General features: G+C 61.5%; 48 protein-coding genes, 1 tRNA gene and 1 pseudogene (2 of these 50 cut by a window edge). 38 read left to right on the top strand and 12 right to left on the bottom strand.

From position 1 onward, the window contains the following. From HPDFL43_RS15715 to ligA, 3 genes are all read left to right on the top strand, one after another. Positions 1 to 34 carry the 3' end of an outer membrane protein assembly factor BamD gene (locus tag HPDFL43_RS15715; RefSeq protein ID WP_007198370.1) on the top strand. It extends 833 nt beyond the left edge of the window, so the window shows 34 of its 867 coding nt (coding positions 834-867); its start codon lies off the left edge, out of view; the stop codon is at positions 32 to 34. 11 nt (positions 35 to 45) lie between these two features. Then, complete coding sequence (gene recN, locus HPDFL43_RS15710) at positions 46 to 1,719, top strand: DNA repair protein RecN (RefSeq protein WP_007198369.1); 1,674 nt, start codon at positions 46 to 48, stop codon at positions 1,717 to 1,719. A 141-nt stretch (positions 1,720 to 1,860) separates the two neighbouring features. Further along, positions 1,861 to 3,972 carry an NAD-dependent DNA ligase LigA gene (gene ligA / locus HPDFL43_RS15705; RefSeq protein WP_040450342.1) on the top strand — a complete coding sequence of 704 codons (2,112 nt, stop codon included), beginning with the start codon at positions 1,861 to 1,863 and terminating at the stop codon, positions 3,970 to 3,972. Positions 3,973 to 4,006: 34 nt separating this feature from the next. Here the strand turns inward: ligA and HPDFL43_RS15700 are convergent, their stop codons facing one another. Then, on the bottom strand, positions 4,007 to 5,110 hold the full coding sequence (locus HPDFL43_RS15700; RefSeq protein WP_007198367.1) for an alpha/beta hydrolase family protein: 1,104 nt from the start codon (positions 5,108 to 5,110) through the stop codon (positions 4,007 to 4,009). A gap of 214 nt (positions 5,111 to 5,324) precedes the next feature. On the opposite strand from HPDFL43_RS15700, the gene HPDFL43_RS15695 reads away from it, so the two are divergent. The 4 genes from HPDFL43_RS15695 (at position 5,325) to HPDFL43_RS15680 (ending at position 9,338) form a co-directional block, all read left to right on the top strand. Then, positions 5,325 to 6,041: a polyamine aminopropyltransferase gene (locus tag HPDFL43_RS15695; protein WP_040449280.1), complete on the top strand. Its 717-nt coding sequence runs from the start codon at positions 5,325 to 5,327 to the stop codon at positions 6,039 to 6,041. 122 nt (positions 6,042 to 6,163) lie between these two features. Beyond that, positions 6,164 to 6,886, top strand: coding sequence for an AzlC family ABC transporter permease (locus tag HPDFL43_RS15690; RefSeq protein WP_007198364.1), 723 nt, complete (start codon positions 6,164 to 6,166; stop codon positions 6,884 to 6,886). Further along, positions 6,883 to 7,200 carry an AzlD family protein gene (locus tag HPDFL43_RS15685; RefSeq protein ID WP_007198363.1) on the top strand — a complete coding sequence of 106 codons (318 nt, stop codon included), beginning with the start codon at positions 6,883 to 6,885 and terminating at the stop codon, positions 7,198 to 7,200. The genes HPDFL43_RS15690 and HPDFL43_RS15685 overlap by 4 nt, the downstream gene beginning before the upstream one ends. Before the next feature lie 266 nt (positions 7,201 to 7,466). Then, complete coding sequence (locus tag HPDFL43_RS15680) at positions 7,467 to 9,338, top strand: adenylate/guanylate cyclase domain-containing protein (protein WP_007198362.1); 1,872 nt, start codon at positions 7,467 to 7,469, stop codon at positions 9,336 to 9,338. A gap of 51 nt (positions 9,339 to 9,389) precedes the next feature. On the opposite strand, the gene HPDFL43_RS15675 is transcribed toward HPDFL43_RS15680, so the two are convergent. Together HPDFL43_RS15675 and HPDFL43_RS15670 are read right to left on the bottom strand one after the other, a co-directional pair. Next, on the bottom strand, positions 9,390 to 9,686 hold the full coding sequence (locus tag HPDFL43_RS15675) for a peptidoglycan-binding domain-containing protein (RefSeq protein ID WP_007198361.1): 297 nt from the start codon (positions 9,684 to 9,686) through the stop codon (positions 9,390 to 9,392). A gap of 151 nt (positions 9,687 to 9,837) precedes the next feature. After that, the gene (locus HPDFL43_RS15670; protein ID WP_007198360.1) at positions 9,838 to 11,667 is read right to left on the bottom strand and encodes an aminopeptidase P family protein; all 1,830 of its coding nucleotides are present in this window, start codon (positions 11,665 to 11,667) and stop codon (positions 9,838 to 9,840) included. A gap of 323 nt (positions 11,668 to 11,990) precedes the next feature. Between HPDFL43_RS15670 and HPDFL43_RS22130 the strand changes: the two genes are divergently transcribed. Further along, positions 11,991 to 12,164: a hypothetical protein gene (locus HPDFL43_RS22130; RefSeq protein ID WP_007198359.1), complete on the top strand. Its 174-nt coding sequence runs from the start codon at positions 11,991 to 11,993 to the stop codon at positions 12,162 to 12,164. Positions 12,165 to 12,304: 140 nt separating this feature from the next. On the opposite strand, the gene HPDFL43_RS15660 is transcribed toward HPDFL43_RS22130, so the two are convergent. The 4 genes from HPDFL43_RS15660 to HPDFL43_RS15645 all read right to left on the bottom strand — a co-directional run bounded on the left by HPDFL43_RS15660 (position 12,305) and on the right by HPDFL43_RS15645 (position 15,993). Beyond that, positions 12,305 to 13,192 (bottom strand): 50S ribosomal protein L11 methyltransferase, encoded by an 888-nt coding sequence (locus HPDFL43_RS15660; RefSeq protein ID WP_007198358.1) that lies wholly within the window; start codon positions 13,190 to 13,192, stop codon positions 12,305 to 12,307. After that, the gene (locus HPDFL43_RS15655) at positions 13,189 to 15,087 is read right to left on the bottom strand and encodes a cation:proton antiporter (protein ID WP_007198357.1); all 1,899 of its coding nucleotides are present in this window, start codon (positions 15,085 to 15,087) and stop codon (positions 13,189 to 13,191) included. Before HPDFL43_RS15655 ends, HPDFL43_RS15660 begins: the two co-directional genes overlap by 4 nt. A 33-nt stretch (positions 15,088 to 15,120) precedes the next feature. Further along, on the bottom strand, positions 15,121 to 15,720 hold the full coding sequence (locus HPDFL43_RS15650) for an SCO family protein (protein ID WP_007198356.1): 600 nt from the start codon (positions 15,718 to 15,720) through the stop codon (positions 15,121 to 15,123). Positions 15,721 to 15,795: 75 nt separating this feature from the next. Further along, on the bottom strand, positions 15,796 to 15,993 hold the full coding sequence (locus HPDFL43_RS15645) for a hypothetical protein (protein WP_007198355.1): 198 nt from the start codon (positions 15,991 to 15,993) through the stop codon (positions 15,796 to 15,798). A gap of 245 nt (positions 15,994 to 16,238) precedes the next feature. Between HPDFL43_RS15645 and HPDFL43_RS15640 the strand changes: the two genes are divergently transcribed. Both HPDFL43_RS15640 and HPDFL43_RS15635 read left to right on the top strand, forming a co-directional pair. After that, positions 16,239 to 16,751: a CreA family protein gene (locus tag HPDFL43_RS15640; protein WP_007198354.1), complete on the top strand. Its 513-nt coding sequence runs from the start codon at positions 16,239 to 16,241 to the stop codon at positions 16,749 to 16,751. Between the two features lie 137 nt (positions 16,752 to 16,888). Beyond that, complete coding sequence (locus HPDFL43_RS15635; protein WP_040450336.1) at positions 16,889 to 19,576, top strand: cation-translocating P-type ATPase; 2,688 nt, start codon at positions 16,889 to 16,891, stop codon at positions 19,574 to 19,576. Between the two features lie 208 nt (positions 19,577 to 19,784). On the opposite strand, the gene ggt is transcribed toward HPDFL43_RS15635, so the two are convergent. Beyond that, positions 19,785 to 21,530 (bottom strand): gamma-glutamyltransferase, encoded by a 1,746-nt coding sequence (gene ggt / locus HPDFL43_RS15630; protein ID WP_007198352.1) that lies wholly within the window; start codon positions 21,528 to 21,530, stop codon positions 19,785 to 19,787. Between the two features lie 220 nt (positions 21,531 to 21,750). On the opposite strand from ggt, the gene HPDFL43_RS15625 reads away from it, so the two are divergent. Next, the gene (locus HPDFL43_RS15625; RefSeq protein ID WP_007198351.1) at positions 21,751 to 22,437 is read left to right on the top strand and encodes a zinc metallopeptidase; all 687 of its coding nucleotides are present in this window, start codon (positions 21,751 to 21,753) and stop codon (positions 22,435 to 22,437) included. 115 nt (positions 22,438 to 22,552) lie between these two features. Here HPDFL43_RS15625 and HPDFL43_RS15620 read toward each other — a convergent pair whose 3' ends face one another. After that, complete coding sequence (locus HPDFL43_RS15620; RefSeq protein ID WP_007198350.1) at positions 22,553 to 23,152, bottom strand: hypothetical protein; 600 nt, start codon at positions 23,150 to 23,152, stop codon at positions 22,553 to 22,555. Positions 23,153 to 23,451: 299 nt separating this feature from the next. On the opposite strand from HPDFL43_RS15620, the gene HPDFL43_RS15615 reads away from it, so the two are divergent. After that, positions 23,452 to 24,630: a class I SAM-dependent methyltransferase gene (locus HPDFL43_RS15615; RefSeq protein ID WP_210165601.1), complete on the top strand. Its 1,179-nt coding sequence runs from the start codon at positions 23,452 to 23,454 to the stop codon at positions 24,628 to 24,630. A 44-nt stretch (positions 24,631 to 24,674) separates the two neighbouring features. Here the strand turns inward: HPDFL43_RS15615 and HPDFL43_RS21440 are convergent, their stop codons facing one another. Further along, positions 24,675 to 26,531 carry a M15 family metallopeptidase gene (locus HPDFL43_RS21440; RefSeq protein WP_169743256.1) on the bottom strand — a complete coding sequence of 619 codons (1,857 nt, stop codon included), beginning with the start codon at positions 26,529 to 26,531 and terminating at the stop codon, positions 24,675 to 24,677. Positions 26,532 to 26,746: 215 nt separating this feature from the next. On the opposite strand from HPDFL43_RS21440, the gene uvrB reads away from it, so the two are divergent. Continuing rightward, a complete protein-coding gene (gene uvrB / locus HPDFL43_RS15605; protein WP_007198347.1) occupies positions 26,747 to 29,695 on the top strand; it encodes an excinuclease ABC subunit UvrB in 2,949 nt (982 codons plus the stop codon). Between the two features lie 136 nt (positions 29,696 to 29,831). After that, complete coding sequence (locus tag HPDFL43_RS15600) at positions 29,832 to 30,170, top strand: flagellar basal body rod protein FlgC (protein WP_007198346.1); 339 nt, start codon at positions 29,832 to 29,834, stop codon at positions 30,168 to 30,170. Positions 30,171 to 30,356: 186 nt separating this feature from the next. On the opposite strand, the gene HPDFL43_RS15595 is transcribed toward HPDFL43_RS15600, so the two are convergent. After that, positions 30,357 to 30,707: a hypothetical protein gene (locus HPDFL43_RS15595; RefSeq protein ID WP_040449279.1), complete on the bottom strand. Its 351-nt coding sequence runs from the start codon at positions 30,705 to 30,707 to the stop codon at positions 30,357 to 30,359. 277 nt (positions 30,708 to 30,984) lie between these two features. Here HPDFL43_RS15595 and HPDFL43_RS15590 point away from each other — a divergent pair, with 277 nt between their 5' ends. Continuing rightward, positions 30,985 to 31,317, top strand: a complete 333-nt coding sequence (locus HPDFL43_RS15590; RefSeq protein ID WP_007198344.1) for a hypothetical protein — start codon at positions 30,985 to 30,987, stop codon at positions 31,315 to 31,317. A gap of 382 nt (positions 31,318 to 31,699) precedes the next feature. Here the strand turns inward: HPDFL43_RS15590 and HPDFL43_RS15585 are convergent. After that, positions 31,700 to 32,788, bottom strand: a pseudogene (locus HPDFL43_RS15585) (IS3 family transposase). A gap of 506 nt (positions 32,789 to 33,294) precedes the next feature. Between HPDFL43_RS15585 and HPDFL43_RS15575 the strand changes: the two are divergent. From HPDFL43_RS15575 to HPDFL43_RS15465, 23 genes are all read left to right on the top strand, one after another. Then, positions 33,295 to 33,900, top strand: a complete 606-nt coding sequence (locus HPDFL43_RS15575) for a DUF922 domain-containing Zn-dependent protease (RefSeq protein WP_007198343.1) — start codon at positions 33,295 to 33,297, stop codon at positions 33,898 to 33,900. A gap of 115 nt (positions 33,901 to 34,015) precedes the next feature. Continuing rightward, positions 34,016 to 35,122 carry an endonuclease/exonuclease/phosphatase family protein gene (locus HPDFL43_RS15570; RefSeq protein ID WP_007198342.1) on the top strand — a complete coding sequence of 369 codons (1,107 nt, stop codon included), beginning with the start codon at positions 34,016 to 34,018 and terminating at the stop codon, positions 35,120 to 35,122. Between the two features lie 5 nt (positions 35,123 to 35,127). After that, positions 35,128 to 35,871: a hypothetical protein gene (locus tag HPDFL43_RS15565; protein WP_007198341.1), complete on the top strand. Its 744-nt coding sequence runs from the start codon at positions 35,128 to 35,130 to the stop codon at positions 35,869 to 35,871. Positions 35,872 to 35,953: 82 nt separating this feature from the next. After that, complete coding sequence (locus HPDFL43_RS15560; RefSeq protein ID WP_007198340.1) at positions 35,954 to 36,874, top strand: PhzF family phenazine biosynthesis protein; 921 nt, start codon at positions 35,954 to 35,956, stop codon at positions 36,872 to 36,874. A gap of 158 nt (positions 36,875 to 37,032) precedes the next feature. Further along, positions 37,033 to 37,108: transfer RNA gene (locus HPDFL43_RS15555), tRNA-Lys, on the top strand. Positions 37,109 to 37,486: 378 nt separating this feature from the next. Then, complete coding sequence (locus HPDFL43_RS15550) at positions 37,487 to 39,187, top strand: hypothetical protein (protein ID WP_156970296.1); 1,701 nt, start codon at positions 37,487 to 37,489, stop codon at positions 39,185 to 39,187. 257 nt (positions 39,188 to 39,444) lie between these two features. Next, positions 39,445 to 40,458, top strand: coding sequence for an N-acetyltransferase DgcN (gene dgcN, locus HPDFL43_RS15545; protein WP_007198337.1), 1,014 nt, complete (start codon positions 39,445 to 39,447; stop codon positions 40,456 to 40,458). Between the two features lie 238 nt (positions 40,459 to 40,696). Next, on the top strand, positions 40,697 to 42,682 hold the full coding sequence (locus HPDFL43_RS15540; RefSeq protein ID WP_007198336.1) for an AMP-binding protein: 1,986 nt from the start codon (positions 40,697 to 40,699) through the stop codon (positions 42,680 to 42,682). Continuing rightward, positions 42,679 to 43,503, top strand: coding sequence for an ABC transporter ATP-binding protein (locus HPDFL43_RS15535; protein WP_007198335.1), 825 nt, complete (start codon positions 42,679 to 42,681; stop codon positions 43,501 to 43,503). The genes HPDFL43_RS15540 and HPDFL43_RS15535 overlap by 4 nt, the downstream gene beginning before the upstream one ends. Next, positions 43,503 to 44,462: a branched-chain amino acid ABC transporter permease gene (locus HPDFL43_RS15530; RefSeq protein WP_007198334.1), complete on the top strand. Its 960-nt coding sequence runs from the start codon at positions 43,503 to 43,505 to the stop codon at positions 44,460 to 44,462. Before HPDFL43_RS15535 ends, HPDFL43_RS15530 begins: the two co-directional genes overlap by 1 nt. A 4-nt stretch (positions 44,463 to 44,466) precedes the next feature. After that, positions 44,467 to 44,841: a VOC family protein gene (locus HPDFL43_RS15525; protein WP_007198333.1), complete on the top strand. Its 375-nt coding sequence runs from the start codon at positions 44,467 to 44,469 to the stop codon at positions 44,839 to 44,841. Beyond that, on the top strand, positions 44,841 to 45,920 hold the full coding sequence (locus HPDFL43_RS15520; protein ID WP_007198332.1) for a branched-chain amino acid ABC transporter permease: 1,080 nt from the start codon (positions 44,841 to 44,843) through the stop codon (positions 45,918 to 45,920). The genes HPDFL43_RS15525 and HPDFL43_RS15520 overlap by 1 nt, the downstream gene beginning before the upstream one ends. A gap of 153 nt (positions 45,921 to 46,073) precedes the next feature. Continuing rightward, on the top strand, positions 46,074 to 47,390 hold the full coding sequence (locus HPDFL43_RS15515) for an ABC transporter substrate-binding protein (RefSeq protein ID WP_007198331.1): 1,317 nt from the start codon (positions 46,074 to 46,076) through the stop codon (positions 47,388 to 47,390). A gap of 91 nt (positions 47,391 to 47,481) precedes the next feature. Further along, on the top strand, positions 47,482 to 48,318 hold the full coding sequence (locus HPDFL43_RS15510) for an ABC transporter ATP-binding protein (RefSeq protein WP_007198330.1): 837 nt from the start codon (positions 47,482 to 47,484) through the stop codon (positions 48,316 to 48,318). 118 nt (positions 48,319 to 48,436) lie between these two features. Next, the gene (locus HPDFL43_RS15505) at positions 48,437 to 49,039 is read left to right on the top strand and encodes a TetR/AcrR family transcriptional regulator (protein WP_007198329.1); all 603 of its coding nucleotides are present in this window, start codon (positions 48,437 to 48,439) and stop codon (positions 49,037 to 49,039) included. 16 nt (positions 49,040 to 49,055) lie between these two features. Continuing rightward, complete coding sequence (locus HPDFL43_RS15500; protein WP_007198328.1) at positions 49,056 to 50,204, top strand: acyl-CoA dehydrogenase family protein; 1,149 nt, start codon at positions 49,056 to 49,058, stop codon at positions 50,202 to 50,204. 59 nt (positions 50,205 to 50,263) lie between these two features. Continuing rightward, a complete protein-coding gene (locus tag HPDFL43_RS15495; RefSeq protein ID WP_007198327.1) occupies positions 50,264 to 50,650 on the top strand; it encodes an AbrB/MazE/SpoVT family DNA-binding domain-containing protein in 387 nt (128 codons plus the stop codon). After that, positions 50,647 to 51,027 carry a type II toxin-antitoxin system VapC family toxin gene (locus HPDFL43_RS15490; protein WP_007198326.1) on the top strand — a complete coding sequence of 127 codons (381 nt, stop codon included), beginning with the start codon at positions 50,647 to 50,649 and terminating at the stop codon, positions 51,025 to 51,027. Before HPDFL43_RS15495 ends, HPDFL43_RS15490 begins: the two co-directional genes overlap by 4 nt. Then, positions 51,027 to 52,643 (top strand): carboxyl transferase domain-containing protein, encoded by a 1,617-nt coding sequence (locus HPDFL43_RS15485; RefSeq protein WP_007198325.1) that lies wholly within the window; start codon positions 51,027 to 51,029, stop codon positions 52,641 to 52,643. The genes HPDFL43_RS15490 and HPDFL43_RS15485 overlap by 1 nt, the downstream gene beginning before the upstream one ends. 11 nt (positions 52,644 to 52,654) lie before the next feature. Next, on the top strand, positions 52,655 to 53,086 hold the full coding sequence (locus HPDFL43_RS15480) for an ASCH domain-containing protein (protein ID WP_040450327.1): 432 nt from the start codon (positions 52,655 to 52,657) through the stop codon (positions 53,084 to 53,086). Continuing rightward, the gene (locus HPDFL43_RS15475; RefSeq protein WP_007198323.1) at positions 53,083 to 55,089 is read left to right on the top strand and encodes an acetyl/propionyl/methylcrotonyl-CoA carboxylase subunit alpha; all 2,007 of its coding nucleotides are present in this window, start codon (positions 53,083 to 53,085) and stop codon (positions 55,087 to 55,089) included. The genes HPDFL43_RS15480 and HPDFL43_RS15475 overlap by 4 nt, the downstream gene beginning before the upstream one ends. A gap of 96 nt (positions 55,090 to 55,185) precedes the next feature. After that, positions 55,186 to 55,731, top strand: coding sequence for a DUF924 family protein (locus tag HPDFL43_RS15470; RefSeq protein ID WP_007198322.1), 546 nt, complete (start codon positions 55,186 to 55,188; stop codon positions 55,729 to 55,731). Between the two features lie 127 nt (positions 55,732 to 55,858). Continuing rightward, positions 55,859 to 57,671, top strand: partial view of a mechanosensitive ion channel domain-containing protein gene (locus HPDFL43_RS15465; RefSeq protein ID WP_007198321.1) — the 5' portion only. It continues 902 nt past the right edge of the window; only the first 1,813 of its 2,715 coding nucleotides appear in the window; its start codon is at positions 55,859 to 55,861; its stop codon lies beyond the right edge, outside the window.

Below are 57,671 nucleotides of genomic sequence, written 5' to 3'. Positions count from 1 at the left end.
TTCGCGCGCCGGGGCCCGCCTCGTCGGCGCCTGAAGCAGGGCGCGATGCTTATCCAGCTGTCGATCCGCGATATTGTCCTGATCGAGAGGCTTGATCTCGAATTTGACGCCGGTCTGTCGGTCCTCACAGGTGAGACCGGCGCCGGAAAATCCATCCTGCTTGACAGCCTTTCGCTGGCACTTGGTGGCCGCGGCGATGGCAGTCTTGTTCGCCATGGTGCGGACAAGGGCCAGGTCACAGCCGTGTTTGACGTGGGGGTCGATCATCCCGCACGCCTGCTCTTGCGGGCCAATGGCATTGACGACGATGGGGATCTGGTGTTCCGCCGGGTGCAGTCGGGCGATGGCCGCACGCGGGTGTTCATCAATGACCAGCCTGCAAGCGTGGCGCTGATGCGCGAAGCCGGGCAGCATCTTGTCGAAATACACGGTCAGCATGACGACCGGGCCTTGGTCGACACGGACGCGCATCGTGCGCTGCTCGATGCGTTTGGCGGCTTGAGCGAACGCGCTGGAGATGTCAGCGCGTTGTTTGAAGCCTGGCGTGCGGCAAGAGCGGCGCTGAAGGCACATCGGAGCAAGGTGGAGACGGCGCGGCGTGAAGCCGATTGGCTGCGCGATTCCGTCGATGAACTCGAAAAACTCTCCCCTATGGAAGGGGAAGAGGAAGAGCTGGCCGAACGCCGTGCGCATATGATGAAGGCCGAAAAGATGGCCAGCGACATCAGCGAGGCGGATGATGTCTTGAGCGGGCAGGGCTCGCCGGTCCCGGTTATCAGCGGGCTGCTGCGGCGGCTCGAGCGCAAAGCGGAGCAGGCGCCGGAACTTCTCAATGACACGGTGGCCGCACTTGATGCGGCGCTCAATGCGCTCTCGGATGCGCAGGCGGCGGTGGAGGCGGCACTCAGGGCGGCGGACTTCAATCCACGGGACCTTGAAGAGAGCGAAGAGCGATTGTTCGCGCTCAGGGGTGCTGCGCGGAAATACAATGTGCCGGTGGACTCACTGGCCGAGCTGGCCTCGCGGATGGTCACGGATCTTGCCGATCTCGATGCCGGCGAGGAACGCCTTCACGCATTGGAGACGCAGGTGGCGGAGGCGCAAGCCGCGTTCCTGCATGCCGCGAAGATGCTGTCAGAGCGCCGCCATTCAACCGGCGCGGCTTTGGCCGAGGCGGTCATGAACGAATTGCCCGCGCTCAAGCTCGAACGCGCGGAATTTCTGGTCGAGATCACAAGTGACGTTGAGAGCGCCGGACCGACCGGCATCGACACGGTTGCATTTCATGTGCGCACCAATCCGGGCTCACGCCCCGGCCCGATCATGAAAGTGGCGTCGGGCGGCGAGCTGTCGCGGTTCCTGCTGGCGCTCAAGGTGGCATTGGCGGATCGCGGCTCGGCGCCGACGCTGGTGTTTGACGAGATCGACACCGGCGTGGGTGGCGCGGTGGCCGATGCCATCGGCAAGCGGCTGAAACGGCTGGCCGCTGGCGTTCAGGTGCTTTCCGTCACCCATGCGCCGCAGGTGGCCGCGCGCGCCGCAACGCATCTGCTGATCGCCAAGGGACCATCGGCAGCCGGTGCGACGAGTGTGTCGACCCGGGTCAGCACCATGAATCCCGGCGAACGATGCGAGGAAATCGCCCGCATGCTGGCCGGTGAGCATGTGACCGCCGAGGCCCGCGCTGCCGCGGCTCGGCTGCTTGAAGGGGCGGAATAGAGCGTCCGGCCATTGGTTGCTTTCAGAGGTGGCTTGTTCGCCGGGTTTTTCCGCCGCGCGCGTGGGCCTGCACAGGCCGCGATCATCTTTTCATTTGCGCCGTTTGCTCTAAAACCGGGGAGCGATTCCGGAGTGCCGCCCATGACCCAAGACACCAAGCCGATCGAGGCGCTGAGCGAAGCCGAAGCGAAAGCCGAACTGGACCGGTTGGCGGCTGAAATCGCCCGTCACGACGAGGCCTATCACCGCAAGGATGCGCCGATCGTCTCGGACGCCGAGTATGATGCGTTCAAGCGGCGAAACCTTGCCATTGAAGAGCGGTTTCCGCATCTCAGACTTGCCGACTCGCCCTCGCTCAAGGTTGGCGCGCCGGTGGCCGAGGGGTTTGGCAAGATCACCCACAAGGTGGCGATGCTGTCGCTCGAGAATGCTTTTTCCGACGAGGATGCACGTGATTTCGTCAACCGGGTCAAACGCTTTCTCAACCTCACCCCGTTTGACGAACTGGCGCTGACCGCAGAGCCGAAGATTGACGGGTTGTCGCTGTCGCTGCGCTATGAAAATGGCACGCTGGTCTCTGCGGCCACACGGGGCGATGGAGCCACCGGCGAGAATGTGACCGCCAATGCCCGCACCATCTCCGACATTCCGCATCAGCTTGCGGGCGAGGATGTGCCCGAGGTGATTGAGGTGCGCGGCGAAGTCTACATGACCAAGGCGGACTTTATGGCGCTCAACGCGCGGCAGGCGGCGGCGGGCAAGCAGACTTACGTCAATCCGCGCAACACGGCCGCCGGTTCACTCAGGCAGCTCGATCCGAAGATCACCGCCGAACGGCCGCTTCGCTTCTTTGCCTATGCCTGGGGCGAGGTCCTGCCTTCGCTGCCTTACCCGACCCAGTCAGAGATGGTGGCGGCGTTTGCGCGCTGGGGGTTTGCGGTCAATCCGCTGATGGCGCGGGTCACCAGTGCCGAGGCGCTGATCGCCCATTATCGCCTGATCGAGGCGGAGCGCGCAGGTCTGCCCTATGATATCGATGGCGTGGTCTACAAGGTTGACGATCTGGGTCTGCAGCGGCGTCTGGGCTTTGTCTCACGCAGCCCGCGCTGGGCGATTGCGCACAAGTTTCCCGCTGAAAAGGCCTCGACCCTGCTTACGGCCATCGACATCCAGGTGGGCCGCACCGGCGCGCTGACCCCGGTGGCGCGGCTCGAACCGGTCACCGTCGGCGGTGTGGTGGTGACCAACGCAACACTGCACAATGCCGAGGAGATCGAGCGGCTGGGTGTAAGGATCGGCGACACGGTGCAGATCCAGCGGGCCGGGGATGTCATCCCGCAGGTGCTTGGTGTGGTGTCTTCGCCCGAGGATGCCGTTGCCTTCGCGTTTCCGTCAATCTGTCCGTGCGATCTGAAAACGCCGGTGATCCGCGAGGAGACTGCAGGTGGTGTCGAGGGCGTGGTGCGGCGCTGTTCGGGCGAATTTGCCTGTCCGTTCCAGCGCAAGGAACATCTCAAGCATTTCGTCTCGCGCAAGGCCTTCGACATCGACGGGCTGGGCGAGAAGCAGATCGAGTTTTTCTACGAAGACAAGACACTGCCGATCAACCAGCCGGCGGACATCTTCACCTTGAAGATGCGCGACGAGGCCAATGGTTTGCAGCGCCTGAAGAACCGGGACGGCTATGGCGACACTAGCGCACAGAAGCTGTTTGATGCGATCGAGGCGAAACGCGAGGTTGCCCTCGAACGGCTGATCTTCTCACTCGGTATCCGTCATGTTGGAGAGCAAACCGCCAAGACGTTGGCGCGCGCCTATGGCGATTGGACGACCTTGCATGCAGCGGCCCTGGCAATTGCAGACGGCGATTCTGCCGCTGTCGAGGAGATGGATGCGCTTGATGATATCGGCCCGGCGGTGGTGGAGGCCATCGGCCGGTTCTTTGGCGAGGATCACAACATCGCAATGGTTGATAACCTGGTGAGTCAACTGACTGTTTTGGATGCCGAGAAACCGGCGCAGGATTCCCCCGTCGCCGGCCTCACCGTGGTCTTCACCGGCAGCCTCGAAAAGATGACCCGCGACGAGGCCAAGGCCATGGCCGAGCGGCTGGGCGCCAAGGTGGCCGGTTCTGTTTCAAAAAAGACCGACATCCTGGTGGCCGGTCCCGGCGCCGGCTCCAAGCTTACCAAGGCGCAAGGTCTGGGTGTCCGCACAATGGATGAGGATGGCTGGTTCGAACTGGTGGGATGAGGCGGCTCGCGCCGCCTCATGATGCTTGCCGGAACTATTGCGTGTTCATCAGCGTGCTTGTGAAGAGTGTTGCGATCATCTGCTTGAGTTCGGTGTGAATGTCGGCGCGCGACCGGTTGCCGCCATCGTCGCAGATCGGATCGACCTCCCCGATCTGTTTCAGGAACGCCTTGGCGTCTTGCCTGCACTCGGCCAGGAAACTGAAATGGATCGCCTGATCGATGTGGCTAAGCGATCCGTGCGGCGTCAATCCGGCCAGTTCGCTTGAATCGACACCGGCAATGATGCTCTGCGGGGCGCCCAGATTGATGAAAGCCATGGGGATGTCGATCTGCCTGAGGCTTTCGGCATCGAAGGCCTGAGCGACGGAGGGATCCACCAGAACGGCGGACTTGATGCGCGGGTCGCGGTTTTGCCGCTCAAACAGCCCCTTGTCGATTGTTCTGAGATCCAGGGGCTCAACTTCGATCATCTCCCAATCGGCATAGGCGATACCTCCGGCAAACCAACGGCAATCGGGCATGTCCGGCCAGGTGTCGCAATAGCCGGCATAGGCCTCGAGTCCGGCCCGGGCACCGGAGATTTTCATGGCGGCGGCGCCACCAAGGGAGAAGCCGAGAACGCCGATGCGCTCGTTGTCGACTATGCCGCCCCAGTCCTGACTGGCGCTCAGGGCGGTTATGATGCTGGAGAGATCGTCCACCCGTTGCCAAAGAAGTGGCGTGTCAGCCGGGGTGGAATCGCCGCTGGTGGTCCGGGGATGGTTTGGGCCGGCGACAATGAAACCGGCCTTTGCCAGATGCGCTGCGAGCCAGCCCATGGCCTGCACGGTCGATCCCGAGCCATGCGAAAGCAGGATCAGCGGGTGCCGCCCCGTCTCCGGCTCGGCTCCCACTGAGGCCGGTGTGCCTTCGAACACCCGGTTTTCGCCGACAATGCTGGCTTCCGGACCATGGCTTGCCGGGTACCAGATGGTCACCGGCAGGTCCATCTGCCGCTCAACGGAAAAAACCGTGATGTCGCGGGTGCCCACCAGCTCGGAGGCAGCTGCGGCCAGGTTCAGGCTCATGTTCATGGCCAGTGTGGCAGCCAAAGTGGTGGCCAATGAGGAGATCGTGGTTCTGAATGTCATGGTCATCTCGCGTGTTGGTGAAAGGGAACAACAACGCCAATGTGACTTTTCGGATGTTTGTCGCGACCGGGATCGGGTTTTCGAACGTTCTGGATCGCGATCCAGAACCTTCGCACTGGCTTGCCGCCGCGGATCGGGTATGGTGCCCGGCAATGCGCAAGCCTCATGTCGCGGCGTGCGGCTGGCAGCGCCTGCACCAGAGTGCCCGTCCGGAGTTTGCATGAGCCGATTGTTTGAAGAACTTGATTACCGCCCGACGCCGATCGGGGCGATCAGCCTGAGGCGGCGGCGCGAGGCGCGGCTCGGTGTCGACGTGCTCGAGATCAAGCTCGGCGAAGAGCATCTGATGTCGGATCTGTTCACGGCCTCTGAGATCGCGTTGGCGGATCTCGGGATTGCGGCTTGCCAGGGTGATGCCCTCGATGTGGTGGTCGGCGGCCTCGGTCTTGGATACACGGCAAAGGCGGTTCTTGATCAGGCACAAACCGGCTCACTGATCGTGGTCGAGTATCTCGAGGCGGTGATCGACTGGCACAGGACCGGACTGCTGCCGCTCGGCCCGAAGCTCACCGGGGACAGGCGCTGCCGTCTTGTGGAGGGCGATTTCTTCGCCCTGGCGCGTGGCGATGCGGGGTTCGACCGGGACATTGCGGGCCGGCAGTTCGATGCGATCCTGCTCGACATCGACCATTCCCCCGAGGCGCTGCTGGATGAGCGCAGCGAGAGTTTCTACCAGCCCGAAGGCCTGAAGCTGCTGGCCCGGCATCTCAAGCCCGGCGGTGTGTTCGGTCTATGGTCGGACGATCGTGAGGACCCGGCTTTCGTTGCGCGGTTGGCTCAGGTTTTTGATCAGGCCTGGTCGGAACCGGTGACTTTCCACAACCCGCTGCAGGACAAGCCGTTCACCCAGACCATCTATCTGGCGCGCAAGGCCTGACGGCACCGCGCTTGCCGACTGCCTTGCCTCATTCATCAATATCCTTGATGCTTTTGCGCAATCCTATTCGATTGACGCGTCAATATTGCTGACCTATTCATCGAGGTCAGGAGACAATTCCCATGGCCACATCCCGTTCCGATTTCGCTCAAGGCGCGCGCGAGAGCGTACCGATTCTTGCGGCTGCAGCGCCTTTTGGCTTGCTGTTTGGTGCGCTTGCGGTGGACAATGGCCTGAGCGTCGGCGAAGCGGTGCTGATGAGTGCTACAGTTTTTGCCGGCGCCAGCCAGATGGTGGGCATTGAGCTGTTCGGTTCGGATGTTGCGCCGTGGTTGATCGTGTTCTCGGTCTTTGCGGTGAATTTCCGGCATGTACTCTATTCCGCGGCACTGGGCCGGAAGATGGGGCTGATCCCCGGCTGGCGGAAGGCGCTGGCCTTCTTCTTTCTGATCGACCCGCAGTTTGCGGCCGCCGAAGCGCGCTCCGAAAAAGGCAAACCGCTGACACTGTCCTGGTACATGGGCATGGCGCTGCCGATCTATGTGCTGTGGGTGCTTGAAGCCTGGCTGGGCGCGCTGTTTGGAAGCCTGATTGCCAATCCGGAGATCTACGGGCTGGATTTCCTGCTTTCGATCTACTTTCTCGGTCTGGTGCTTGGTTTCAGGAAGCGCACGAACTGGCTGCCGGTGGTGCTGGCGTCGAGCATAGGGTCTGTGGCGGCCTACATGTTCGTTGGCTCGCCCTGGCATGTCAGCCTTGGTGCGCTGGCGGGAATTGCTGTCGCGCTTGTGCTTCCGGTGACACCTGCACCCGGGACGGCCGTTGCTGATGAGGTGTCGGTATGAGCGGCGAATGGGGCGGTCTTCCCACCACGTTCTGGATCATCCTTGCGTCTGCGGCCGTCACCTATCTCACCCGCGCCGGGGGCTATCTGGTGCTCTCGCGTTTCAAGCGCATTCCACCCCGTGTGGATGCGGCGCTGAATGCGGTGCCGGCCGCGGTGCTGGCCACACTCGTCGCCCCGGCCGCAGTCTTCAACGGGACCGCTGAAACCCTGACGCTTGCCATCTGCCTGATCATCGGCCTCAGGGTCCCGATGATGGCCATGTTCGCAATCGGCTGGGCGATCATCGTGGGGCTCAGGGCCGTGGGGCTTTAGGGCTCCATGTATCTAATTGGACGCACAAAGGACACTCTAACACTTTGATTTAATGCATGTCGCATTCAATTGAATACGATTGAGTGCGACATGCATTCCAGAAAAGATAAAAGCACATCGGCTGCGCCATCATCGGCGGATATAAAATGCCCATTGATGGACACCCTTTGTCAGCACAATTGCTTCGCAGGCAGTATTGATGGGTAGCTGTCCCTTCGCCTGACGGCTATAGTATTCAAGCAATACATGCGGGTTCGAGGGCAGCGATGGTTGACGAACAGTTTGATCGGCGGCTGGCTGCCATCTTGGCGGCTGATGTTGTCGGTTACAGCCGGTTGATGGAATCCAATGAGGAACGGACGCTGGGCGAGCTTCGGAAGCATCGACGCGAGTTCTTCGATCCGGTTATCCTGCGAAATGGCGGGCGCATTTTCAAGGAAATGGGTGACGGCTTTCTGGTTGAGTTCAACAGTGTTCTCAATGCGACGCGTTGCGCAGTCGAAATCCAGACCGGCATGCCCGAGCGCAATGCCGGGGTGCCAGACGATCGCCATATCCAGTTTCGCATTGGCATCAATATGGGGGACATCATCGTCGATGGCGACGATTTCCAGGGTGATGGCGTCAATATGGCCGTGCGGCTCGAGGGCTTGGCCATACCGGGCGGCATCGCCTGCTCTGCAGCGGTGCAAAATCAGGTTGTCAACAAGCTTGACCGAGAGTTTCTCGATCAGGGCGAAAAGACCGTAAAGAACATCACCCAGCCCGTGCATGTGTATTTTGTCAATCTCGGGCCGCCTATGCAGCGTGGATCACTGGTGGCCGCAGATGCCGCGCAACCGGCTCTGCCTGACAAACCCTCGATTGCGGTGCTGCCGTTTGAGAATATGAGCAGTGATCCGGAGCAGGAGTTCTTCAGCGACGGGATTACCGAGGACATCATCATCGACCTTTCAAATGTTTCGGGCTTATTTGTGCTGGGGCGCAACACCGTGTTCAGCCACAAGGGCAAGGTGGTCGATCTGGTGTCGGTCGCCAAGCAATTGGGCGTGGCCTATGTGGTTCAGGGAAGCGTCCGCAAGGCCGGCAACCGGGTTCGTATCAACGCGCAGCTGATTGAGGGTGCGACCGGAGGCCATGTTTGGGCTGATCGCTTCGATCGCGATCTCACCGATATATTTGCCGTTCAGGACGAGATAACCCGAATGATCGTGGATCAACTCAAGGTCAAATTGCTGCCTGAGGAAAAGGAAGCGATCGCACAGGCGCCAACCGCCAATGTCGAGGCTTATTCGCATTATCTGAGAGGTCGTGAGTATTACCACATTTCCTCAAAGGCGAACCTGCTGATGGCCAGGCAGAGTTTCACCAGAGCCGTCGAACTCGACCCGACCTATGCCCGTGCCTATGCCAGCATGGCGGTTTGTGAATCGCGTTTGATGTCACAATTCGGTGTTACGATCTCGGCCGGGGATATCCTTAAGACTGCGGATAAAGCGCTGGCAATCGATCCGGATCTGGCCGAAGCACACGCGGCAAGGGGGTTTGCCCTTGCTGTCGGCGACAACCGTGTTGAAGCGAGCCCGGCTTTCAAGCGTGCCATCGACCTCGATCCCAACAGCAATGAGGCGCATCGCTTTCTCGCCGAGTTCTGTGTCACCGACAGCAATTTTGAAGCCGCCGCAACGCACTTCATTCGCGCATTGGAGACCAAGCCGGATGATTGCAATTCGGCGCTCATGCTGGTGAACGTCCTGCGTTCGCTTGAGCGTGAGGAAGAGGCCAAGGAGTATGGCTGGCTCGGCATCAAGCGGGCTGAGAAGGAACTGAAAATGCACCCTGAGAACGGCAATATCGCCTGTCTTGGCGCTACTGTCCTAGCTTATTTGGGCGAGCAGGAAAGGGCCATAGAATGGTTATCGCGCGCGCTGAAGATCAATCCCGATGACGACAACACCCAATATAACGCAGCGTGCACATACTCGCTTTTGGGCGAACACGACAAATCCATCGACCTTTTGGAGACATGGCTCTCTCGTGTCGGATCGGAAATGAAACTCTGGTTTAAAAACGATTCCGACCTCATGCCCATCCGCGATCACCCGCGGTACCGACGCTTGCTCGAACTTGCCGAATAGAAGCTCGCGATAAAGGCAGCCCAGTTTGACGTTAAAGGGTGCCCGGGGAGTTCAGCAGCCACGACCCGCCTGCGGTTCTGGAGGCAGAGTTCCGGACAGCATGGCAAGTGTGGTGCCGGACTCGTCACAGGGAGTTGTCCAGGTAAGATCGCCAACAATGCCGTCGGCTTTCAGTTTGAGCTGGGTCTGATAGGCTTTGACAGCGGCCTCGGTTTTCTGGCCAAATTTTCCGTCAATGGGTCCTGGATCGGTGGGCGTGTCTGCGCCAGCGACTTGCAGCAGACCGTGCTGCAGGGCTGAAACGTCTTCACCGGCGGAACCTTTGGATAGTGTTGGGCTGCTGTTCATTTTCAATCTCCCTCTCTTATATTAGAGAATTAACACTGTTTAGCAGCCTGCGGCAATCTGACATAGAAAACAAAACTTGGTCATTAAGTCTATATAGGTACTGCCCCTTGGAAATGCTGCTGAAGAAATGCCAGATTATGGCTGAAGTATTTCACAGCGCCGCCGTCGCCTGCTCGAGCCATTCAGCCGCCGGATCGCCGGAAAGCAGCGGCGACAGTTCTTCACGCACCCGGGCGTGATAGGCATTGAGCCATTCCGTCTCCACCCCATCCAGCAGCTCTTTCAGGATCAGGCGTTTGTCGATCGGGCAGAGCGTCAGGGTGTCAAAACCAAGCATCGGCTTGTCGCCGCCGTCGATCGCCTGTGGCTCGTGCACAACCACCAGGTTTTCGATGCGGATGCCAAAGGTGCCGTCGCGGTAGTAGCCCGGTTCGTTGGACAGGATCATGCCGGGCAGCAGCTCCTGCATTCCACGCCGCGAGATCGATTGCGGACCTTCATGCACGGAGAGATAGCTGCCGACGCCGTGACCGGTGCCGTGGGCGAAGTCCGCACCGGCCTTCCAAAGCGCGATCCGCGCAAACGGGTCGATGTCGACCCCGCGCGTGCCGGTTGGGAAGCGCAGCTGGCTGATGGCGATCATGCCCTTGAGCACCAGGGTGAAGAAGCGCTTCTGCTCTTCGGGAACCGGGCCCACGGCGATGGTGCGGGTGATGTCGGTGGTGCCGGCGACATATTGGCCGCCTGAATCGATCAACAGCATTTCGCCCGATTCAATGCGGCGGTTGGTCTGTGTGTTGACGCGGTAGTGGATGATGGCCGCATTGGGCCCGCCGCCGGAAATCGTGTCGAACGATAAGGCTCTCAGTGGCATCTGCAGCGCTTCTCCGGTGTCGCGGCGGCATTGCTCGAGCTGGCTTGCCGCGCTGATCTCATCGAAGCTGCCAGGCGTCTGGGTGTCGAGCCAGGCGAGAAAGCGCACCATGGCCGCACCGTCCTGGCGATGGACCGAGGCGCTGGCGGCGATCTCGGCCTCGTTCTTGACCGCGCGGGGCAGGCGGGCGGGATCGGTGGCGGCGAGCACGGTGCCGCCGGCGGTCTCGATCAGCATCGGGATTGCGTGCGAGGCAACGTCGGGATCCACCATCAGGGTGGCGCCGGCCGTTCCGGCGGCTTTCAGCGCATCATCGAAATGGGATGGCGGGCTCAGTTCTGCGAGCTGGGTGAGATAGGCCTCCGCCTCGATCCCGGTCTTGCGCTTGTCGATGAAGAGTTGCGGCCGCCCTCGCGCCGGGATGATGGCGCGTGACAGCGGGTGTGGCGTTGAAGGCAAATCCTCGCCGCGGATGTTGAAGACCCAGGCGACGGAGGATGGATCGGCGAGCACCACCGCGTCGGCTTTTGCCTCTCTGGCGCTTTGGGCGATCATCATGAGCTTGTCGCGCGCGGGTTTGCCGGCATAGTGGAGCGGCTGGATCATCACCGTTCCCAGTGGTGCTTCAGGCCGGTCGTCCCAGATTGCATCGACCGGATTGCGCGCCAGCCTCACAAGGCTTCCGCCGGTCTTTGCAAGCGCTGCCTCAAGCCGCTTGATCGAGGCTGTCGGCCAGGTCCAGGGATCAACACCCAGGCGCAGGCCGCGCGGGGCAGAACTCTCCAGATAGGCTGACAACGGCGTTGTGACCATGTCCTGATAGTCAAACACTGCAGGATCGGTCTGTGCGCGGGCCTGCATGGTATAGCGCCCATCGACAAACAGGTGGGCGGTGTCCTTGAGCACCAGGACCAGGCCGGCGGAGCCGGTGAAGCATGTCAGCCAGGCCAGCCGCTCGACGCAGGCGGGCACATATTCGCCCAGATACTCATCGGAGCGCGGGACCGCGATTGCATCCACACCCCATTCCTCGAACCGCGTCCGCAGCCGTGTGATGCGGGCGGCTGCCTGTTCCGGAGAGGAGAGCACGTCGAAGGATTGCAGCATTTTGGATGTCCCGGAAAGGAAAGGGGGGCTTGGATGATGTTTGTTCTTATAGCAAGGCCGCAGCGATTTGGGAGATGGGGGAGCTGAATTGAGAGGATCAATTGCGTCGGGTTGTGTTCTGGTGGGGTCTGCCTGCTCCCGTCGCCCAAACCTGCGGCATCCCTGTGAAGTGCACAAATCAGCATCACTCTGCATTGGTGCGGTGCAATATATGTGCTCAGTGCATAGCTGCACTGCAACATAAGCGCTGTAAATCCGCGGGGAAAAACGTATCTTGAGTTTCAGGAGGAGTGTTAAATCACTCGACCAAAGGGAACTTAAAAATGTCCACGAAATTTTTCCAGAATGCTCTCGACCGTCTCGTCTCTGCCCGCGAACGCCAGGCCCGCCGCTACATCAACGGCGCAATGCTTTCGATGGATGACGCGCAGCTCAAGGAACTCGGCCGCACCCGGGAAGAGCTCAAGCGCGAAGGCGCACAGACCTACATCTTCTAGGAACACGAACCAGGCTGCGCCATGACGGCAGCAGCGGGATCGTTTCGCATCCAGTCAAACGGCTCCTTCGGGGGCCGTTTTTCGTTGGGTGAGAATGGTACGGGCTGTTCAGGTCCTGGCGCTGGCTTATGTCGCATCACTCAGGTGAGATGAATCGTCACCCAGCCATTGCGCCACAGCGTCTTTTGATGGCGCATGCCCTGGCCGTTAAAGGCGGCGAGCACCTGGCGGCGCTGGCCTTCGAGAATGCCCGAGAGGATCACCGAGCCGCCGGGTGCGAGGTGGCGCTTGATGTCGGGCGCCATGCGCATCAGCGGCCGGGCCAGAATGTTGGCGATGATCAGGCCGAAAGGCCCGGCGCTGGTGAAAGCGGTGGAGTGAAACCCGGGCGCGGTGACACATTTCACCTGGGTAGCCGCCCGGTTGTGGCGAACATTCGCTGTTGCCACCTTTGTCGCCACCGGGTCGATGTCGGTTGCCAGCACATGGACCGGGCCCAGCATTGCCGCGGCGATCGCCAGCACGCCGGAGCCTGTGCCCAGATCGAGCACCGGATCGAGCCCGCGCGGGCCGCCGGGGCTTGCGCGCATCACCCGCTCGATCATTTCCAGACAGCCTGCGGTGGTGCCATGATGCCCTGTGCCAAAGGCCTGGCCGGCCTCGAGCTCGATGGCCAGGTCATTTGCCCTTACGGCCTCCCGGTCATGGGCGCCATGCACCAGAAAGCGCCCGGCGCGGACGGGCTTGAGGCCTTCAAGTGATTTGGCGATCCAGTCGACATCGCCGAATTGCTCGATCTCAAGTGTGGATCCGGCAAAGTCCGGTCCAAGGCAGTCGCGGATACGGTCCTTGAAGGCAGGGTCCGGATCACCGGCAACATAGATTGATGCTTCCCACTGGCCCTTGTCCTCATCCACTTCCATGGTGGCGACGGGATAACCCTCATCCTCGAAGACCGAACTGAGCAGATCCAGCGCCCGGGCCGCGCCCGCTTCGTTGGTGGTGACGTAATAGCGATGGTCGCTCACTTGGTTTTGCCTTTCGTCTCGTCAATCGTGACGGAATCATTGCCTTCGGCCGTCTTGATGGCGGCGGTGGCCTCGGCCTTGCGCGCGGTCTGGCTGGCGGCTTCCGCACGCGCATCATCCTTGGGCAGGGCGAAGCCCAGGATCCGGTCATTGGCGCCGGGCGTGCCTGCCGCGGTGGCTGCGAAGACCAGCGCGCCCGAAGGCTTGATCCACAACAGGATGATGGCGCCTGCGGGACGCGAGTCCGCGTAAGCTTTCCAGCCGAACTCGTCGGTGAGCCGCGTCAGCTGGAAGGTCCACCCGGCGAGCAGCTTTTCGCGCAAGTCGAGAAAGCTGACGGGTTCCTTCGTCAAAGGCCGACCACCGAGGGTGAAGTTCAGGGACTGGCGGGCCTTCTCATCGATGCGGCCGATCTGAAACACGTGATTGCGCCCCAGTTCGGGGCCGAAATCGGTGCAGACCAGCGCATTGTAGGCGTCATTGTCGCTGGTGGCGATCAGTGAGGAGAAACGTTTTGGATCAATCGCGTGATGTGCGGATTCGGACAGAACCTCGCCGAAATAGACCGGAATGCTGCCGAGCCGTGCTTCCGCCAGATGGTTCCAGTTCTGGTCGGCCAGCATCACCGGCACATCCGCCTCCTTGAGCTTTGCAGCGAGTGCAGTGGACCAGCGCGAGCCGCCAACCAGCAGAATGCCGGGCTTGGAGGCTTTCTTGAGGTTCAGGAAGGCGGCGAGTGGCTTGAGGGTAAAGCCATGCAGCACAATGGTGGTGACCACCACCGCAAAGGTGAAGGCCACCATTCGGCCCGCATCCTCTACGCCGGCATCGGCGAGCAGGGTTCCGAACAGGCCCGAGACAGCGACGGCGACCACACCGCGTGGCGCGATCCAGGAGGTCAGGATCCGTTCCTGGATGGTGGCGCCGGATTTGATGGTGGCGAGCATGATCGCGACCGGGCGGATGACCAGAAGAAGCACGGCCACAAACAGCGCTGCACCCAGATCGAGCGAACGGATGTCGTCCATGCTCAGCGAGGCCGTCAGAATGATGAAAACGCCCGAGACCAGAAGCGTTGTGATGGTTTCCTTGAAGCGGCGCATGTCGGTGAGCGAGGCGATGCGGCTGTTGGCCAGAACCACGCCCATGATGGTCACGGTGAGCAGGCCGGATTCCTCAAGCACCATGTTGGTCAGTGCATAAACGGCAACCACGGAGGACAAGAGCACCGGCGCCTTGAGATATTCCGGCACGTGACCACGCACGAAGGTCCAGACAATGAACTTCGCCGACGCCCAGCCCGCGCCAATCGCCAGCCCAAAGCCCGACAGGAACAGCAAGGGCAGATTGTCGGCGGCATGAAGGCCGACATAGACCAGGATGATCTCGAAGGCGACCACGGCAAACAACGCGCCAATCGGGTCATTGACGATCGCCTCCCACCGCAGCAGCGAGGCAGGGCGTGCATCGAGCTGCGCCTGGCGCAGGAGCGGCATGATCACTGTCGGGCCGGTGACCACCAGAATGGCGCCGAGCACGATGGCTGTGGGCCAGCTCAGCCCGCCGATATAGTGAGCGGCAAGCGCGCCCATGCCCCAGACCATGGGTCCGGCGTACATGATGATGCGGCGCACTGCCTTGGAGGTCTCGCGGATCTCGCTGAAATTCAGCGTCAGTCCGCCCTCGAACAGAATGATCGCCACGGCGATCGAGACCATCGGCCGGTAGATGTCGCCGAAATCCGTGGCCGGATCGAGAAAACCGGTGGCTGGTCCGGCGATGAAGCCGGCGGCGAGCAGCAGCACGATCGCGGGAAGCTGCAGGCGCCAGGCAAACCATTGCGCGGCGATGCCCGCAGCCCCGATCACGGCCAGTTTGAGAACGATGTCTTCCATTCCGGCTCCCTGCCGCGTTGCGTCCCGATCAGGTCAGCCCTTGATCAGGTTTTCAAGCTTCCTGACCGCAATATCGGGGTTCTCACCCCAGGCGATGGTGCCTTTGAAGCGGCCTTCAGCGTCAAGCAGGAACACCGATGCGGTGTGGTCCATGGTGTAGTCGCCGTCCGGATCGCCCGCATCAAGCGGCACCTTCTTGGCATAGACATTGAACCCTTTGACAACGCCGGAAATGTCATCCGGTTCCCCGGAAATGCCGATGACGCGGTCGGTGACGCCGGAGACATATTCGCCGAGGAGATCCGGTGTGTCACGCTCGGGATCGACGGTCACGAAATAGGCGCCGATCCTGCCGCCTTCCGGGTCGACCTGGCGGAGCCAGCCGTCAAGCTCGAACAGCGTGGTCGGGCAGATTTCGGGGCAATGGGTGAAGCCGAAGAACAGCGCCGTGGGTCGGCCGCGGAAGGCGGCTTCCGTAATGGGACCGCCGGTCTGGTCCACCAGTTCAAAGGGCACGCCATAGGGTTTGCCGGCGATGGCGTTTTCGGTGCGCTGCCATTCATAGGTCAGCCAGCCAAGTGCCACCGCCATGATGGCAATCAATACCCAGAGCACGGTGCGAAAGGCTTTCATCGGGGTCTCCAGTCTGTTTCCGGGCGTTCGAGACCAGGGGCCATGCGCATCCGGAACAACGTTGATGTCAGAAATTCAAAGGCACCAAGCCAGTCCGCTGGCGGCGAGCGCGTGGAACAGCGCCGGACCATTGGATGTCCAGGCGGCGAAGACCAGGCCGGTCAGCACCGCGGCAGCGGCAAGCGCGAGCCCGCCGACGACAAACGGCACTGCAGCCTTTGCCGGGCGCAATGCTGAATGTCCATGCTGCTGGATTGTGGACTGTGGTGTCATACCCCGTATCTAGCGTGGCGCGGCGGTGATGCCAAGCGGAAGGGTTGCCGCAGCCCCATTTCAGCAGCACTTTCATTCGCAAAGTGTCGCACCCATATGAGATGGATGGCCGACAAGCGTATCGGCAGGGAACCGGCGGTGGCTTGTCCGTATTTGTCCAGTGTGCAGAAGCCCACTGCGTCCCATTCCAGTGTGGCAACACCCAGGCTGCCAAGACCCAGACCGTCCCTAAATGGAGATCCAGTATGACCATTTTCGCCAAAACCCGCCCGTTGCTGTCCGCCCGCATGGTTGCCGCTGCTCTTTGCGTGGGATTGTTCTCGGTTCCGGCATCGGCCGAACAGGTCGGCGAAGTCGGTGTCGACTGGACCGGCAATGACATCATCATTGATGCGGTGAGCGACCCCGAGGTGGAGGGCGTGACCTGCCACGTCGCCTATTTCGAACGCGGCATCATCGACAGGCTGTCGAAGGGCAACTGGTTCGAGGATCCCTCCAACGCCTCCATCGCCTGCCGCCAGACCGGGCCGATTACAGTCGGCGACATCGATCTGGATGAGAACGGCGACGTCGTCTTCAAGGAATCACGTTCGCTGGTCTGGAAATCCCTGGTGGTGCGCCGGATCTACGACAAGACCAACGACACGCTGATCTATCTGGTCAATTCCCAGCAGGTGCAGGACGGCTCGGCCAAGATGAACATCTCCACCGTGCCGCTCTACGGCCAGGAGGTGGTCTGGGAGAAGGGCAAGCCGTAAGGCATCTGGGTTTGGTTGGCCGGCAATTGATCTCGGTCATGCTGATGTGACGGGTTATGTGGTTCTGTCTGTCTGTTTGTCGCGGTTACTCCGCGGCGGGCGAGCCAACCGCATCCGTTTCAAAGGCAGGCATTCACGTGACAAAAGGCAGGCCTGAAAACCCGCATGCGCTTTCCGTGGCCGATGTCGCCGCCCTGCTGGAGACCGACCCTCAAACCGGGCTGAGCCAGTCTGAAGTGCGTGAGCGGTTGGCGACCTGCGGGCCCAACCAGCTGCGCCGGCAGCAGACCCGAAGCGTCTTCGCCATTCTCGCCCACCAGTTCAACAGTGTCATCGTCTGGCTGCTGGCAGCGGCCGCGCTGATGTCGTTCCTGCTCGGTGACGTGGCGGAGGCCGGCGCCATCATCGTGGTGCTCGTGCTCAACGGTGCCATCGGTTTCTTCACCGAACTCAGGGCCGCCCGCTCGATGGAAGCGCTGATGCGCATCGCCCAGATCAGGACGCGGGTGCGGCGCGACGGGCAGGCGCGGATGGTCGATGCGCATCAACTCGTGCCCGGCGATGTCGTCGTTCTCGAGGCCGGCGATGTGGTGACAGCGGATCTGCGGATCAGCCGGGCCTTCAATCTCCAGGCTGATGAATCGGTGCTGAGCGGCGAATCGGTGCCGGAGATCAAATCCGAGGCTGCAACGGACCGCGAGGCGGTCCTTGGCGACCGGACATCAATGGCCTTCAAGGGCACCGCGATCACGCAAGGCACCGGCGAGGGCCTGGTGGTGGCCACCGGCATGGCCACCGAAATCGGCAAGATCAGCGATCTCGTTGAGCGCGCGCAAAGTGAAGCGGCTCCGCTGGAACGGCGGCTTGACAGGCTCGGCCACCGGCTGGTGTGGCTGACCTTCGTGCTTGCGGCGCTGACCATCGGCGCCGGCATTCTGCGCGGCCATGATGTGGTCGCGATGATCCAGACCGGCGTCGCGCTGGCGGTGGCGGCTGTGCCCGAAGGGCTTCCGGTTGTTGCCACCCTCAGCCTGGCGCGCGGCATGTGGCGGATGGCCCGGCGCAATGCGGTGATCACGCGTCTCTCCTCGGTCGAGACGTTGGGCGCCACCACGGTGATCCTCACCGACAAGACCGGAACGCTGACCGAAAACCGGATGACGGTGGTGGGCTACCTGCTTGAGGGGCACGACATCGGCCTTTCCGCGCACGGTGGCGGACACATCCTCACAGGCGACGATGCACGGCTCGATCCCGATGAAGACAAAGCGCTTGGCTGGGCGATCCGGATCGGGGCGCTGTGCACCAATGCGGATCTCGGCGATGGCGGCGAGGACGGACGCGCCGGCGATCCGATGGAACTGGCATTGCTGCAGGCGGCGGATCAAGCCGGGCTGTCCCAGTCCGAACTCCTCGAGAATTTCCCGGAGGTCTGCGAGCATGCTTTCGATCCCGCGTTGCGGATGATGGCGACGGTCCATGAAGACGGTGACCGTTTCCTGGTTGCAGTGAAGGGCGGGCCCGAGGCTGTCATCGACAGCGCCGCGTATGGTCTCGGCCCTGATGGTCCGCGCCCGCTGGATGACGCCACCCGCAAAGCCTGGAAAGACCGGAGTTCGAAAGCCGCGCAAGCCGGGAACCGGCTCCTGGGGCTGGCGATGAGGCACAGCGAAACCGGTGAGGTCGACCCCTATGCGGGCCTCACGCTTGTCGGGCTGGTCTGTCTCAACGATCCGGTGCGCGAGGATGTGCCGCCGGCAATCCGCGCCAGCCGCGCCGCCGGTGTCCGGGTCATCATGCTCACCGGCGACCATGCCGACACCGGGGCGGCGATCGCCCGGCAGGCCGGCCTCGGAGACGGTGCGTTGCAGGTGATCGAAGGCCACGAGCTCGCCGGAATCGACCCTGATGGGATCAGTGAAGAGATGCGGCGGCGGGTGTTGTCCGTCGACGTGTTCGCGCGTGTGGCGCCGGAAACGAAACTCGTGCTGGTGTCGATCTTTCAGAAAGCCGGACACGTGGTGGCGATGACCGGCGACGGCGTCAATGACGCGCCGGCGCTGAAGAAGGCCGATATCGGCATCGCCATGGGCAAGCGCGGCACCCAGGTTGCCCAGGAGGCGGCGCACATGGTGCTGCGCGACGATCGTTTCGCCACCATCATCTCGGCGATGCGGCAGGGGCGGGTGATCTTCGACAACATCCGCAGGTTCGTTGTCTATCTGATGTCGTGCAATGTCAGCGAGGTTCTGGTTGTCGGCCTGGCCGTCGGCGCCGGCCTGCCGATGCCGCTGTTGCCGCTACAGATCCTGTTTCTGAACCTGGTCACCGATGTCTTCCCGGCCTTTGCGCTGGGGCTGGGCAGGGGCGACGGCGAGGTGATGCGCAAGCCGCCGCGCGATCCGAAGGAACAGATCCTGGATCGTCCGCGCTGGCGGCTGATCGCCGTGCTGGGCGGGCTGATCACCATTGCCACGCTCGGCGCCTTCCTGCTGGCGCTCACCTGGCTGGCATTGGCGCCCGCCGCCGCCGTCACCGTGGCATTCCTGACGTTGGCGCTGGCGCAATTGTGGAACGTGTTCAACATGCGCGATCCCGATGCCGGGCTCATCGGCAACGACGTCACCCGCAACGCTTACGTCTGGGGCGCAATCGTGCTGTGCCTCGGACTGATCGGCCTTGCAGTGGGGCTGCCGTCGCTGGCCAACCTCCTCGGCCTGCCCTGGCCGGGTCTTGACGGGCTGGTGCTGGCGGCCGCGGCAAGCCTGGTGCCGCTGCTGCTGGGGCAGGTGTGGCTTGCGCTGACGGGGCATGGCGGGCGGTGAGAGGCGATTGACCTAGGAGCGCCAGTAACCGGTAGGCCAACTCCGTCATCGAATTTTCGCCATGATACGCCCCCTCCATCGTCATCCTCGGGCTTGACCCGATGATCCAAAACCAAGCCAGTCCGCAAAGTGGTTTGGGCTTGGATCCTCGGCTCGGAGGCCGAGGATGACGAGAGGAGAGGCTGGACGATGACGACTGCTTTCCCCCTCAATACCCCACCGTCGCTGATCCTGTGCGGCGCGGGTCCGATGCCCCCAGCAACAGCCCCTTTTCCGCATCGACATGGATCGATTGCGTCGAGCCCATCACGCTCTTGACCACAGTCTTGTGACCCTTGGCCTCAAGCGCGGCCACCGTGTCGCGGCTCAAGCCGCCATCCTCGACGCGGATTTCATCGGGCAGCCATTGGTGGTGGATGCGCGAGGCATTGGTGGCTTCGGCGACATTCATGCCGTGGTCGATCATGTTGGAAATCACCTGCAGCGTGGTGGTGATGATGCGCGAGCCGCCGGGGCTGCCGGTGACCAGGAATGGCTTGCCGTCTTTCAGCACGATGGTCGGGCTCATCGAGGACAGCGGCCGCTTGCCCGGTTCCACCGCATTGGCGTCGCCGCCGATCAGGCCGTAGGCGTTCGGCACGCCTGATTTGGCGGAAAAATCATCCATCTCGTTGTTGAGCAGCACGCCTGTTCCCGCCGCCGTCATGCCCGAGCCATAGGAGAAATTCAGCGTGTAGGTGTTGGACACGGCGTTGCCGTCCTTGTCCACGATGGAGAAATGCGTGGTCTGGCCGCTCTCGTATGGCGCCAGTTTGCCGGGCTTTATCGTGTCTGACGGGGTGGCGCGGTTGAGGCTGATGCCGTTGCGGATCTTCGCCGCATAGTCCTTCGAGGTCAGGGCCTTGACCGGCACGTCGGTAAAATCCGGGTCGCCCAGATATTCCGAGCGGTCGGCATAGGCGCGCTTCATGGCTTCCGCCATCAGGTGAATGGTGTCCGACGAATTGTGCCCGAGGAAGCCGATCGGGTAGCCTTCCATCACATTGAGGATCTGGATGATGTGGGTGCCGCCCGAGCTTGGCGGCGGCATCGAGACGATCTCGTGGCCGCGATAGGTGCCGCTGACCGGCTCGCGGATGACCGCCTTGTAGTTCGCCAGATCCTCGACCGTCATTGATCCGCCGGCTTCTTGCACCGATGCTGCGATCTTCTCTGCCACCTCTCCCTTGTAGAAACCATCGGGGCCTTCCGCCGCGATTGTCTTCAGCGTTGCGGCGAGATCGGGCTGTTTGATCAGATCGCCGGGCTCATAGAAGCTGCCATCTTCTTTGAAGAAGATTGTGGCCGAGGCCGGCCAGGTCTTCAGCCGCTTTTCGAGCGCCTTGAGGCTGTCGGCCAGATCGGCGGTGACCACGATGCCGTCTTCAGCCAGTTTGATCGCCGGGGCCGCGGCCTGTTCAAGCGTCATGGTGCCGTAGGTCTCGAGCGCCAGCTGCATGCCGGCGACGGTGCCGGGCACGCCGACGGCGAGGCCGTGAAAGCGCGACAGAGTAGTGTCGGCATTGCCCTCGGCGTCGAGATACATGTCGCGCGTCGCGCTTGCCGGCGCCATCTCGCGGTAATCGATCGCCTTGGTCTCGCCGCTCTCGGTGTCATGCACCATCATGAAGCCGCCGCCGCCAAGGTTTCCGGCGCGGGGCAGGGTGACGGCCAGCGCCAGTGCCACGGCGACGCCGGCGTCCACCGCGTTGCCACCCTCCTTGAGCACCTGAAGCCCGACTTCGGCCGCCACTGCCTCCTGCACCGAGACCATGGCCGATTTCGCCCAGACCGGATGCACCGCATCCATACGCGAAAAGATCGCCGCCTCCTGCGCGGTTGCGGCAACGGGCGCAAGCGCAATCAGGCTGGCTGTGGCGAGGGCTGTGAGCGGGTGGAACATCGGGCGTGTCATCGGATCGCTTCCTTTCCGGATCAGTCCCGTATCTATGGATCGGGGCAGGGGCGGCCATGTCTGGCAATGGCTTACAACAGGCCACATCTGCCTGTTCGTCAAGCGGGGATCAGTCGCGTCTTGGCATCCTTCGGCTGTATGCGTCGCTGTGACCCTTTATCGGACGGCCGCCGCACCTATCTAATGACCATGAAAACTTTCGACGTGGACAAAGACTGACATGGCGATTCTTGGAATCCTGGGCGTGTTGCTGGTGCTGGGCCTTGTCTATGCGCCGCAGTTCTGGGTCGGGCACACGATGCGCCGCCACAGCGAGGACCGGCCGGATTTTCCAGGCACCGGCGGAGAGATGGCGCAGCATCTGGTGGAGCGCTTCGGGCTCAAAGGCGTTGGGGTCGAAGCCACCGATGCCGGCGATCATTATGATCCCGAGGCGCGGGTGGTGCGTCTTTCGCAGTTAAATTACAAGGGTTCCAGCCTCACCGCGGTCGCCGTGGCAGCCCATGAGGTCGGCCATGCGCTGCAGCATCATCGCGGCGAACGCGGGCTGGCGCTTCGGCAGTCGCTGGTTGGCGTCGCCATGGTGACCGACAAAATCGCTTCGGTGTTCTTCATCGCCGCCCCGGTGCTGGCCATCGCGTTGCGCACGCCAGGTGCGATGCTGGGCATGGCGGTGATCGGCATCGGGCTGCTGGGTGTGCGGGTGCTGGTGCACCTGGTCACGCTGCCGGTCGAATATGACGCGAGCTTCAACAAGGCGCTGCCGATCCTGCGCGAAGGCGGCTATCTCGCCGAAGACGACATCGCCGGCGCCCGCAGCGTGCTCAAGGCCGCAGCCTTCACCTATGTCGCCGCGGCGCTCACGAGCCTGCTCAACCTGGCGCGCTGGATACGGGTGTTGCGGTGATCCTTGCCGCTCCCGGTATGCAAGCCCCCGTTCGCATGAAAGTCTCTTTGCCGGCAGGTCATTGAAACCCCGGCATCACCTGCGCCGGGTGCCAATTGCCGGTTGTTTGGTCCATTTATTCGGGCTTGGGTAGTGCCAGATCGGAAACGGATTCGATCACCTGCGTGGTTTTGGATTCGAATCCGGTGCTCTTGGTATGGCTGTAGGATTTGGAAATCCAGCCGGTCTGTTTGTTGACCCAATATTTGTTGTAGATTTCCGCGCCGTCTAACATGGAGGATGCATAGGTCCCCTCGACAACCTCATGGGAAGTGCCATCGAATTCCTCTTCGCCGCACAGGATTCCGGTCGCTGCCGCTGCATCATTCGTCAGTCCTGACTTCATGTCTGCGCGGCTTTTTTCGGCATCGAACGAATTTATGAATTTCCAGTTTTCGCCTTTGTCGGTCGACATGTACATCTTGTCTCCCAGAAAGAGGGACCACGGACTTTCGGCAGGCTCGAGCATTTCTGTCATCCCGTTCCCCTCACCATCGCTGTGATGATAGTTCACGCTCGTAGTGCTTCCGACGATTTCCTGGGTAATGTGGATCCGCACCGGGCCCATCTCTTGATTTCCCTCCACCAGAAGCTCGGTAAACCTGTCATGGCAGGAGTCAGCAAGTGCCGATCCTGCGGTTGCAACAAAAATCAAAGCAAACATCAGCGGTTTCATCAGTTTTTTCCCGATACGTACATGGTCGCAGTCTCATCCAAATCTTCTAGACATCGGGAATGATGTCAAATCCGGCAGGACAAATACAGATCCAACCTTCGCGGGAATTGCGAATTGGATGCACAAACCAAATCGTTCTTTCGCCGTGCCGGGGGCGAAAGCAGGGTTGTGCCATTGGCGCCGAAAACCCGAACATCAAAATTAACGCTGCCGATTTGCTTCTCCGGCCCGCACGGGTAGAAAAGGCGACCTGAGGCAGGACATCCAGTGTTCGGCCTGCCAATCCCGAAGGAATGCCCGTGAATCCTCCCGATCGCATCGAAGAATTGTTGACCGCCTTGCGTGCCGCCTTCGCGGACGGATCGCTGGTGCAGCTCAAGCTTGGCGGCTATCACGGTGACGAGCCGGATCTCAAGGCGGTTCTGGTCAAAAAGATCTCGACCAAGGCGGGCGAGAAATACTCCTTCACCTACCGCTACAAGACCCGTGACACGATCAAGAACCACCCGGAAGACGAGACGCTGGCACTTCTTCGTCACGGCCTCGCGAGCGAATTCCGCAGCGCCCAGTTGGCGACCACCGGGTTCGACATGATGTTCGAGCGCAACGGGGCCAAGATACGGCTCAAGCGCACCGAAGTGGCGGGCCGCGAGGCGCCGTCGACCGAGCACAACCGCACCAAGAACCGGCCACTGACCGAGACCGGCAAGCCATGGCTCAAGGCGCTGGGGCTGGCCGGCAAGAACGGCGCGATCCGCCACGATGCGCAGGACAAGTTCCGCCAGATCAACAAGATGGTGGAGATCTTCGCGCCGCTGGTTGGCGCCATCAAGGTCGAGCGGCCGTTGATCGTCGATATGGGGGCGGGCAAGGGCTATCTCGATTTCGCGCTCTACGACTATCTCGCCACCGTGGCCAAACACCCTGTCCGCATTGTCGGCGTTGAAATGCGCGATCAGCTGGTGGCTGACGGCAACGCCACGGCCAAGGCCTCAGGCTTTGAGGGGCTGAGTTTCGAGGCCGGCACCATCATGGAATTCGACGCCAGCAAGGCCGATGCGGTGATTGCCCTGCATGCCTGCGACACGGCGACGGACGACGCGATCTTCAAGGGTATTGCCGCCGGGGCCGCGCTGATCGCCGTCGCGCCCTGCTGCCACAAGCAGATCCGCCGCGAGATGGAGGCGGGGCAGGCGGACGTGAGGCTCGAGCCGCTGCTGCGCCACGGCATCTTCGTCGAGCGTCAGGCCGAGATGGTCACCGACACGCTTCGTGCGTTGCTGCTTGAGCTCAACGGGTACCGCACAAAGGTGTTCGAATTCGTTTCCGATGCGCACACGCCGAAAAACAATCTGATCGTCGCCGAAAAAGACGGCCGGATCGGCCGCGACCGCGAGGCGGTGCTCAAACAGATTGCCGAGATCAAGGCGATGTTCGGGATCGGCGAGCATTACCTGGAAGGGCTGCTTTGCCCGTAGCGCGGGTGCAGGCTTCCGATGGGGTCTCACCGAAAGCCCACCGGTTACTTCCGGGCTGCTGCCAACAGTTCGGCAAGCGTGTTGATTGTCGGCTTGTGCATCCATTTGTCGATTTTACCGAGACCGCCCCATCCGGCGATGATGGCGGCGAGCGGCATCAGTTTGTTCTGAAGTGACTCAACGGCAATTTGTGCTGTTCCATCCGTTGCTGGCACAACCAGGGCTCCGTCCGCCGGCGTTATGTTGGTCAGAAAGGTGGTCAGAGGCGCCAGTTGTGGCAGGAAAATCGAGACCAGCAATCCGGCGATGCCGATAACGGTCTTCTTGCCGTTGAGTGCCTTTCCGATGGTCTCGCCGAGGGCGCGGTTGACCGGGGTGAGGTTCTGGCCCGGCACGATCACGCCCGCTTTCTCCAGTTCGGTCAGCAGAGCGGCCAGTCTTTCCGGCGGCACCGATCCAAGCCCCAGTTGCTGAAGCAAGGCCATTGCGGCCTGACTCGGCTGCTTCGGGACGGCGGCGGGGGCAACTGTAACTGCGGATGGCTGCGTGATGCCGGCTGCCGCATCGAGCCTGGCAATCACCAGCCGGAGCAGGGCGTTGGTTTCTGCCAGTTCGCCGCCGGTCCAGCCCTGCGCCACGGTCCCCGGTGCAGGCACGGGGGTCGGAGAGTCCGCTGGCACGGAAGCGCCGATCGCATCGAGATTGGCCAGCCGAAGTGCGGCCAGGAAGAGCTCGGCATAGCCGGCGATTTCATCGGCCCGGTCCTGTATATTGACGGTACGCCGCGCGCCAACAAAATCCTGCTTGGTTTCGTTGACATAGTGACCGAGGCCGAAGCCCTTGCCGTTGAAATCCCCGGCCAGCATGCCGCCGGCGAGGATCTGCAGCGCAATCGGGGTTTCCAGCGCCTTGTCGGGAAACTTCACAAGATCAATGCCGAGCTTGTCGCTCTGGGTCTTGTAGTTTTCCAGATGGGTGAGCTGAACATACCCGCGCCCGTAATAGGCGTGGCCAAAGGGGCCGTCAGACTTGGCGTAAGGCCGGTGCGCCAGCTTCTTGCGGGCGTCGGCGTCATCCTTGGCGAAGCCCTCGCGGACCGGCCGCATATTGGCGCCGACCTCTGCTTTTACCGTGGCCAGAATATAGGCCAGCTGGTTCAGGGGCCGCCCTCGATAATGCTCCAGCCAGTAGCCGGTTATGATGTTGAGGTTGTCGACTGCGGATTGCGACAATGTCCCGCCGAACAGGCTGGCTCTGACGGTGTCGAAGAAGCTTTTCGGTAGTTCCATTTTTGCGTTCTCCTGTTCGCCGTGGCTTGCCGCAGTGTCATTGTCATGGGATCCCGTCGATATCTCTGCTCCAGGCACTGTGGACCAATCAATGCCCTCGCCGAGGTCCTCCGGTGTCACCTCTATCTGGAAATGCATGGCGTCCTTGATCGTGCGCCAGTCGCCGCCCCAGCCAAAGACCTGCTTTCCCGCCACGGTCTTGATCGCCAGTGCAGCATCGACCATGCCACGGGTCATGTCGGTGTCGGCGCGGCCGAGCCGGACATCCTGTGCCCGGCCACTCTGGGTGACGTTGTCCGAGAAACGCGGTTTGCGCTGACCGGCATGGTCGATATAGGGGTTGGTCTTCCAGTTGATGTCGAGCGCTATGCCATAGGCGTGGAGGCTTTTCGCCTTGCCCGACTTCATGTCCCGGCAATTGTAGCTGTCAGTGTCCTCGATGCGGATGTCGTATCCGTGCGAGGCAAGTACATGTTCCAGCGCCAGCCAGGCCTTTACCGTCGGAGGTGCGACGCGGATAGTATCCGGGCCGAAGTCTATTTTGATCATGCGCTCTGGACGACATTCATATTCGGCCCAGGCTGTACGCATTGCTTCAGAAAGACTACTCATACTGAAATCCTCTCCCTGTTTGTCAGTATACATTAAAACGCCGTGGAGTGGAAATTTGCTTTGATAATCCTCCGTGCCGTGCGTGGCGGTAGCTGGTGTTCCTGGACGTGTGAGGCGTGAATGCTGACATCCCCTGTCAGCATGGCTAGCGTTTCGGTTCGGATTTGCCGCGCGCGGCTCTTTCTTTCGCCGCAGACTCTGCCCATATTGCGGCCATGGCCAAGACCCCCGCAAAATCATCCCGCCCGGACGGCTCCGAATTCGACGGTTTCGAGGAAGCGCCGCAGCCGCCGCTGTCGGGCGCGCAGGTGTCCTCGTCCGGCTCGATTGCCGACTGGGCTGCGGATCTGGCGAAGGAGGCCGAGCTTGATGCGGTGAAGGCGCGGCGCAAGGCGGAAAACCGCGAGCTGCGGTCGCAGGCGGGTAAGCACCGCCTGAAGGCCGGCAAGACGAAGGATGAGGTGCCGGCGAAGAGCCCTGCGAAAGGCAAGGCTGCCACCGCGGAGAAATCCAAGAAAACCGCGCGCGGCACCTCGATTGGATCGACCAACGACCCTCGCGCCCGTGCTGCCGCAGGCCTCAATGCGGTCGCCGGGCTCGACATCTCGGTGGAGGAGGCGGAAGCCTCGGGTGCCACCAGCGCCAACACCGCCACCGTTCAGGCGCTGTCGGACCTGATCGAGAGCGGCAATCCGCTGTTCAAGAACGGCAAGACCTGGGTGCCACACCGTCCGGCGCGGCCGGAGAAATCGGAAGGTGGCGTGCCGATCCGCATGGCCACCGAGTACAAGCCCGCCGGCGACCAGCCGACGGCGATTGCCGATCTGGTGGCGGGCGCCAACGAGAACGAGCGCAACCAGGTGCTGTTGGGCGTCACCGGCTCGGGCAAGACCTTCACCATGGCCAAGGTGATCGAGGAGACCCAGCGTCCCGCCGTGATTCTCGCGCCCAACAAGACGCTGGCCGCGCAGCTCTATTCCGAATTCAAGAACTTCTTCCCCGACAACGCGGTCGAGTATTTCGTCTCCTATTACGACTACTACCAGCCCGAAGCCTATGTGCCGCGCACCGACACCTTCATCGAGAAGGAATCGACGGTCAACGAACAGATCGACCGGATGCGGCACTCGGCGACGCGGGCGCTGATGGAGCGTGACGACGTGATCATCGTCGCCTCGGTGTCCTGCATCTACGGCATCGGTTCGGTGGAAACCTACACCGCCATGACCTTCCAGATGTCGGTCGGCGACCGCATCGACCAGCGGCAATTGCTGGCGGATCTGGTGGCGCAGCAATACAAGCGCCGCGACATGGATTTCCAGCGCGGCTCGTTCCGGGTGCGGGGCGACACGATCGAGCTGTTCCCGGCCCACCTTGAGGATGCGGCCTGGCGGATCTCGCTGTTCGGCGACGAGATCGAAACCATCGTCGAATTCGATCCGCTGACCGGCAAGAAAACCGGCGACCTGAAGAGCGTCAAGATCTACGCCAACTCGCACTATGTCACCCCGCGGCCGACGCTCAACCAGGCCACCAAGCACATTCGCGAGGAGCTCAAGCACCGGCTGGCGGAGCTCGAAGCCTCGGGCCGTCTGCTGGAAGCGCAGCGGCTGGAGCAGCGCACCCGGTTTGATCTGGAAATGCTCGAGGCCACCGGCGTCTGCCAGGGCATCGAGAACTATTCGCGCTACCTCACCGGCCGCGCGCCGGGCGAGCCGCCGCCAACTCTGTTCGAATATATTCCCGACAATGCGCTGCTGTTCATCGACGAGAGTCATGTCTCGATCCCGCAGATCGGCGGCATGTACCGGGGTGACTTCCGCCGCAAGGCGACGCTGGCCGAATACGGCTTCCGGCTGCCCTCCTGTCTCGACAACCGTCCGCTCAGATTCGAGGAATGGGACGCGATGCGGCCCTGCACCGTTGCTGTTTCGGCCACGCCGGGCAATTGGGAGATGGAGCAGGCCGGCGGTGTCTTCGCCGAACAGGTGATCCGCCCCACCGGGCTGATCGATCCGCCTGTGGAGGTGCGTCCGGCGCACGCCCAGGTCGATGATGTGCTTGGCGAAATCCGGGCCACGGCGGAGGCCGGCTACCGGACGCTGTGCACGGTGCTGACCAAGCGCATGGCCGAGGATCTGACTGAGTATCTGCACGAGCAGGGCATAAGGGTGCGCTACATGCATTCCGACATCGACACGCTGGAGCGGATCGAGATCATCCGCGACCTGCGGCTTGGCGCGTTTGACGTGCTGGTCGGCATCAACCTCTTGCGCGAGGGCCTCGACATCCCGGAATGCGGGCTGGTGGCGATCCTCGATGCCGACAAGGAGGGCTTCCTGCGCTCCGAAACCTCGCTGATCCAGACCATCGGCCGCGCCGCGCGCAACGTCGACGGCAAGGTGATCCTCTATGCCGACAAGGTCACCGGCTCGATGGAACGCGCGATGGAGGAGACCTCGCGCCGCCGCGCCAAGCAGGAAGAGTACAATGCGGCCAACGGCATCACGCCGGAATCGGTCAAGGCGCATATCTCCGACATTCTCGATTCAGTCTATGAGCGCGACCATGTCCGCGCCTCGATTTCCGCCCCCACTGGAAAAGGCAAGGGGCAGGACGAGGGCGCGCTGGTCGGCGCCAATCTCAAGGCGCATCTCGAAGCGCTGGAGAAGCAGATGCGCGATGCCGCCGCCGATCTCGATTTCGAAACCGCCGCGCGGCTGCGCGACGAGGTCAAGCGGCTCAAGGCGGTCGAGCTCGACCTGATGGAAGACCCGATGGCGCGCGATGCCGGCATCGAGAACACCAAAGCGTCGCGCAAGGCGGCTGCTACCGGCAAGCCGGTCCTAAGCACCAGCAAGGGAAAGGGATCGGCGCAGCCGCAAGGGCGACCGCCCGTCGCGCCTGATGGCGCGCCCACGCGGAGCGAGCCGCGCAGCGGCGACAGCGTGAGCGAAAACAGCCCCTTCTATTTCCGCAAGAACAGCCTCGACGAGATGACCGTGGGCCGCACCGAAAAGCCGATGCCCGGCAAGCTGCCGTCGAAGCCGGACGATGTGGGAGCCGTCAAGCGGGCCAGGCCGGGTGCGGGGTCCTATGAGGATCCGGCGGATGCCGCGCGGCAGAAGCGGCGCCCGGGCAAGACCGGTCGTCCGGGGCGGTAGAGCGTTTCCGGCTCACCGGTCAGGGGAGCGGGGGAGGGCCGGACCCTGCCAGGCGTCAACCTTGCGTTAACCACGTTCCCTAACGGCCTGCTCATAACCTGACGCTAAAATTCCCTGATTACGGGAGTTTTGCGTCGTGATTTCCAGCATCATCAACACAGCCTTTTCCGGCATGGCCGCGCAGAGCAAACGCATGGATGCGATTGCCAGCAATGTCGCCAATGTTGATACGCCCGATTACAACCGCAAGACCGTCGAGATGGTCACCACCGCCGGTGGCGGGGTGCGGGCGGTGCCGCGCGAAGCGCCCGCGGGCTCCAACAGCGGTGTCGATCTGGCCACCGAGCTGATGGACATGGCCGAGAGCAAGATGGCCTATGAGGCCAATCTCGCGGTGATGGAAACCGGCATGGACATGTGGGACATGCTGATGAGCGCGCTCGACCCGAAGGACCGCGACGAGCGCTGGGGCTGATTGAGCCCGCTTCACATCTTCAAAACCCGCTATCCCAAGACCTGTATCGCGCTCAAATGCGCGCATCTGAGCGCGACTAATGCATGTCGCACTCAATTGGATTCAATTGAGTGATAACGTACATGCATTAAATCAAAGTGTTAGAGCGACCTTTGTGCGTCCAATTGGACGCACGGCGCTCTAGGGTCAGGTGTTGACGTCGAGTGCGTCGAGGCAGGTTTCGGCCAGTGCCCGGTCGGGCGTTTCGGCGCCGAGCGGGGTTGCCCAGCCGGCTTCCTCGACGATGCTGCGGCGCTTGTAGGAGTTGGCGGCCTTGAGTTCGGCCATGACGCCGGATGCCATCGGGTCGTTCTTGGCGTTTTGCAGGCAATAGGGGGTGAGCGCGGTGGCGACGGCCGCCGTTGAGCCCTTGTCCGACATCTTCTCAGCGGCAGTGGCCGTCATCCAGCCGCCCCAGCTGAATCCGACAATTGCCAGGGCAATCGCTCCGGCGCCCGCGCCCATGAGCGCAGGTTTCGTCCATTCGGGGATGTTCATGAAAATGTCCAGTTCAAGGGTTCGCAGCCCGCTTCATCGCGGACCGGATGGGGTCTTGTAGCACACTCCTTTGTTTTAGGGTGATTGTTTGCGTAATTTCGGGTTGCTCCGGGGCTTGGGCGCGGCTTCTCTCTCCCTCCAGGGCAGAGGCGGATCGTCCCGTCCGGCATTTGAGTTAAATCCCGGCTTTCCGGTTTACGCCTGCCTCAAGCCGGCGGCGTAAGGTTTGGCGCAGGTAACCTGATGAAATCATCATCAGCAAAGGAGCGCCGGAGCGATGCCCGCCATCATCCCCAGTCTGTCCGTGCCGCTGTCCGGCGTTCGGCTGCAGCCGGCACAGGCCGCGGCCTCGGTGACGCCCGGCACGCAGGCTGCGTCCCAAACCCCGGTCATCCCAAAGGCAATCCCACAAGCAATCCCCCCGGACATCGCTCCGGCTGCGATGCGGATGGAAACCCCTGTCTGGCCGCTGTCCGGCGCGGTCAATCTGCTGCCCGCGCTGATCGGCCTGAGCGAAACCCAGATCACCCGCACCGACACCCTGACCCTGCCCGAAACCGGCGCCGATTTCTGGGACATGCTTGCGACGGCCCTGCCGGGGGAGGGGTAGGGGGGGACTGGATGGTTTGACCTTCTCCCCCTTGGTGGGTGAGACTTCGGAGCGTTGGCCAAAGGCCAGAAATCGGAGAATCCGATTTCAGCGAACGAAGGCCTGAGCGCGACGCCGCGCGAAGGCTGTTTCAGCGTCTTGGCTTCAGCCAAGTGCTAGAAATTCCAAGAGAGGGGGTGTTGCCGCAACTGCGATGTCAGCGACCGGCCACCCTCACCAACAAAATCTGCGGCTTGGCCCTGCCGGTCCAAGACCGCGATTTTGTGTCCTCTCCCACCAGGGGAGAGGGGGAGCACGCTGCGCCCTTTTCCACCGTAATCCCGGCCTTGAGCCGGGATCCAGCGGTAATCCCCCCGTTTTTAACGGGGCTCGGCGGTAGAATTCACGCGGCCATTTTGAGTTTCTGTGCGGGAGTTATGCCGCCGATGCCCATATTGGGCCGTTCGTTGTTATAGGTCCATAGCCATTGCGTGGCGAACTCCTGTGCCTCCTCGATGCTTTCGATGATGTATTGGTCGAGCCATTCATGCCGGACTGTGCGGTTGTAGCGCTCGACATAGGCATTTTGCTGCGGCTTGCCGGGCTGAATGTGGCTCAACGCGATGCCTTGTGTTTCGGCCCACTCCATCAGTTTACCACTGACATATTCGGGGCCGTTATCGACTCGTATCGACATCGGTTTGCCGCGCCATTCGATGATCTGGTTCAGACTGCGGATGACGCGCTCGGCGGGAAGCGAGAAATCCACTTCGATGCCGAGCCCTTCGCGGTTGAAGTCGTCAAGGACATTCAACAGCCGGAACTGCCTTCCATCCTCCAGACGGTCCGCCATGAAGTCCATGGACCAGACCAGGTTTGGCTGATCCGGGACGGCCAGTGCATCCGGTTTGTCCCGCTTCAAACGCTTACGCGGCTTGATCCGCAGGTTCAGTTCCAGTTTGCGGTAGATGCGATAGACACGCTTGTGGTTCCAACGATGTCCCTGGACGTTTGCGCAGATACAGGAAGCACAGGCCAAAACCCCAGGTCTTCTTGGCCCTCGTCAGTCCGATCAGGAGATCGGCAATATGCTCATTCTCGTCGTTCAGCTTTGCACTGTAACGATAACAGGTCTCGCTGACCTCGAAGGTGCGGCAGGCAAGCGCAATACTCACCCCTCGCAACGCCACTGCTTTCCCGGCCATCTCCCGGCGTTGAGATGGCCGCGTCATTTTTTTCCAAGAGCCTCTTTCAGAAGTTCGGCCTGCATGCTCATCTCGGCATACATTTTCTTCAGCCGGCGGTTCTCGTCTTCCAGAGCCTTCATCTGGCTGATCATCGAGGCGTCCATGCCGCCGTACTTGGCCCGCCATTTGTAAAATGAGGCCGTGCTCATCCCATGCTCCCGGCACAACTCTGGCACCGGGACGCCGCCTTCTGCCTGGCGCAGGATCGCCAGGATTTGTGGTTCGCTAAATCTGCTCGTCTTCATCGAAATCTCCTCGATCATATTGCCGAGAAAATTCTACTTTTGAAGCCCGTTATTTTGAGGGGGGATTACCCGTGCATGCATCACCCAGCCGGATGTCATGACCGGATGTCATGAGGGACCGGCAGCGGAGATGCATCGATCACAAAACGCAGCCAGCGTCCGTGCCGGACCGCGCCAGACGCATCTCCCGGGTCAGTCCAGGCCCGGGCCGGAGCAATCCGGGCGGGAGACGAAAATTCCCGAGGGTGCAAGGCACCGTCTGTCGGATCTGGACACGATCCGGCGACTTCCGGGCCGCGCGCGTGCAGCGCCACCCCGTGCGGGATTGATGCCGGTCCCGCACACGCATACCCAATTCGTTCAGAAGGCACTGCCAGCGCGCGGCCCTCCGGACTTTGTTCAACAGCACACCCCGGCGGAGATGTCCGCGCGGGCGCGTTTCCGGCTGTCTTGAATTGGCCGTCGGCTGGCAGTACCACTCAACGCTGTTGAGCTGGAGAGAGAGAATGCCGTCAGTCCGCCAAGCCGTTGCCGTCCTCGCTGTGCTCGCAGCAACGCTTGCCGCGCTGCCCGCGCGCGCTTGGACGGCCGTTGAACAGGTCAAGACCTATCCGGTCTCGGGCCAGTCCGGGTTGGAGCTGTACCGCTCGGTTGGCGAGAACGGGCCGGTGATTTCGGGCGACCGGCGCACCATCGCCCACACCACCTTCAAGCTGACCTGGGGGCGCGACTATCGCGAGCAGGCCGATGGCAGCTGTGTCATCGCCAGGAATGTTCCCAAGCTGATCATCACCTACACGCTGCCCAAGCCGCGCGGCGGCCTGCCGTCCAGTGTGGCAACGTCCTGGAAGCGGTTCTATGACGGGCTGCTGGCCCATGAAAAGGTGCACGGACAGCACATCATCGAGATGGTGCAGGCGATCGAGGCGGTCAGCGTCGGGCTCTCGGCACCCGACGATCCGGGCTGCCACAAGGTCCGCGCCGCGCTGCAGACCCATCTCAAGCGCCTGTCGGACGAGCAGCGGGCCCGCGGCCGGGCCTTCGACCGGGTGGAAATGGGCGATGGCGGTGCCGTCCACAGCCTGGTGCTGGCGCTGGTCAACGGGCCGTAACATTGCGCTGGCAGGGTGGGTTGAAAGTCCCCGTCCGCAATGGCGGTTTGCATCATGGGGGCGCGCGCAATAGGCTCGCGGCCATCCGTGCCCCGTTCGAGAATCAGGCTCCCGCATGACAGTCCGCATTGCCACCTTCAACGCCGAAAACCTGTTGAGCCGGTTCGATTTCTCCGGCTTCCGCAACGAGCTGAGGCAGGACCGGGTGGCGCAGCTTTATGATTTCTCCTCCGAAGAGCAGTACCGCCAGGCCGAAATCGCGCGGGCCGTGTCGCTGACCGATGACACGCGGCAGATGACGGCGCTGGCGATTGCCGAGGCGGATGCCGACATATTGTGCCTGCAGGAGGTCGAAAATCTCGATACGCTGCACCGGTTCGAATATGGCTATCTGTTCAAGATGATCGGCGATGGCTACCGCCACAAGGTGCTGATCGACGGCAATGACAGCCGCGGCATCAACCTGGCGCTGATGGCGCGCGAGCGCACGCTCGATGGCGCCAAGATCGAGATCCTCGAGGTCACCAGCCATGCACATCTGACCTATGATGCGGCCGGCCTCTATTCGCCGGATCTCGAGGGAATGGCGCATCCCAATGACAAGCTGTTCAAGCGCGATTGCCTGGAGGTGGATGTGAAGATCGGCCCGAAACGGCTGACGCTTTATGTGGTGCATTTCAAGTCGATGGGATCGCCACGCAACGGGCTGGATGGCCGCACCCACACCATGCCGGTGCGCGTTGCCGAGGCGCGGGCGGTGCGCAAGCTCATCTCCGATCGCTTCGGCGCAGATGGCGGCGGCAAGCGCTATGTCATCGCCGGGGATTTCAACGATTATTCGGAGAAGCTGGTGATCACCGGCGACCGCCGCCACGGCTATCACTTCACCCCCGAACAGGCCGAAGACGGTGCCGTGCGGGTGCTCACGGCAGATGGTTTTGCGGAGAATGTGGTGACGCGGCGGCCGGAAATGGACCGCTGGACGCTCTATCACACACGCGGGCCGCAGGAGCGGCATCTGTGCCAGCTCGATTACCTGCTGGCCTCGCCGGCGCTGACGCGGTCGAACCGCGACCGGCTGCCCGACATCATCCGCGCTGGCCAGCCCTGGCGCACGCTGTTTCCGCAAGGCCAGGAGGTTGAGCGCTATCCGCGCACCGGCTGGGACCGGCCCAAGGCGTCCGATCATTGCCCGGTGGCAATGACCTTCGACATGGTTTGAGTGCTGTGGCGGAGATCCCCGAAAACCGCGTCTTTCGTCTCGATGCGGTGCGGCTCAGGCTCGATGAGGCGGAGCATCCCTGGATCGTCGCCAACCGCAGCGCCGTCGAGGCGCACTGGGCGCGCGAGGAAGTCGAGCGGCCCTGGCTGTTCAACGGCACCGTGATCCTGCACCGGGATCTCCAGTTCGATGACGGGGTGATCCATGGCGTCAGCCACCGGGCACCCTATGCGGGGCTGCTGCATCTGATCAGGACCTGGAACGCGCAGGATGGCGAAGCGGCTGAGAAGGCTGATGCCGGGATCAGTGCCTGGCATCTGTTCGGCTCGGCGATCATCCTGTCGTCTGATGGCGTGATGCTGCTGATCCGCATGGCGCCCAGGACCGCCAATTCGGGCAAGGTCTACGCGCCCGCGGGCTCGCTTGATTCCTCCGACATCGACGGTGGCTGGATTGATGTCGACGGGTCGATCTTGCGCGAAGCGCATGAGGAGACCGGAGAGGCGCTTTCCAGCGCGCGGGCCGAAGAGCATTTGCTCGGCTGGCGCAGCGGCGGGTTTGTGTCGATCTTCCGGCGTTTCGTTCTGCCCGAACCGGCGGACACGATTGTCGAGCGGATGCGTGCCCATATCGCCGTGGCCGCAGAGCAGGAGGTGGACGACATCGTGATTGTCCGCAACTCTGACGATCTGGGTGAGGCCGTGCCGCTCTATATGCGTGCATTGATCGATTTTCATTTTGACCGCTGATCGGCGGTTGGCAGAGCGGTGAATCTGGTTAGGATGCGCGACAACGCAGGCGCTTGGGCCGGCGGCAGAAGGGACTACAGGCATGTCGGACTACGCGATTTATGATGTCTTTTCCGGGACTGCGCTGCATGGGAACCCGCTGGCTGTGGTGTTTGATGCCGACCGTTTCGATGATGACGAGATGCAGGCGATCGCGCGGGAGTTCAACCTGTCGGAAACGGTGTTTGTCAAAACGCCCGAAAACCCCGGGCATACGGCGCAATTGCGGATTTTCACGCCCGGGCGCGAGCTTCCCTTCGCCGGGCACCCGACCGTGGGGGCTGCCGTTGCGCTGGCCCATCGCAGGCTTGGCGACGCGATCCCCGCCAACGGCATCGATCTGGTCAAGATGCTTGAAGAGCAGATCGGCCCGGTGCGCTGCGCGGTGCGGCTGAGCCCGGACAAGGCGGGCTTCGCCGAATTCGATCTTCCCAGGCTGTCGCGAAGGTTCGATGCGGAGATCCCGACCGAGGACATCGGCGCGGCACTCGGGCTCGATCCGCACGAGATCGGGTTCGAGAACCACAGGCTGTCGCTGTGGAGCGCGGGCGTTCCCTTCGTGCTGGTGCCGGTCATGGATCAGGCCGCGGCGGCGAAAGCCGAATGCGATGCGGCATTGTGGGAGCAGATGGCGCCGATGGCCGACGGGCAACTGGCCGCAGCTTATGTCTATTGCCGGGGCGGCGTGAACCACAATGCCGCGTTTCATGCGCGCATGTTCGCGCCGGCGGAAGGGGTGGCGGAGGATCCGGCCACCGGCTCTGCCGTTGCAGCTCTTTCAGGTGCGATCCACGGCTTTGACGGGCTGCGCGAGGGCAACCATGCGCTGGTGATCGAGCAGGGCGTGGAGATGGGCCGGCCGTCGCTCATCCACCTGCATCTTGATTGCTCGGGTTCCGAGCTCACCCATGCGCGCATCGGCGGCGAAGCGGTGAAAATCGCCGAGGGCCGGCTGCTGCTGTGACGGGTCTGGCGAAGACGTAACGAAGGCCTTGCGCAGAGCTTGGGGCGACCCAGCACAAAGGCATGCGCGCTGGTTGGGAGAGACTTGCGAAAAACAGTGTGGACAACCCCCTCTATCCGGTCTATACGCCCCTTCGTTCCGTTCCGCACGGAACAAGTGGGTGTGTAGCTCAGTTGGTAGAGCAGCTGACTCTTAATCAGCGGGTCCACGGTTCGAGCCCGTGCTCACCCACCATTTTTCTTGTTTTTCATATGTTGTTCGGCATTGCGTGCGAGATGCGCGGGCGTTTTTGTTTTTGGCTTGGCGCGCCAGGCGTGCATGGCTCCAGTCTCAGCCAGTGTGATTTCAATTCTGGATCTGTAGGAACCGTATTGTCCATTGCGACTGTGAGATTCACTGTCAGCCGTGATGTTAGAAACGTGCGAAGGGCATTGATTTGGTCTCCTGCTCATCACATCGCCGTGCCCCGATCGTCGGCTTTTCAGGTGGCAGCTCAACCTGGTGTGCACATGTCGGCTGGTTAACCAAAGGCACGTTGCTGGATTGACCTAAGGGGCGGCCGTCCCCGAGTATCGTCCGACGAGGAATCATCATCAAGGAAACATGATGAGCATGAACCAGGCTGAAATCGACGACACTTCAGGCCGCCGGGTGCTGATGTGGATCTATCCGCTGATGGTGGGATTTGCCGGGGTTCTGGCGGTGCTTCAGACCCTGCCTTTGGTCCTGCCGATCGGGCCTATGTATTGGGATGTGCTGCTCTATTACGACGCAATCGGACGGATCGGGCAGGGGCAGCATCCGGTGCTCGATTTCTTCGTCCCGGTCGGCCCGCTTGAGTATTACCTCGCGGCCTTTTCCGACTATGTGTTTCCCCAGGCGCAGCCGGTGCTGCTGACGCAATGGATCTGGTTGCCGGTGACGCTTCCGGTGATGGCGTTGATCATGTGGGATGTGTCGGCGCGTGGTCTGAAACCGGCGTTCGGTATCCTGCTGCCGTTCCTGCTTTTTGTGGCACTGCCGTTCAATGTAATCGACTTCTATCCCTATCCGGGCACCGATGCGTTCGGAATCTACAACCGGCACGGCGCCCATCTGATCTATCTGGTCGCGGCGACCGTGCTGTTCGTTCGCAGCCCCGTCATCCAGACGATAGTGCTCAGCGTGCTCTTGCTGTCATTGGCATTCTGCAAGATCACCGCGTTCCTGGCTGCCGGTCCAATTCTGTTGTTCGGGCTGATCCTGGGCCGGATCCGGCTGTTGACAGCCGTTGCCACAGCGCTTGTCTGCTTTATTGTGGCCGGCATTGTCGAGGTCATGACCGGCGTTGTCAGCCTTTATGTTGGCGACATTATCGTGCTTGCGTCGGAGAACACCGGTGCCTTGCTGCCACGGTTCCTCACGGCCGCGTCGCAGCATTTCAATGTGCTTGGTGCGGGCGGGTTGCTGGCAATGGTTTTGCTGGTTGCCGCGCTGGTGGGAAACAGGTCTGCAGGTGGCCGGACAGATGGCAATCTGGTGGTGCGGTGCTTTGATGCCGATTGGTTCTGGGTCGGTCTGTTGCTGGCTTGCGGGCTGTTCTACGAGACCCAGAACACCGGGAGCCAGGCCTTTATCATGGTTTGGCCGGCTCTGCTGGCCATCCTGCTCAAGCCGATGACGGGCTACGGGCGGCTTGCTGTGCCGGTTCTGGTGCTTGTCGGCTTCACCGCGATTCCCAATGTCAGCACCATGCTGCACAAGGCGGCGCGGGTCGCTGCCGTTGCGCCAGGATACATCAAGGTTGACGGGCCGGATCTGGGACCGCTCGGACAGGCGTCGGTCAAGGATGTGTTCGCCGAGCAGGCCGAGCGAATGCGGCGCATGTATGTCGCCCATCGCGATACCTATGAGGCGATTGCGGAAACCGAAGCCTTGCCGTCCTTCCTGCAGTTTTCCGATCCGGATTTTCAGTATCTGCTGCTTGAAGAGATGCAGACCGTGACCGAGGCGATCAAGATGTTCGAGGCACAGAGTGGACAGCGCTTCGAGACCATCCTCAATCTCGATTTTGCCAATCCATTTCCGTTCATCTTAAAGCGCAAGGGCTCCTATCATGTGGCCATCGGGGCAGATCCATCCCGGGCTCTTCCGCCGCTGACGGAAAAGATCCGCGCGGCTGTAGGGCAAACGGATCTGGTGCTGGCGCCGGTCTGTCCGGTGCTGCGCTCGCGCAACACGCTCGAGGCGTATTACGCGCCTGCGCTTGTCAATCACCGGCGGATTTCGCTGACGCCCTGCTATGATGCCTATGTTCTTCCGCCGGGCACCTAATGCATGTCGTGCTCAATTGGATTCAATTGAGCGATAACGCACATGAATTCTTTCAAAAAATTGCAGCGTCCTTTGCGCATTCGATAGGATGCGCGGCGCTGTAAGCCGCTGGCAGATTTCCCGTTTCACCACGTATCTGTGGGATTTGCGCGCAAATCAGCGTGACCCCAAACTCTTGCCTTGACGGTTGCGAAAAGGCGCAGGACATTGGTTCCTATCCTGCGCCAGGCAGCCAGTTCATGTGTACGGAGTACCCCATGGTCATCGAACCACCCTATCTGATTTTTCTCGGTGACGTGCCGGATGCTCTGGCAGCCAAAACGGGCCTGGGCATTGTCGACTGGCGGCCCGAATGGTGCATAGGTCAGCTGCGGCTTGAAGGCTGCAAGGCCGACGCAGGCATTCCCGATCTGAGTGTCGAAGAGGCCAAGGCAAAAGGCGTGCAGACCATGGTTGTCGGTTCGGTCAATGCCGGCGGTGTGCTGCCCGAACACTGGATCGCCTCGATTGTCAGTGCGCTGGAAGCCGGCCTGAATGTCGCCACCGGGCTGCATGTGCGGCTTGCCTCGATCCCCGAGATTGCCGAGGCCGCTGCCCGCGGCGGCGCAGGGTTGCATGATGTGCGCTTTTCGGATGTGAAATTTGCCACTGGCAAGGGCACCAAGCGCTCCGGCCGACGGGTGCTGACCGTCGGGACAGATTGCTCGGTGGGCAAGAAATACACAGCCCTGGCGCTGGAGAAGGAAATGCGGGCGCGCGGCATGGATGCAGATTTCCGCGCCACCGGCCAGACCGGCGTATTCATCTCCGGGCGCGGTGCGGCTATTGATGCAGTTGCGGCCGACTTTATCTCAGGCGCCGTGGAGTGGATCTCGCCGGAAGCAGATCCCGACCACTGGGATCTGATCGAGGGGCAGGGCTCGCTGTTTCACCCCAGCTTTGCCGGCGTGTCACTGGGGCTCTTGCATGGCGCTCAGGCGGATTTCTTCGTCGTCTGCCACGAGCCGACCCGTACGACAATGCGCGGCGTAAGCCATGCCTTACCGACCATTCAGCAGGTGATTGATCAGACGATCACCTGCGGGCAGTTGACCAACCCGGCGATCGCCTGCGCCGGCATCGCCGTCAACACCCAGAAGCTCAACGAAGGCGAAGCCAAGACGTTGCTTGAAGCGCTTGCCCGAGACTATGGCGTGCCGGCCAGTGACCCGATCCGCTTTGGCGTCAGCCCGATTGTCGACCGGATCGTGGCAATGGCGGGGACGGAATGAACAATTCCAAAAACAAGGCTTGCAACGGGCACAAAGGGGAATAAGCTAAACGAGCGTTCATTTAATTCGTGAATGCTAATCAGTTTCGGGCGGTTGAGAGGACAGCCGCCGGAAGCCTGATGAAAACCCGGTTTGAACCGGGGCATGTCTGGCCATCGGGAGTGGCCGGTAACGCGGGCTGGAGGGCCTGCGCCCGGGACAGGCCAAATGCCTGACCGGACAGGGAGGAGAGTGGAGGATGGACGCCACAGGCGCAACCGCCGGCGGCAAGCCGGTGACGTTTCCGCAATATTTGCTGCTCAACGCCAAGCGTTTTGCGGACCGCCCCGCAATGCGGATGAAGGACTACGGCATCTGGCAGACCTGGACCTGGTCCGAGCAGCGCGACGAGATTCGTAACCTCGCTTTGGGGCTCAAGGCCATGGGGCTTGGCGAAGGTGACCGGATCGCCATTGTCGGGTCAAACCGCCCGCGGCTTTACTGGGCGTTCTGCGCGGCACAATCGCTCAAGGCCATTCCGGTTCCCGTCTATGCAGATTCGGTGGCTGAAGAGATGGCCTATGTCCTCAACCATGCTGGCGTGCGCTTCGCGGTTGTTCAGGACCAGGAACAGGTCGACAAGCTCCAGTCGATGGCCGAGGACATTTCCGGACTGACCGACATCATCTACGACGAGCCGCGCGGCTTGCGCGATTATGATCACGCGCGGCTGCACAAGTTCGACGCAGTGCAGGACAAGGGCCGGGCGCTTGCGCAATCGGACTCCGGAGCGATTGCCGACTGGGAGGCCGGAATCCGGGCGTCCGATGGCCGCGAAGTCTCGGCGATCCTTTACACCTCCGGCACGACCGGCCGATCGAAGGGCGTGATGCTGACCGCTGCCACCTCGGTGAAGGCGGCGGAAGACACGGCCAAATTCGACAACATGACCGAGTTTGACGAAGTGCTTGCCTATCTGCCGCTGGCCTGGGTGGGTGATCATTATCTCAATTACGCCCAGGGCTATGCGGTCGGGCTTTGCATGAGCTGTCCGGAAAGCCCGGACACGGTGTCGCAAAATCTGCGCGAGATCGGTCCGACCTTCTATTTCGCGCCGCCAAGGGTTTTCGAAGGGCTGCTCACGAGCGTGATGATCCGGATGGAGGATGCCAGCCGCATCAAGAAGTGGCTGTTTGATCACTACCTTGCGGTCGCAAAGAAATATGGCGAGAAGATTCTCGAAGGCCGTCCGGTGCCGCTGTCGGGCCGGGTCTCCTACTGGCTTGGTGACAAGCTGATCTACGGGCCGTTGCGCAATGTCCTCGGCTTCACGCGAATCCGCACCGCCTACACGGCAGGTGAGGCGATCGGGCCGGATCTGTTTTCGTTCTTCCGCTCGCTGGGGATCAATCTCAAACAGCTTTACGGGCAGACCGAGGCGTTCCTCTATGTCACCGCCCAGAAGGATGGCGACGTACGTCCCGACACCGTGGGGCCTGCGGCGCCGGATGTGGAAATCCGCATTGCCGACAATGGCGAGGTGCAGTTCCGCTCGCCGGGCATGTTCGCGGGCTATTATGGTGATGACGAGAAGACCAGGGAAACCATGACCTCCGATGGCTGGGTGATGACCGGCGATGCGGGCATCTTCGACGCCGAAGGCCATCTCAAGATCATCGACCGCGCCAAGGATGTGGGCAAGCTCACCACCGGGGCGCTCTATGCGCCGAAATACATCGAGAACAAGCTCAAGTTCTTTCCCAACATCAAGGAAGCTGTGGCCTTCGGCGACGGGCGGGATTTTGTCGCGGTGTTTCTCAACATCGATCTGACGGCGGTCGGCAACTGGGCCGAACGCAACAACATTTCCTATGCCTCCTATCAGGAACTGGCGAACCTGCCGCAGGTCTACGAGATGATGGCGAAGCACATCGATCAGGTGAACCGGGATCTTGCCGCCGAGCCGATGATGGCTGGTGCGCAGATCCAGCGGTTCCTGGTGCTGCACAAGGAGCTGGAAGCCGATGATGGCGAGCTGACGCGGACGCAGAAGGTGCGCCGTGGCTTCATTGCCGAACGCTTCGGGCCACTGATTGACGCGCTCTACAACGGCGCTGAAGAGCAGTTCATCGAAACCGACATGACCTTTGAAGACGGACGAAAGGGCGCCATCCGCGCCACCGTCAAGCTGGCGGATGCCAAGGTTTATCCTGTCGCTGCTGAGTTGCCGGAGGCTGCCGAATGAACGCCCGTATCAAGCATGTGGAGCTTCACGCCGAGGATGACGGTCTCAATCCCGGCGACGTGATGCTCAAGCTGGATAACGTTTCGCTCGCCTTTGGCGGGGTGAAGGCGATTTCCGATATTTCCTTTGACATCCTGAAGGGCGAAATCCGCGCGATCATCGGTCCCAACGGGGCCGGCAAGACCTCGATGCTGAACGTGATCAACGGGTTTTATCACCCGCAACAAGGGGTGATCACCTTTCGCGGTCAGGCACGGTCGCGCATGCAGCCCTATGAGGCGGCGGCTTCTGGAATTGCCCGCACCTTCCAGAACGTGGCGCTGTTCAAGGGCATGTCGACGCTCGACAACATCATGTCGGGGCGGACGCTGAAGATGCACAAGAACTTCTTCTGGCAGGTGCTCAATGTCGGGCCTGCGCGCAACGAGGAGATCGAGCACCGGCTCAAGGTCGAGGAGATCATCGATTTTCTCGAGATCCAGCACATCCGCAAGACACCAGTGGGCAAGTTGCCTTACGGGCTGCAAAAGCGGGTCGAGCTTGGCCGGGCGCTGGCAATGGAGCCGGATTTGCTTCTGCTCGACGAGCCGATGGCGGGGATGAACCTCGAAGAGAAAGAGGACATGAGCCGCTTCATTCTCGATGTGAACAGCCAGATGGGCACGACCATTGCGCTGATCGAGCACGATATGGGCGTGGTGATGGACATTTCCGACCGGGTGGTGGTGCTCGATTACGGGCGCAAGATCGGTGATGGCTCGCCTGAAGACGTGAAGAACAACCAGGACGTCATCGACGCCTATCTTGGAGTGTCGCACTGATGGACTTTCTCTATGCAATCCTGATCGACCCGTTCGTGCAGATGGTGGAACTGCCGGACTTTCTGCTGCAAGTGTTGTGGGAAGGCTTTGTCGCGGGCGTGCTCTATGCGCTGATCGCACTTGGCTTTGTGCTGATCTTCAAGGCCTCGGGCGTGTTCAACTTTGCGCAAGGGATCATGGTGGTGTTCGCCGGGTTGACGCTAGTCGGGCTGCACGAGAAGGGCGTTCCGGCCTATCTGGCGCTGATCCTGACCATCGGTGTGATGGGGGTGCTGGCGCTTGCGGTGGAGCGTTTCGTGATGCGGCCGCTGGTCAACCAGCCGGATATCATCCTTCTGATGTCGACCATCGGCCTGACCTACTTCCTGATCGGCTTTGGCGAGTTCATCTTCGGGGGTGAACCCAAGCAGATGATCACTGAGGAGCTGGGTCTGCCAACCGGATCGACGGCGTTCGAAATCGGCGATGGCGGGCTTTTGATCCTGCAGCATATCGACATTGCCGCAGCGGTGATCGCGATCATCATGGTCGGATGCCTGGCGGTGTTCTTCAACAAGACCCGGATCGGGCGGGCGTTGCGCGCCGTGGCCGATGACCACCAGGCGGCACTCTCGGTCGGCATTTCGCTCAACCAGATCTGGGCCATCGTCTGGTTTGCCGCCGGCATCGTGGCGCTGACCACGGGCATCATGTGGGGCGCGCGCTCGGATGTGTCCTTCGCACTGGAAATCATTGCGCTCAAGGCGCTGCCTGTGCTGATCCTGGGCGGCTTCACCTCGATCCCAGGTGCGATCGTTGGCGGGCTGATCATCGGCATCGGCGAAAAGATCGGCGAGATCTACTGGGGTCCGCTGGTGGGCGGCGGCATCGAAAGCTGGCTCGCCTACATGATCGCGCTGATCTTCCTGCTGTTCAGGCCGCAGGGCCTGTTCGGCGAGCGCATCATCGAAAGGGTGTAAAGCGATGCACAAGAGCAGACTCTCAGCCATCGTCGTCGATTGCCACACCGATCATATCGAGCATGCGGCCAGTTTCTGGTCGCAGCTTTTGGGCCAGCCTTCGCATATTGATGACGGCAAGCGCGCCACCATCATGGCCGGGGACAAGGGCGTTTCGCTGATCCTCGAGGCGGTGCACGATGAAGCGCGCATTCATTTCGACATTGAAACCGATGACCTTGCGGCGGAGATCCGCCGCATCGAACAACTGGGTGGACGCAAAGTCAGTGTGGTTGATCTTACGGTGATCATGGAGGCCCCGACCGGGCATCGTTTCCGCCTGACCGGTCCCAACTCACACGTGCTGCCGTCAAGCGGGAATGTCTGGGGAGACGAGTAATGCTGTATCGCGAATCCGGTCAGTACAAGACCAGCTATATTGCCGACCAGGCGATCTTCCCAATACGCGAAGACCGGATCGGGATGATGATCATCGGGGCGATCGCGCTGGCGATCCCGTTCGTGGCGAGCGACTTCTTTCTCAATGCGATCATGACGCCGTTCCTGATTCTGGCGCTTGCCGCGATCGGCCTGAACATTCTCACCGGTTATGCCGGGCAGCTCTCGCTCGGCACCGGTGCCTTCATGGGTGTCGGCGCTTACAGCTGCTACAAGCTGACGACGATCTTTCCGGATGTGAACATCGTGATCCTGGTGTTGCTGTCGGGGTTCTTCTCCGCCGGTATCGGTGTCATTTTCGGATTGCCGTCGCTTAGGATCAAAGGACTATACCTGGCGGTCACGACGCTGGCTGCGCAGTTCTTCCTCGAGTGGTGCTTCATCCGCATTCCCTGGCTTTACAACTACAATTCCTCCGGCGCGATCGAGGTTCCGGAGCGCCGTGGCTTTGGAGACATCGTTCTCACCGGCCCTGCGGCCGGTGCGATGACCCAATACTTCGTGGTTCTGGCCATCGTGGTGGTGGTCACATTCGCGGTGAAGAATATCGTGCGCGGGCGGATCGGGCGGCAATGGATGATGATCCGCGACATGGACATTGCAGCTGAATTGATGGGCGTGCGGCCTTTGACCGCCAAACTCTCTGCCTTTGCGGTGTCGTCCTATCTTTGCGGCGTTGCCGGCGCGATGTTCATCTTCTTCTATCTCGGGGCTGCCGAACCTTCGGCGTTCTCGATCACGCTGTCGTTCCAGATCCTGTTCATGGTGATCCTGGGGGGATTGGGCAGCCTGGTCGGATCGTTCTTCGGTGCCGCCTTCATCTGGGGCCTGCCGATCGTGCTGCGCGCGGGATTGCCGGCGATGGGCATCGACATCAATGCTGAAACCGTTTTCCACGTCGCGACCATGATCGTGGGCGCGTTGATCATCTTCTTTCTCATTGTCGAACCACACGGGCTGGCAAGGCTCTGGTCGCTCGCCAAGGAGAAAATGCGAGTCTGGCCGTTTCCATACGGCTGAGCGAATGGCGTTTGCGGGTCTCGCCGGAGGAGGCGGCCCGCAAGCGTTGTAAGGAAGGCATTGTCCGGGCAGGGGACCCGTCTGGACCGAGAATGCCGGGAGGAACAGGGTCCCCGAACTGGCGTGATCCCCACGCCGAATGGGAGGAATACAATGCGACTTAAGCGTCTGATTGCCGGAACCATCCTGGCCGGCACGTTGGCAGGCACGGCATTGCCGGCTTTTGCTGAAGAATTGTTTGTACCGCTGTTCAGCTACCGGACCGGCCCCTTTGCGGGTTCGGGCATTCCGATCGCCAATGGCATGCATGACTATCTCACCATGCTCAATGAGCGTGATGGCGGGATCAATGGTGTCAAGATCCGGGTGGGCGAGTGCGAAACCGGTTATGACACGCAGAAGGGCGTCGAGTGCTACGAGCAGGTCAAGAGCGAAGGCGCGCTGGTCATCAGCCCCTATTCGACCGGCATTACGCTGCAGGTGATCCCGAAGGCGTCCGTGGACAAGATCCCGGTTCTGTCGATGGCCTATGGTCTGTCGGCCGCGGCTGAAGGCAACACCTTCCCGTGGGTGTTCAACCCGCCGAACACCTACTGGGACGGCGCCTCGGCGATTGTCACCGACATCGCCAACCGCGAAGGCGGCGCCGAAAATCTCAAGGGCAAGAAGATCGGTTATATCTTCCTTGATGCCGGGTATGGTCGCGAGCCGATCCCGCTGCTCGAGCAGATGTCCAGCGACATGGGCTTTGAGCTGCTGCAGTACCCGGTTCCGGGCAAGGAAATGCAGAACCAGTCTTCCCAGTGGCTCAATATCCGCCGCGACCGGCCTGACTACATGATCATGTGGGGCTGGGGCGCCATGAGCCCGACCGCGGTCAAGGAAGCCACCAAGATCCGCTATAATATGGAAAATTTCTACGGCATCTGGTGGTCGGGCGGCAATGATGATGCGGCAGCCGGCGGTGAGGCCGCCAAGGGTTACCGCACGCTCAACTTCCACGGTGTGGGGTCCGACTTCGGCGTCATCCAGGACATCAAGAAGTATGTTGTCGACGCCGGCAAGAGCCAGGTTGATCCGGCGAAATTCGCTGACAACCTCTACAACCGCGGTGTCTACAACTCGATGCTGATCGCCGAAGGCATCCGTCGTGCGCAGGAACTCACAGGCAAGACTGTGATCGACGCGGTCGACATGCGCAGTGGCCTTGAAAACCTCGACATCACCGAGGCGCGTCTCAAGGAAATCGGCATGGAAGGCTTCGCCCTGCCGATGAAGCTGTCATGCGAGGATCACTCCGGCCATCACAAGGTCTATGTGGTCGAATGGGACGGCAAGGACTGGAAGAAGGCCGGCGACTGGTTCTCACCGGATGTCGACATGGTCAAGCCGCTGCTCAAAAAGGCTGCCGCCGATTATGCCGAGAGCAATGCTCCCTGGCCTGAGCGGACTGAAGCCTGCCTGAACTGACGGCTGAAACAGACCTGCCGCGCGGATGAATCGTCTGCGCGGCAGGGACCCAATCCTGACATTCCTTTCTGACCGGTGAGGCTCCAAGACGATGTCCACTTCCGTATCGACCCAAGCGGCAACGCAGCCCAACATCCTTGAGGTGAACAACATTGAGGTCATTTATGACCACGTGATCCTTGTGCTCAAGGGCGTTTCGCTGGTGGTTCCGGAAGGCGGGATTGTTGCTCTGCTTGGCGCCAACGGTGCCGGCAAATCGACCACGCTGAAAGCGATTTCCAACCTGCTGCGCTCGGAGCGCGGCGAGGTGACCAAGGGATCTATCGAGTTTGAAGGCAAGCGCATCGAGGCGCAAACGGCCAATGAGCTGGTGCGGCGCGGCTGCATCCAGGTGATGGAGGGCCGGCATTGCTTCGGCCATCTCACCGTTGAGGAAAACCTGCTCACCGGCGCATTCACGCGGCGCGACGGCAATGCGGCGATCAAGCGCGACATCGAAATGGTCTACAACTATTTCCCGCGCCTGCGTGAACGGCGGACCAGCCTTGCGGGCTACACATCCGGTGGCGAACAGCAGATGACGGCGATCGGGCGGGCGTTGATGAGCCGGCCAAAAATGATCCTTCTCGACGAGCCTTCGATGGGCCTGGCGCCGCAATTGCAGGAAGAGATCTTCGAGATCATCAAGAAACTCAATGAGCAGGAAGGTGTGTCGTTTCTGCTGGCTGAACAGAACACCAACATCGCGCTGCGCTACGCCACCTACGGCTACATTCTCGAATCGGGCCGCATCGTCATGGATGGCGCCGCCAAGGATCTGCGCGAGAACGAGGATGTGAAGGAATTCTATCTCGGCGTCGGCGGCGAGGGGCGGCGCTCGTTCAAGAACGTCAAGCACTACAAGCGGCGCAAGCGCTGGCTTGCCTGAGCGGATTGCCGGGCTTGCCTTGTGGCTTGTGCGGCGCGTCCATTTTCGGTTCGTCGGGACTTGCAGAATGAGGCGGAAGACGATAAAATAAACAAACGTTCATTTAATTGTGTGAGCCATGGCGCGACGGGCGGGATCATCGGGAGCTGAAACAGCGGAAAAGCTGCGCAATGTGGCGTTGGAGCTGTTTGCGCAGTCAGGTTACGCTGCGGTGTCGATGCGAGCGATTGCGGCGGCCACCGGGGTTCAGGCCGGGGCGATCTATAATCATTTTCCGACCAAGCAGGATCTGCTCAACGAGCTGTTGCAGGTCCATATGGAAACACTGCTGGCAAGTTGCGCCGAGGCGGAACAGCCGGGCCTGATGCCACCCGATGCGCTGGAAGAGTTTGTCCGGTTCCACATCCGCTATCACCTTGACCGGTCGCGCGAGGTGTTCATCTCCTACATGGAGCTGAGAAATCTCGAAGGTGAGAATTTCAACGAGATCGAGCGGCTCAGGCGTCAATATGAACGTGTGCCTTATGCGATCCTGGAGCGCGGTGCCGCAGATGGTTCGTTCTCCATCATCGACCCGCAGGTGACCACCATGGCAATCATTGCCATGCTCAACGGCATGACCACCTGGTACCGTGACAACGGGCGTCTGTCGCTCGATGAGATCGAGGCGATCTATGTTCGCCTGGTGGCGCGACTGGTCGGACAACAAGAGGAAGACTGAGATGTTTTCGACGAGCATGAATTTTGGCCTGGGCGAGGAGATCGACGCGCTGAGGGAAACGGTGGCGCGCTTTGCCCGCGACCGGGTGGCCCCGGTTGCCGATGAAACCGACCGGGACAACCAGTTTCCGATGCACCTTTGGCAGGAAATGGGTGAGCTGGGGCTTCTGGGCATGACCGCCAATCCGGATTTCGGCGGCACCGGCATGGGCTATCTGGCGCACACCGTGGCGATGGAAGAGATCAGCCGCGCCTCGGCCTCGATCGGGCTGTCTTATGGCGCGCATTCCAATCTGTGCGTCAACCAGATCAACCGCTGGGGCACCGAGGCACAGAAGGCGCAGTATCTGCCCAAGCTGTGCACCGGCGAGCATGTGGGCGCGCTGGCCATGAGCGAGCCGGGCTCGGGCTCGGATGTGGTGTCGATGAAGCTGCGCGCCGAAAAGCGTAATGACCGCTATGTGCTCAATGGCAACAAGATGTGGATCACCAACGGGCCGGACGCCAATACGCTGGTGGTCTATGCCAAGACCGATCCGGAGGCGAAATCGCGCGGCATCACCGCCTTCCTGATCGAGAAGGGCATGGCCGGGTTCTCGACCGCGCAGAAGCTCGACAAGCTGGGCATGCGCGGGTCGAACACCTGCGAGCTGGTGTTCGAGGATTGCGAGGTGCCGTTCGACAACGTGCTGGGTGAAGAGGGGCAGGGCGCGCGTATCCTGATGTCGGGGCTCGACTATGAACGTGTGGTGCTGTCGGGCGGACCGCTCGGGATCATGGCGGCGGCGATGGATGTGGTTGTGCCCTATTGCCATGAGCGCAAGCAGTTCGGTGAGCCGATCGGCAATTTCCAGCTGATGCAGGGCAAGCTTGCCGACATGTACACCACGATGAACGCCTGCCGGGCCTATGTCTATGCGGTGGCTGCGGCCTGTGACCGGGGGGAGACCACGCGCAAGGATGCGGCGGGCTGTATTCTCTATTCCGCCGAGAAGGCGACGCAGGTGGCGCTTGAAGCGATCCAGGCGCTGGGCGGCAATGGCTACATCAATGACTATCCCACCGGCCGGCTGCTGCGCGACGCCAAGCTCTACGAGATAGGTGCGGGGACATCGGAAGTGCGCCGCATGCTGATCGGTCGTGAGATGATGGCGGAGACCGCGTGACAGAATTGTGTTATGTTGCCAGCAATTGAAAATATGCCAGATACTAGAGGGTTGGCACTGTGGCAAAGCGCACCAAGGAAACAGGCTTCGATGAGGGCGGCCAATCGGCCTATGAGGCGGCCTTTGTGCCGCGGGAAAACCCGATGCTTGACCGCGTGAAGCTCGGCGAGGGCGGACGGCTGGTCATTCCTGCCGCGATGCGCGAGGCGCTCGGGGTCAAGCCGGGTGACGAGATGGCGCTGGAAGTTGTCGACGGGGAACTCAAGATCAAGTCCTACATGGCTGTAATCCGGGAGTTGCAGGATGAGTTCAACAGACTTGTGCCTGCTGGGGAAGATGTGGTGGACGATTTCTTGCGCGAACGCCGGGAAGATCAGAAACGTTCAGACGAACGGTTTGATCGTTTGCACCAAGAGGGAACCCGTTTGAAAGATGGAAATGAATGAGCGTTGTGGTCGACAGTTCGGTTCTTTTGGCAGTGCTGAGAAATGAGGACGGCGCGGAGATTGCAATGCCTTCTCTCGCAGGCGCCCTTTTGTCTTCGGTCAATGGCGTGGAGGTGATAACGCGGTTGATAGATCTGGGCTATGAAACCGACCGGGCGCTGTCTGCGCTTTCCCGGTTCCGGCTGAATGTTGTGGCTTTCGACATGGATCTGGCTGAGATGGCAGGGCGTTTGCGCGCGGGCACGCGTCATCGAGGATTGTCGCTCGGTGACCGGGCTTGCCTTGCGCTGGCCATCCGCGAGAAGGCGACGGCCTTGACCGCTGACCGGAACTGGGCCGATCTCGGCCTGCCTTGCAAAGTGGAGCTCATTCGCTGATGTCGATCATCCAATCCAAGATCTCCACCGGCTCGCAAGCGTTCAAGGACAACGCGGCAAAGATGCAGGCGCAGATTGCCGAGACAGCCGAGGCGGCCGAGCTGCACCGGCAGGGCGGGCCGGAGGCTTCGCGCGAGCGGCATGTCGGGCGGGGCAAGTTGTTGCCGCGCGAACGGGTGGCGACCTTGCTTGATGCGGATTCGCCGTTTCTCGAGGTCGGGCGGTTTGCTGCGCACGGGCTATATGGTGGCGACATTGCGTCGGCGGGCGTGATTGCCGGTGTCGGCCGGCTCAAGGGCCGCGACGTGATGGTGGTGTGCAACGACGCCACGGTGAAGGGCGGGACCTATTATCCGCTGACGGTGAAGAAGCATCTCCGCGCCCAGGAAATTGCGCTCGAGAACAATCTGCCCTGCGTCTATCTGGTGGATTCGGGTGGCGCCAATCTGCCCAACCAGGACGAGGTGTTTCCCGACCGGGATCATTTCGGCCGGATTTTCTTCAACCAGGCCAATATGAGCGCCCAAGGGATTGCGCAGATCGCCGTGGTGATGGGGTCGTGCACCGCGGGCGGCGCCTATGTGCCTGCGATGAGCGACGAGACCATCATCGTGCGCGATCAGGGCACGATCTTTCTGGCCGGGCCGCCGCTGGTCAAGGCCGCCACCGGCGAGGTGGTGAGCGCCGAGGATTTGGGCGGCGGTGATGTGCACACGCGGCTGTCCGGCGTGGCCGATCATCTGGCTGACAATGACGCGCATGCGCTGGAGCTGGCGCGGCAGGCGGTGGCCAATCTCAACGGGCGGGGCCGGGCCGGGCTGTGCCAGATGGACTGTCTGCCGCCGGAAGACCCGCTCTACGATCCGGCCGAGATTGCCGGCATCATTCCCGCCGACACCCGCCAGCCCTATGACATCCGCGAGGTGATCGCCCGCGTGGTGGACGGCTCGCGGTTTGACGAGTTCAAGGCGCGGTTTGGCACTTCCATCGTCTGTGGCTTCGCGCATGTGATGGGCATGCCGGTGGGGATTGTCGCCAACAATGGGGTGCTGTTTTCCGAAAGCGCGGTGAAGGCCGCGCATTTCATCGAGCTCTGCTCGCAGCGCAAGATCCCGTTGGTGTTCCTGCAGAACATCACCGGCTTCATGGTGGGCCAGAAATACGAGGCCGGCGGCATCGCCAAGGACGGCGCCAAGATGGTGACGGCCGTGGCGACCACGCAGGTGCCGAAGATCACCATGATCGTCGGCGGCTCGTTCGGTGCGGGCAATTACGGCATGTGCGGCCGGGCCTATTCGCCACGTTTCCTGTGGACCTGGCCCAACAGCCGGATTTCGGTGATGGGCGGCGAACAGGCGGCGGGCGTGTTGGCTACCGTCAAGCGCGACGCCATCGAGCGCAAGGGCGGCGAATGGTCAACCGAGGAAGAGGCCGAATTCAAACGCCCGACCATCGAGATGTTCGAGACCCAAAGCCACCCGCTCTATGCTTCGGCGCGGCTTTGGGATGACGGCATCATCAATCCGCTGAAGAGCCGAGAGATCCTGGCGCTGAGCCTGTCGGCGGCGTTGAATGCGCCGGTGGAGGACACGAAGTTCGGCGTGTTCAGGATGTGATGGAGAGTGGTGTGACTTTGACTCTGCAACAGGCACTGGAACGCTATCCCGGTGCCCAGACCTACAGACCCGGGGACAGTGAACAGCTCAACCGCGTGATCATTGACCTGATGCGCGCGGGCAGGAAGACGGCGACTTGCGCGACGCCCGACGAGTTTGAAGATGATCCGGAGTCCTATCCCGAGGTTGGCCGCATCGACATCGCGCTTGACTGGAATGGCGACCCGGCACTGGCGACGCGAACCCTGAGCCTCGAGACAATCAGTTACACGCAGATGGACGACAGCCGCATCGCGGCGCAGGGCGAGTTTGTGGATCTGGAGGACTGGCGCAAGGGCTATGGTGCATATTACCAGCGCCAGGGCTCATTCGATCCTGATATGGTCTTTATCTATGAGCGGTTTGAAGTCGTTGACGACTTCGCCGCAGGGGAACCGGCATGAGCACCATCACCAAAATCCTCATCGCCAACCGGGGCGAGATTGCCTGCCGGATCATCCGCACGGCGCGGATAATGGGTATTGCCACGGTCGCGGTCTATTCGGACGCTGACGCAAGCGCGTTGCATGTCGAGATGGCTGACGAGGCGGTGTTGATCGGGCCTGCGCAGGCGTCGGAGAGCTATCTTAAAGTCGATGCCATTCTCGATGCCGCCAGACGCACTGAAGCGGACGCGATCCATCCCGGCTACGGCTTCCTGTCGGAGAACCCGGATTTTGTCGAGCGGGTGGAGAAGGCCGGGCTGATCTTCATCGGGCCGTCGGCCAAGGCGATCCGGGCCATGGGGCTGAAGGATGCGGCCAAGGCGTTGATGGAAAAGGCCAAGGTGCCGGTGGTGCCGGGATATCACGGCGAGGCGCAGGAACTGGTGGTGCTGGCGGGCAAGGCCAATGAGATCGGTTTTCCGGTGCTGATCAAGGCGCGGGCCGGCGGCGGCGGCAAGGGCATGCGCAAGGTCGAGCGGCAGGAGGATTTTCCCGCGGCGCTTTCCTCTGCGCGGCGCGAGGCGAAGGCCTCATTCGGTGACGACCGGGTGCTGGTGGAGAAATATGTCGCCACACCGCGGCACATCGAGATCCAGGTGTTTGGCGATAGTCACGGCAATGTGGTGCATCTGTTCGAGCGCGACTGTTCGGCGCAGCGGCGGCACCAGAAGGTGATCGAGGAAGCGCCGGCGCCGGAGATGCCCGAAGACATGCGCACGGTAATGGGCGCTGCCGCGGTGAAGGCGGCCAGGGCGATCAACTATTGCGGCGCGGGCACGGTGGAGTTCATCGTCGATGCCAGCGACGGGCTCTGTGCCGACAAGTTCTGGTTCATGGAAATGAACACGCGGCTGCAGGTGGAGCATCCGGTGACCGAGCTGATCACCGGGCTTGATCTGGTCGAATGGCAGATACGGGTGGCGGCTGGCGAGCAATTGCCGCTGAAGCAGAACGCGCTGTCGATCGACGGACATGCGGTGGAAGCCCGGATCTATGCCGAGGATGCCGGCAAAGGCTTCCTGCCGGCCGTAGGGCGGCTCGCGCACCTGGCGTTTCCCGGTGGTGACATCAGGGTGGATGCAGGTGTGCGCACGGGCGACGAAATCACGCCTTTCTATGATCCGATGATTGCCAAACTGATCGCCCATGGGCGGACACGGGCCGAAGCACTGTCAAAGCTTGCCGGTGCTCTGGGACGGACAGAAATCGCCGGCACCGTGACCAACACGGCGTTCCTTGCGCGGCTGTGCCGGGATGCGGATTTCGCGGCCGGCCGACTCGATACAGGGTTGATTGACCGCAACATTGATAGCCTGACGGCTGTGGAAGCAGCACCCGATCACATCATCGCGCTGGCGGTGCTTGCTGCATCGGGGATGGTGCGGAATGGTGCAGAGGGTAGCGATCCCGTGGCTGCGATAGGCCCCTTCGAGATCTGGGGTTCCCCCCGGCGACAGGTCGCCCTGACGTCTGGAGACGCCGAGCAGGGTTTCGAAATTGAAAGGGTTGGGGCGCAGGACTGGCGCATTGGCGGTGATGGGCTTGAGGCTGGCGGGGTTGATTTGACCATGGTTCGCGCCGATGGCTGCGATTGGCAGTTTTCAACAGCCGGGGTGACGCGGCGGTGCCGAGTGCTTTGCGCGCAGGACGCCGTGACAGTGTTCCATGAAGGGCTCACGCACGGCTTCCTGCGGCCCAGTGGTGCGCGCGGAGCGGAGCAGCTTGGCGGCGGTGATCAGGTGGTTTCGGCAATGCCGGGCATCATCAAACAGGTTCTGGTCGAGCCAGGGCAGGCGGTCGCATCGGGTGATCCAATGGTGATCATGGAAGCGATGAAAATGGAAATGACGCTCAACGCGCCACGCGACGGGGTGGTGTCCGAGGTGCTGGTCAGCGAGGGGGCTCAGGTGACGGATGGCGCGATTCTGGTGGCGCTTGAGGCACAAGCCAAGGCGGCGTGATCGGATGGTTGCCTTGCGCCTTATGCACATGGCTTGACGGGAGGCCTGAAAACCCGACATCTGCGACAGGGCCGTTGGCTTTCCAAAGGACAAGACATGACCGAAACGCCTGACACTGTGCTCCAGTTCTGGTTCTCCGAGCTTACCCCCAAGCAATGGTTCGTGAAGGAAGATGCCGTCGACAGGCGGATCGCTGAGCGGTTCACTGGTCTGCATCTGGAATTGTCGCGCGAGGTGCCCGATGTCTGGCGTGCAACGCCCGAGGCCTGGCTGGCGCTGGTGATCGTGTATGACCAGTTTCCGCGCAACATCTATCGGAATTCGCCTTTGGCATTTGCAACCGACTGGTTGGCTCTGAGAGAGGCCAAAGCTGCTATCGCGGCGGGTGCGGACATGGGTGTGGGCGAAGCGCAGCGGATTTTTTTCTATCTGCCGTTCGAGCATGCCGAAGATCTGGCGGAGCAGAATCGGGCTGTTCAGCTTTGCGAGGCGCTGGGCAACGAGACCTATCTCGATTACGCTCACCAGCACAGAAACGTCGTTGCCGAATTTGGCCGGTTCCCACACCGCAATTCCATCTTGCGCAGGGAATCGACGCTGGCTGAAGAGGCGTATCTCAGCAAGCCCAGGGCTGGTTTCTAGACACCATTTCCGCCCGATAAAGACGCGGTTTGGCCGTTGTAGAGGATCCGCTGCGCAGCGGCGAGCTTGAGATGCATGGCCAGCCTGCTATTGATGACGCAATGATATACTTGAGAACAGGAATTCCATGCGCTTTGACCGCTTGATCACCCTTGCGCTGGCAGCTCTGCTGATGATCTGGACAGCGGGCGCAGCGCTTTCCCAGACAGCCGAGACGGCCCAGGCACCAGACGCGGTGCAATCGGCAGACCCTGCCCAGCCGCTGCCTGAAGCTGCGCCCTCCGGCACTGTTGCTCCTGCAGCCGATGGCGGCGCAACCGATATACCCGCGGCGCCCGGAACACAGACGGCACCCGAAGCGGTCACGGCGGTGTCGCAGGCAATCGTGGCGGCGGAAGAGAAGCTTGAAGCGGCCGAGGCGGATATGACGCGGCTTCAACAGCGTGTCGAGGAGAATGCCGAGAATGACACGGCCCTTGTCGACCTAAAGCTCGAAGCCGAGGAACTGGCGCGCTCGATGCTTGATGTAGGCGTAAGTCTCAGGCCACGGCAAACCGAGATCAAGGCTCGACTTGACCAGCTGGGGGCGCCTCCGGCCGAGGGAGAACCGGCTGAGCCGGACACTCTCAAAGCCGAGCGAACACGGTTGGCTGAGGAGCGGGCGGCAATCAACGCGCTGACCGGGCGTGCCGAGGCAGTCTCGGTGCAGGCAAGTGAACTCGGTGACAAGATCACCAGCCTGAGACGCGACCTGTTCACTAACACGCTGATCAAACGCACGGAGCTCGGTCCGGGTTTGATGTCGGAGGCGTATGTTGCGCTCAATGATGAGATAGGCCAGCTCGAACGTATCTATGGATCCTGGATCAAGTTCATCTGGTTGTTCAAATGGCAGGCGGTCCTGGCGTGGTGCTTCTTCTCGCTGCTGGCAGCTCTGGTGCTGGTGGCGGGTGCTTTCAGAGTGTTTGGCTGGCTGATCCATCGCGAAACAGACGGAGAGGAGCCGAGCTATACAAGCCGGTTGTCGGTGGCGTTCTGGTCGACACTGATTCCGACGGCAGCGATGGCTGCACTGGCCGGGATCGTCTATCTTCTCGCCGACAGTCTTTCGCTGCTTCGCCGCGATGTCGCTCCGGTGATTGCGGTTGCGCTGGCCGTCGTGGTCGGAATCTATTTTGTCAGCAAGCTTGCACGGGCGGTATTGTCGCCGAACATGCCGGCCTGGCGGCTGGTGAACATCTCCAACAGCGGAGCGCGGCTCCTTCATGTGATGGTTGTTGCGCTGGTGGTGGTCAACGGCCTTGACTACGTGCTCAACACCGTCAGCCAGACGCTCGATTCACCTGTGGTGCTGACGGTGGCCAAGGGCCTGATTGCCGTTGTGCTGATGTCTCTGATCCTGATCATGATGTCGATGGGCAAACCTATGCTCGCGGCATCCGGCGATCCGGCTGACAGCGGTCAGCGCTGGCCGAGGGTCATATCCACAACCCTGCTGCTGGCGGGGGTGGGGCTCTTTCTCACGGCGCTTCTGGGATATATCGGGCTAGCGCGGTTTGTGGCCACCCAGATTGTGGTCACCGGTGCGATCCTGACAATGATGTATATCGGATACCTCTCCGGCCGGGCGATCTCCACGCAGGAGACGTTTGCAGGCACGGCGATCGGCCGCTGGCTTGAGACCCGCTACCAACTCGGGCCGATGGCGCTCGACCAGGCCGGGCTTGCCGCCGGTTTGCTGATCAATCTGCTGGTGCTGATGCTGGGTGTGCCGCTGATCCTGCTGCAATGGGGATTTCAGCCCCAGGATATCGAGCTTTGGTTCTACCGGGTCATGACAGACATCCGCATCGGCGGCATCACCATCTCGCTGGTTGGTATCTTCTTCGGCGTTGTGATGTTCATCATCGGTTTGATCGTGACGCGCTGGTTCCAACGCT

The sequence above is a fragment of the Hoeflea phototrophica DFL-43 genome (genome assembly GCF_000154705.2).
Lineage (GTDB): Bacteria > Pseudomonadota > Alphaproteobacteria > Rhizobiales > Rhizobiaceae > Hoeflea > Hoeflea phototrophica.
The sequence above is the reverse complement of the archived record's forward strand: the minus strand, read 5'-3'. Positions and strand labels throughout refer to the sequence as shown.

Coding starts and splice junctions, on each gene's coding strand:
- HPDFL43_RS21440 (WP_169743256.1), bottom strand. CDS start 26,531: ATGAGTAGTCTTTCTGAAGCAATGCGTACAGCCTGGGCCGAATATGAA.
- HPDFL43_RS15690 (WP_007198364.1), top strand. CDS start 6,164: ATGGCCACATCCCGTTCCGATTTCGCTCAAGGCGCGCGCGAGAGCGTA.
- HPDFL43_RS15570 (WP_007198342.1), top strand. CDS start 34,016: ATGACAGTCCGCATTGCCACCTTCAACGCCGAAAACCTGTTGAGCCGG.
- HPDFL43_RS15675 (WP_007198361.1), bottom strand. CDS start 9,686: ATGAACAGCAGCCCAACACTATCCAAAGGTTCCGCCGGTGAAGACGTT.
- HPDFL43_RS15575 (WP_007198343.1), top strand. CDS start 33,295: ATGCCGTCAGTCCGCCAAGCCGTTGCCGTCCTCGCTGTGCTCGCAGCA.
- HPDFL43_RS15590 (WP_007198344.1), top strand. CDS start 30,985: ATGCCCGCCATCATCCCCAGTCTGTCCGTGCCGCTGTCCGGCGTTCGG.
- HPDFL43_RS15530 (WP_007198334.1), top strand. CDS start 43,503: ATGGACTTTCTCTATGCAATCCTGATCGACCCGTTCGTGCAGATGGTG.
- HPDFL43_RS15620 (WP_007198350.1), bottom strand. CDS start 23,152: ATGAAACCGCTGATGTTTGCTTTGATTTTTGTTGCAACCGCAGGATCG.
- HPDFL43_RS15670 (WP_007198360.1), bottom strand. CDS start 11,667: ATGCTGCAATCCTTCGACGTGCTCTCCTCTCCGGAACAGGCAGCCGCC.
- HPDFL43_RS15470 (WP_007198322.1), top strand. CDS start 55,186: ATGACCGAAACGCCTGACACTGTGCTCCAGTTCTGGTTCTCCGAGCTT.
- HPDFL43_RS15650 (WP_007198356.1), bottom strand. CDS start 15,720: ATGAAAGCCTTTCGCACCGTGCTCTGGGTATTGATTGCCATCATGGCG.
- HPDFL43_RS15525 (WP_007198333.1), top strand. CDS start 44,467: ATGCACAAGAGCAGACTCTCAGCCATCGTCGTCGATTGCCACACCGAT.
- HPDFL43_RS15515 (WP_007198331.1), top strand. CDS start 46,074: ATGCGACTTAAGCGTCTGATTGCCGGAACCATCCTGGCCGGCACGTTG.
- HPDFL43_RS15595 (WP_040449279.1), bottom strand. CDS start 30,707: ATGAACATCCCCGAATGGACGAAACCTGCGCTCATGGGCGCGGGCGCC.
- HPDFL43_RS15680 (WP_007198362.1), top strand. CDS start 7,467: ATGGTTGACGAACAGTTTGATCGGCGGCTGGCTGCCATCTTGGCGGCT.
- HPDFL43_RS15700 (WP_007198367.1), bottom strand. CDS start 5,110: ATGACCATGACATTCAGAACCACGATCTCCTCATTGGCCACCACTTTG.
- HPDFL43_RS15500 (WP_007198328.1), top strand. CDS start 49,056: ATGAATTTTGGCCTGGGCGAGGAGATCGACGCGCTGAGGGAAACGGTG.
- HPDFL43_RS15655 (WP_007198357.1), bottom strand. CDS start 15,087: ATGGAAGACATCGTTCTCAAACTGGCCGTGATCGGGGCTGCGGGCATC.
- HPDFL43_RS15695 (WP_040449280.1), top strand. CDS start 5,325: ATGAGCCGATTGTTTGAAGAACTTGATTACCGCCCGACGCCGATCGGG.
- ggt (WP_007198352.1), bottom strand. CDS start 21,530: ATGACACGCCCGATGTTCCACCCGCTCACAGCCCTCGCCACAGCCAGC.
- HPDFL43_RS15560 (WP_007198340.1), top strand. CDS start 35,954: ATGTCGGACTACGCGATTTATGATGTCTTTTCCGGGACTGCGCTGCAT.
- HPDFL43_RS15485 (WP_007198325.1), top strand. CDS start 51,027: ATGTCGATCATCCAATCCAAGATCTCCACCGGCTCGCAAGCGTTCAAG.
- HPDFL43_RS15490 (WP_007198326.1), top strand. CDS start 50,647: ATGAGCGTTGTGGTCGACAGTTCGGTTCTTTTGGCAGTGCTGAGAAAT.
- HPDFL43_RS15645 (WP_007198355.1), bottom strand. CDS start 15,993: ATGACACCACAGTCCACAATCCAGCAGCATGGACATTCAGCATTGCGC.
- HPDFL43_RS15685 (WP_007198363.1), top strand. CDS start 6,883: ATGAGCGGCGAATGGGGCGGTCTTCCCACCACGTTCTGGATCATCCTT.
- HPDFL43_RS22130 (WP_007198359.1), top strand. CDS start 11,991: ATGTCCACGAAATTTTTCCAGAATGCTCTCGACCGTCTCGTCTCTGCC.
- HPDFL43_RS15540 (WP_007198336.1), top strand. CDS start 40,697: ATGGACGCCACAGGCGCAACCGCCGGCGGCAAGCCGGTGACGTTTCCG.
- HPDFL43_RS15520 (WP_007198332.1), top strand. CDS start 44,841: ATGCTGTATCGCGAATCCGGTCAGTACAAGACCAGCTATATTGCCGAC.
- HPDFL43_RS15505 (WP_007198329.1), top strand. CDS start 48,437: ATGGCGCGACGGGCGGGATCATCGGGAGCTGAAACAGCGGAAAAGCTG.
- recN (WP_007198369.1), top strand. CDS start 46: ATGCTTATCCAGCTGTCGATCCGCGATATTGTCCTGATCGAGAGGCTT.
- HPDFL43_RS15535 (WP_007198335.1), top strand. CDS start 42,679: ATGAACGCCCGTATCAAGCATGTGGAGCTTCACGCCGAGGATGACGGT.
- HPDFL43_RS15625 (WP_007198351.1), top strand. CDS start 21,751: ATGGCGATTCTTGGAATCCTGGGCGTGTTGCTGGTGCTGGGCCTTGTC.
- HPDFL43_RS15475 (WP_007198323.1), top strand. CDS start 53,083: ATGAGCACCATCACCAAAATCCTCATCGCCAACCGGGGCGAGATTGCC.
- uvrB (WP_007198347.1), top strand. CDS start 26,747: ATGGCCAAGACCCCCGCAAAATCATCCCGCCCGGACGGCTCCGAATTC.
- HPDFL43_RS15640 (WP_007198354.1), top strand. CDS start 16,239: ATGACCATTTTCGCCAAAACCCGCCCGTTGCTGTCCGCCCGCATGGTT.
- ligA (WP_040450342.1), top strand. CDS start 1,861: ATGACCCAAGACACCAAGCCGATCGAGGCGCTGAGCGAAGCCGAAGCG.
- HPDFL43_RS15510 (WP_007198330.1), top strand. CDS start 47,482: ATGTCCACTTCCGTATCGACCCAAGCGGCAACGCAGCCCAACATCCTT.
- HPDFL43_RS15550 (WP_156970296.1), top strand. CDS start 37,487: ATGAACCAGGCTGAAATCGACGACACTTCAGGCCGCCGGGTGCTGATG.
- dgcN (WP_007198337.1), top strand. CDS start 39,445: ATGGTCATCGAACCACCCTATCTGATTTTTCTCGGTGACGTGCCGGAT.